Origin of the sequence: Ereboglobus sp. PH5-10 (assembly GCF_029504735.1) — a bacterium.
Lineage (GTDB): Bacteria > Verrucomicrobiota > Verrucomicrobiia > Opitutales > Opitutaceae > Ereboglobus.
Genome location: NZ_JAQFIP010000018.1, coordinates 1 through 55637, shown reverse-complemented (window position 1 = coordinate 55637; position 55637 = coordinate 1). Strand labels below are relative to the sequence as shown.

The window sequence follows — 55637 nt, the reverse complement described above, 5'->3', positions numbered from 1 at the left end:
AAAAAAAAAAACCCCACAACAAACAAAAAAACTCCCCAAAACCCCACCCCCCCCCAAACAAAAAAAAAACCCCCCCCCCCCCCCCCCCCGCCCCCCCCCCCCCCCGGGGGGGGGGGGGGGGGGCCCCCCCCCCCCCCACTTCCGCCATCGCCGCCCCTCGCGACGTCCGCTACACCAAGCGTAATCTCCCCCACTTCGAGCGCCCTTGGGGAAAATACCACATCACCTTCTCAACGCACAAACGCGCCCCGCTCACCGACGCCGCGAAACGCGTCGTCCTCGACAGCCTGATTTTCGGCCACAACGAAAACCGCTATCATCTCTACATCGCGTGCGTGATGCCGGACCATGTTCACCTTCTCATTGAGCCGCAACCCAAAGGACAAACCCCCGAGGGGAAAACGGAATTCCACGCGCTTACCGATATCCTCCACTCGATAAAATCCTTCACCGCACACCAAATCAACAAACTCACAAATGCGAGCGGTCCTGTATGGGACAAGGAAAGCTACGATCGCCTCATACGTTCCGAGTCCGATCTTCAGGAAAAATTCAAATACACACTCGAAAACCCGCGCCGCGACAACCTCGTCGGGCCCGATGCGGAATATCCCTATGTTTGGACGCCCGACCAGCAATCGTCGGAGTTTCGGCGGGACGCCGAAACAGGCACGCGAGACGCGTGCGCTCCCCAAGGCATCATCCCCGGCAAAGCCGCCTTCGAACTCTACGACACCTACGGCTTCCCCCTCGACATGACAGAACTCCTCGCCGCCGAACGCGGCCTCGCCGTTGACACCGCCGGCTTCGAAAAAGAAATGGAAGCCCAGCGCGCCCGCGCCCGCGCCGCGCAGAAAAAGGAAATTATCACCGTCACCGAAAACGAAAACGACGGCGCCACCGCCGCTCCCACCCTCTTCACCGGCTTCGACTACACGCACACGCAATACAACGCCGAGCCCGAACCGCAAACCGCCAGCCTCGTAGAAATCATCACCGTCTCCGACGGACGCGCCTGTCTCGTCTTCGACCGCACGCCCTTCTACGCCGAAATGGGCGGACAAGTCGGCGATACCGGCACCGTCTCCATCAACGGCAAAACCCACGCCATCGCCAACACCATCAAGGACAAATCCGGCCGCCACCTCCACGAACTCGCCAACCCCGCCGAAGCCGCCGCCCTCAGCCCCTCAGTCCTTCAGCCCTTCAGCCTTTCCCCCGACATCGTCCGCCGCCGCGCGATCCAGCGCCACCACACCGCCACGCACCTCCTCCACTGGGCGCTCCGCGAAGTGCTCGGCGCGCACGTCCGCCAGGCCGGCTCCTCCGTCAACCCCGGCTACCTCCGCTTCGACTTCGCGCACTTCGAGCAAGTCAAGCCCGACCAGCTCCGCCAAATCGAAACCCTCGTCAACCAGCGCATCATCGAAAACGCCACCGTGAGCGCCACCGAAGTCGCGCACGCCGACATCGCCGCCCGCAAGGACATCAACCAGTTCTTTGGCGACAAATACGGCGACCGCGTCCGCGTCGTCCAAATCGGCGGCACGCCCGGCAAACTCGACGGCTACTCGATGGAACTGTGCGGCGGCACGCACACCGCAGCCACCGGCGAACTCGGCCTCCTCAAAATCACCGTCGAAAGCGCCATCGCCGCCGGCACGCGCCGCATTGAAGCCGTCACCGGCCTCCACGCCTACGCGCTCGCCTCCGACCACGAAACGCTCCTCAAGGAAATCGGCGCCCGCATCCAAGCCGGCCCGCAAGACCTCCTCCACAAATTCGACACCCTTCTCGCGCACAAAACCGAGACGGAAAAGAAACTCAAACTCCACGAACAACGCGCCGCCGCCAGCCTCGCCGCCGACCTCGCAGCGAAAGCCACCGCGCTCGCCGACGGCCTCAAGCACGTCACCGCCGTTGTCGAGGCCCCCACGCCCGACGCCCTCCGCAGCATCGGCAGCCAAGTGCTGAGCAAACTCGGCGAAGGCGTGGTGAAACTCGGCGCCGCCTTCGGCCCTGAAAAAGTATCCGTGGTTGTCTTCTGCTCCCCCGCCGCGAACAAAGCCGGCCATCAAGCCGGCAAACTCGTCGCCGAACTCTGCGCAAAATTGGACGGCAAAGGCGGCGGCAAACCCGACTTCGCCATGGGCGGCGGCAAAGCCGCCGGCAAGCTCGCCGAAGTGTTAAAGTAGAGCGTATTCCCGGGAGCGCGGGCATCCTGCCCGCAAGACGGCGCTCCGCGCCGCCCAACCCTCCAAACCTGCGGGCAAGCTGCCCGCGTTCCCGGGCGCAAGCGTAGTTCGATCAAAATTTTGAAAATACGCCGACGCCCTGCCGCCATCCGCATCATTCCTTGGCCGCGGCCTCGGCAAGCGTCTCCCACGAGGCGCGCACCTCTTCGCTCAATGGCTGTGTCGCCAGCCATTCACGCGCGGCCTCGCGTTCGGACTCATTGCTCATCATGCTCGAAAATATCTTGAAGCGCAGCGCATCCTGTTTTCCTGAATCCGTGACCAGCGGCAACAATTCCACGGCGCTTTGCCAATCCTCTGTGTCTGTTGATGCCTCGGCCACAAAATCAATCAACGCCTCGCGCCCTTTACCCTCGGGCACCGCGGAAACATCCATTGGCGTTAACGGGATTTTTCCGTCCGGCCCGTTGGCGTATTGAAAACAACTCACCCGTTTTGAGGTGATCTGGTCCGGATTTGCCAGCAGCCAGTGTAATGCTTCGTCGGACTGACCGTGTCGAGCAGCCATCCGCATTGCTTCGTTTATGTAATTTTCCATAAGCGGGGTGTTTATTTTCACGTCTACTGAACCGAGGAATGCGGCTGGATTATCCCACAGCAATTGCTTCGTTTTTATTTGTTCGCGCAGCGCGCCATCGGCCTCGTTCTCAAGCCACACCTCGGCAGCCTTGCGGTCGGAACGCGCCCAGTTAGCATAACTCCGCCAAAGATTATCCGTGCGATCGACTTCATCAGGCCAAATCACTCGTGCCGCCGCCACGGCTTGGTCGGCGTCCGTTTTGAGTAATTCTCTTATCACGTCGCGCCCATAATGGGCAATCTTATCGGCGGGCATTTTTTGCAGTGTCGCCAAGGCAATCAATGGGTCGTTCCATGCCAGCTTATTCATAAAATCTCCATAATATAGGTTTTGCTCAAATACCACATTCAGCCTCTCAATCGTTGCAAGTATCGAGGAAGGCTTCTCTTTGGCGTAATATTCTAGAATATGAAAAAACATCTCGCTCCCATATGGTTTGTCCCGCTGGCGCGCGCACCACTCTAACGCGGCGCTTTCGTCCATATTCAACCATGCAATGGCAAAATCCTTCACAACCCTGGACTTGCCACGATCCGGCAAACTCTCCAGCACCCGCAACGAGCCTGCCGGATCCGTCTTCAGCATCGACTGCATGATCTCGCCAAAATAATGAGGGGCCACGGAGATATCGTCCGCACGTGCAAGCACCCACGCTTCCTCAGGGTGAGTGTCTTTCAATTCCATAATTACAAATCCGGCAATATCGCTGCGATCTCTTTGGGAGAGATTTTTTTGCAGCCAGTCGATTACCCGCCCCATATTTTTCGTTCCGATCGCCGTCAACGGAATGCCGTAGGCCGTATTGCGCGTCGGAAATTTTGCCGCCCCGTCAACAAACGCCAACGCCCCGTCCGCATCGACCTCCGACCAACGCCGCAAACCCTCGAACACATTTTTTTGTTGTCCCGGTGGACACCCCGCCGTCATCCACCGCTCAATATACCCGCGCCATTGCTCCGGCGTTTTTAAGCCGGCCAAGTCTGGAAACTCGCCGCTGGCATCGGCTTTACCGCCGCTTTTTGAAGTCGCACCTTGCGAATCAATTACTGCCGGGTTTTTGCCCGCGTCGGACTTTGTCCCGTCACCTGACTCCGACACGCGCCCCAATCCCACGCCCAACACAACTCCGACAAGTGCGCAGCAAAAGCACATGAGCAAGACTTTGGGATTTTTCATAAAGCAAATGAATGTGAAGCAGGGTTGGATAATTTATCGGGTGGTTGTTGCGCGAGTAGAAGCCCGTTTCGGGAAACGGTCAACATCCGCACGCCTCATATTCCCAACCTGCGAACGCCGGGAATATTAAAAAATATGCGTGCGAAAAAAGAGCGCCAAATCACATGTTGGCGCGTGGCGTTTTGAGGACTTTCACAACCAACCCAGGAAAAAATTAACCGCAAATAAACGCACGCAAATGAATGCAGATCAGAATCTGCCGCGAAAAGCACAACAGGCGCAAAAAGGAAACTCCGTTCTTTGCGACTTCCGCGCCTCTTTGCGGCCAATCGGGTTGAATATGCGTCAATCTGTGTCCAAAAAACGAGAGGCTCTTTTATCCCCGTTTTAATTCGCGTGCATTTACCCGCATTTGTGGCTTCTAATTTTCACCCTCTTACCATGACACTCCGAAACGCCCTCCTCATCCCCGTTGTCAGTGCTGTATTGGCCATTCCGGCCTTCGCCCAAAAAGCCGACGACAAAACCGAGCAACTCGTGCGCGAAAACTTCGACGTCGCCGCGCAACAATACACAAAACTCCTCCAATCGATGGCCGATGTCGCCGAGAAAAACCGCCAGCCCCGCAGGTTCGAAAACGGCAAGCTCGTAACGATCCGCCCGCGCGACTGGACCAGCGGCTTTTTCCCCGGCTCGCTCTGGCTCCTTCACGAATACACCGGCGACGCAAAATGGCGCGACGCCGCCCGCGAATACACCGCGCGCCTCGAAAGCATCAAGGACTACAAGGGCACGCACGACCTCGGGTTCATGATCGGTTGCAGCTACGGAAACGGCCTCCGGCTCACCAACGACGCCTCCTACCGCGACATCATGCTCAAGGGCGCCGAGTCGCTCGCCAGTCGCTTCAATCCCTGCGCCGGTGTCATCCGTTCGTGGGATCACGGCTACTGGACGTTCCCCGTCATCATCGACAACATGATGAATCTCGAATTTCTTTTCTGGGCCTCGCGCGAGTCCGGCAATCCACGCTACCGCGAAATCGCAATCAGCCATGCGCAAACCACGCTCGCCAACCATTTCCGCGAGGACGGCAGCAGCTATCACGTCGTCGATTACGATCCGGGCACCGGCAAGGTTTTGTTCCGCCACACCAAGCAAGGTTACGCCCACTGGTCGCCATGGGCGCGCGGCCAGGCGTGGGGACTCTACGGGTTCACCATGATGTATCGCGAAACGCGCAATCCCGCCTACCTCGAGCAAGCGCAACGAATCGCCCTGTTCATCCTCCATCACAACAGGCTCCCGAAGGACAAAATCCCCTACTGGGATTTCGACGCGCCCGACATTCCGAACGCGCCGCGCGACGCGTCCGCCGCCGCGATCATCGCCTCCGCGCTCATCGAGTTGAGCGACTACACGACCGACGCCAAGTTCTCCAAGTGGTATCTCGACACCGCGCGCAAGCAGCTCCTCTCGCTTTCCTCTCCCGCCTATCGCGCCAAGGTCGGTGAAAACGGCGGCTTCATCCTGATGCACTCGGTCGGCCATCTTCCCGGCAACAGCGAAATCGACGTGCCGCTCAACTACGCCGACTACTATTTCCTCGAGGCGCTCCTTCGCTACCGCGCCAAGATGTCCGGCAAACCCGCCGTTCCCGCGCCCGTAAATTAAGCCCGCGTCCGAAATGGTTTGCGGAGGCACGGACGGCTCGCCCGTGCCTCCGCTCTTTGGCGCGCCTTTGAGCGCATCGCCAAAAAAACTTCCCGGAAAAAACATCCCCTTTTGAAATCCGCGCGCATCTTGCGCGTCATGAAGCCCCAATGAACACAACCGACCGCCTGCGTCGCGCCACCCTTGCCGTGGCCGCCATTTTATTCCCGCTCGCCGCGCTCGCGAACTCGGTCCCACCGCCTGCGATCTTTTGCTGCGATCCCGCCGTGCTTGCCAACGCCCGCGAGCGCGCTCACGCAAACGACCCCGCGTTTCGCCCCGCCTACGACCGCGTGCTTCGCGAGGCGGACAAGGCGCTCGCCCTCAAACCCCTGTCGGTGATCGACAAAAAGCTCACCGCCGATTCGGGTGACAAACACGACTACCTTTCGCTCGCTCCCTATTGGTGGCCCGATCCGGCCAAGCCCGACGGCCTGCCCTACATTCGCCGCGACGGTCAGGTCAACCCCGAGAGCAAGCGGGATAACGACGCGCTCAAGTTCGTCCGGATTTGCACCGCCGTCAAAACGCTCGGCCTCGCCTATTACCTCACCGGCAGGGAAACCTACGCCGAAACCGCCGCGCTGCTCACCCGCGTCTGGTTTCTCGACGAAGCCACACGCATGAACCCCAACCTCAACCACGCGCAAGGCATTCGCGGACGCAACAGCGGGCGCGGCGCCGGCGTGCTCGAGGGCCGTCACATCACCGCGCTCACCGACGGCCTCGCGCTCATCGCCGCCTCGTCCGCATGGCCCGCCGAAAAACAAACCGCCATGCGCGCCTGGCTCGAGTCGTATCACACTTGGCTCACCACCAGCAAAATCGGTCTCGCCGAGGCCGCCGCCGCCAACAACCACGGCACATGGTATGCCGTGCAAGCCGCGCACCTTGAGCTCGCCCTCGGCAAAACCGCCGCCGCGCGCCGCCGCGTCGAGAAGCAACTTCCGCATTACATCGCCACGCAGATCGAGCCCGACGGACGCCAGCCGCACGAACTCGCGCGCACCAATTCCCTGCACTATTCGATTTTTAACCTGGAGCCCCTTTTTGAACTCGCGCAGCTCGGCGAACGCGCCGGTTACACTGGCGGCTGGGCTCACACAACAAAAGATGGGCGCAGCTTGCGCGCCGCCCTCGCCTATGTGGCGCCTTACCTCGACCCCGCCAAACCCTGGCCCAAGAAAGACATCACGCCCGGAAAAACCGCCCGCATCCTGCCGCTTCTTCGCGCCTATCTCGCCCGTCAGGACGACGCGCAATTCAAGGCGCTCTACGAAACTTATTCCGTTTCCACGCCCGACCTCGCCAAGGAGCGCTGGCATCTTCTTCTGCCGCCCCTCCCGAGGTAGGGACTGTTTTTGGCGCTTGAAAAACGAAGCCCCTGTTTTTTCGCCCTTTGACAACGGAACACGCGCCGCTTTTATCCGTCAGATATTTTTCCAATCTTCAATGAAACGCCTCCTCCTCCTTTGCCTCCTGCCGTTATTTGCGCTCCTGCCTTTCGCGGGTTGCTCCAGCAAACCCAAACCGAGTCCCCTTATCGCAACCGAGGTCGAGCAAAACTTCAAGGACCGCTGGATCGCCAAGCGCGCCGCCGACCTTGTGGCGCTCAAGCAGGCCGCCGACGCGGACGAGGCGAAACGCATCGCAACCGAGGAATTCGGCAAGCGCTTTGCCGCGACAACCGTGGCCCAGCCGTCCGAGGACGGCGCGGCCGGCCAGGCGCGCTGATTTGATCGCAGCGAACGCGCAACCCCCGCGTGCAAAAAACTCCGGATGCCGCCGGGGCAAGCCGAGCGCACGCGCCTGAACCCCCGCTCATGAACCCAACGCAAAATGTCCGTCACTGGCGCGCCATCGGCATGCTTGTTCTTGCGACGGCGTTCTGGGGACTGAGCTTTCCGACCGTGAAGGCGCTCGCGCTCGTGCACGCCGCGATCCAGCCCGGCAGCGGCAACTGGTTCACCGCATCCGCGACCGTCGGCCCGCGCTTCGTTATCGGCACGGTTGTGTTGTTGGTAATCCATCTGCTTTTTCTGCGCGGCAGCGCGCGCCGGCGCACCACTCCGGCCGAGTGGAGGCAGGGCCTGCTCCTCGGCCTCTTCGCCGCCGGCGGCATGATCTTGCAAAACGACGGGCTGCAATTCACCGCGGCCTCCACCTCCGCGTTTCTCACGCAGCTCACCGCCATCCTCATTCCGCTCTACGTGGCGTTTCGCATGCGCAAGAATCCCGGCTGGCGCGTGTGGTTTTGCTGCGCGCTCGTGATCACCGGCGTGGCAATCCTCGGGCAGTTTGACTGGCGCGAACTCCGCCTCGGGCGCGGCGAATTTGAAACCCTGCTTGGCGCGTTTTTCTTTGCCGGGCAAATCCTCACGCTCGACCGGCCCGAATTTGCGGGCAACCGCGTCATGCGCATCACACTCGTGATGTTTGCCACCGAGGCCGTGGTTTATTCCATCATGGCATTCGCAACCGCCCCGAATCTCTCCGCGCTCGTCACGCCGTGGGCCTCGCCCGCCTTCATCATGCTCACGTTGCTCCTCGTTGTGTTCTGCACGTTTGGCGCGTTCTTTTTGATGAACGCCTGGCAGCCCAAAATCACCGCGACGGAGGCGGGCCTCGTGTATTGTTTCGAGCCGATCTTCGGCACGCTCCTCGCCCTGTTTCTGCCCGGCCTGTTCTCCGCCGCGTTCGGAATAAACTATGCCAACGAAACCTTCACCTGGACGCTTCTGACCGGCGGCGCGTTTATCACCGCCGCGAATATTCTGCTGCAACTGAAACCGCCGGTAAAATCCTGACAGGTTTCGTTCCCGCAAAAAACTCCTGACATGTCCCGATGCTTCGCCTCTCTTTTCCCCATGCGCAACTCATCCTCACCGGCCTCGCCCTTGCCTCGCTCTCAATCATGCCCGCCCGAGCCTCAACGGACGCCCCTGACGATCCCCACCTCTGGCTTGAGGACGTGACCGGCGACAAACAGCTCGCTTGGGTGCGCGAGCGCAATGCCGTCAGCACGCGCGAACTCGAAAGCTCGCCCGACTTCGAGCAAACCCGCGCCGCGCTCCTCGCCATCTACAACTCCAGGGAAAAGATTCCCTACGTCGCGAAACACGGCGCGCATTATTACAATTTCTGGCAGGGCGAAAACCATGTGCGCGGCGTCTGGCGCCGGACCACTTTTGCCGAATACCGCAAAACCGCCCCCGCGTGGGAAACCGTCATCGACCTCGACGCGCTTGCCGCCGCCGAAAATGAAAACTGGGTGTGGCACGGCGCCGACATCCTTTACCCCGACCGCGACCGCGCGCTTGTCAAATTCTCGCGCGGCGGCGCCGATGCCGACGTGGTGCGCGAGTTCGACCTGAAAACAAAAACCTTCGTCGCGCCCGGGGCCGGCGGCTTTGCGCTCCCCGAGGCCAAGAGCCGCGTTGCCTGGCGCGACCGCGACACGCTCTACGTCGGCACCGATTTCGGCGCCGGCTCGCTCACCGATTCCGGCTACCCGCGCATCGTCAAGGAATGGAAACGCGGCACGCCGCTCGCCTCCGCCGCGACGATCTTCGAGGCGGACAAAACCGACATGTCTGTATCCGCATTTCGGATACACGACCACGGCGCGCATTACGACATGATCCTGCGACGCCCCGCCTTTTTCACCAACGAAGTCCTGCTTCGCAACCCCGCCGGCGCGTGGGTGAGGCTCGACAAGCCCGACGACGTCAGCGTCGGGTTTCATCGCGGGCAAATCCTGCTCGTTTTGCGCAAGGACTGGACTGTCGGCGGGCGCACCCACGCCGCCGGCGCGCTCCTCGCCGCCGATCTGAAACGCTACCTCGCCGGCGCGCGCGATTTCACCGTGCTCTTCGAGCCCGGCCCGCGCAAATCGCTCGCCGGGACCGCCGACACCAAAAACCACCTCGTCGTCAACGAGCTCGAAAACGTGCGCAACAAACTATTCGCGTGGACTCTCGACGCCGCGACCGGCAAGTGGACGCGCCAGCCCGTGCCCGCGCCCGACTTCGGCGTCACGAGCATCTCGGGAATCGACGAGGACGAATCCGACGACGTGTTCATTCAGACGCAGGATTTCCTCACGCCGCCCAGTCTCGTGCTCGGCACGATCGGCAAATCGAAACGCGAAACACTCAAGCGCCTGCCCGCCTTTTTCGACGCCGGCGGCATGAAGGTTTTCCAATACGAGGCCGCCTCCGCCGACGGCATGAGGGTTCCGTATTTTGTGCTGGCGCCAAAGAGCTTTCGCGCCGACGGCACCGCGCCCGCCTTGCTTTACGGCTACGGCGGATTTCAGATTTCGATGCTGCCGGATTACAAGGCGCACTTTGGCCGGGCGTGGGTCGCGCGCGGCGGCGTGTATGTGCTCGCCAACCTGCGCGGCGGCGGCGAGTTCGGCCCCGCGTGGCACCAGGCCGCGCTCCGCGAAAAACGCCAGCGCGCCTACGATGATTTCGCCGCCATCGCGGAGGACCTGATCGCGCGCAAAATCACCTCGCCCGCGCGCCTCGGCATCATGGGCGGCTCGAATGGCGGGCTGCTCGTCGGCGCGGCGTTCACGCAGCGCCCCGACCTCTATCGCGCCGTCGTCTGCCAGGTGCCGCTCCTCGACATGCGCCGCTACAACAAGCTCCTCGCCGGCGCGAGCTGGATGGCCGAATACGGCAACCCCGACGTGCCGGAGGACTGGGCATTCATCAAAAAATACTCGCCCTACCAAAACGTGAAACCCGGCGTGAAATATCCGCGCGTGCTTTTCACCACCTCGACGCGAGACGACCGCGTGCACCCGGCGCATGCGCGCAAAATGGTCGCCCGCATGGAGGCGCAGGGCCACGACGTGCTCTATTACGAAAATATCGAAGGCGGCCACGGCGGCGCCGCCAACGCCGGGCAACGCGCCCGCATGTGGGCGCTGTCGTTCACCTTCCTCGCAAAGGAACTCGGACTATAACGCCACCGTTCCTTTCGCGAGGGTAGGGCGGCCTCGCCGAGGCCGCCGCGTTTGCCCGCCTCACTGCACCGGCGCGAGGAGCATGGCCACGCGCACGGCGAGGCGGAACCAAAAGCCGCGCGCGTTGAGCTCCGCCGATGTTGCCAGGCGCGAGCACGCAAAATCGTTTTCGAGCATTTTTGTCACCTGCTCGTTGAACTGCCTGTCGGCAAACGCCATCGTCAGCTCGAAGTTCAGGCGAAACGAGCGGTTGTCGAAATTGGCCGTGCCAATTGTGCTGTAGGCGTTGTCCACGACGACGACCTTGTGGTGCATGAAACCCTTTGTGTAGCGGAAGGTTTTAATGCCGACCGTTTCGAGCTCCTCAATGTAGGACCACGCGGAAAGCTGCACGAGAAAGTTGTCCGCCTTGTCGGGAATGAGGATGCGCACATCGACCCCGCGCAGCGCCGCGAGTTGGAGCGCCGAGATGAACTGTTCGTCGGGCACGAAGTATGGGCTCGCGATCCAGATGCGGGTGCGCGCGGTGTTGATCGCATCAAGGAAAAACAGCGTGGCGGTTTCGAGCTCGTCGGAAGGCGCGGACGGCAGGCAAAGCGCGACACGCGAGACGCCGTTCGGCGCGACCTCCGGGCGCCATTCGAATTTCGGAATCTCGCCGGTGGCCCAATGCCAGTCCTCAAGAAAAACCGCCTGCACGCATTGCACGACGGGCCCGGCAAGCCGCGTGTGCGTGTCGCGCCAGTAGCCGGCCTTCTTGTCGCGGCTGCGGTATTCGTCGCCGACGTTGAGGCCGCCGACCCACGCCTCGCGTCCGTCGACCACGACGATTTTGCGATGATTGCGAAAGTTGATTTGAAAACGATTCCAGCGCCCGCGTCTCGTGTTGAACGCGGAGACGTTGATGCCGGCGGCGCGCATGTCGCGCACGTATTTGCGCGTCAGCCCGCTGCTGCCAATCTCGTCGAAAAGCACGTGGCAGCGCACGCCCTCCTTGACCTTGGCCACGAGGTGCGAAAGCAATTCGCGGCCGGTGTCGTCGTCGTGGATGATGTAGAACTGCACCAGCACGTATTCCCTGGCGCGGTCGATGCCGTCGAAAATTGACGAGAACGTGTCGTCGCCATCGATGAGCAGCTCGACGTCGTTGCCGCGCGTGAGCGGAAGGTGCGCGAGCAGTTCGATGGCGAAGGGCTCGCCGAACTGCGGAGTGACAAGCATGTTTTTCGCCCGCATGCGGATCAGCGCGGCCTGAATCGTGGGCGCGGAGATGGCGGACCTCTGGCGGCGGAGCGTGACATATCCGTGGAATTTGCTCCGCCCAAAAACCCAATACGCGGGCACGCTCACAACAGGCATCAAAATGAGCGCGACGACCCACGCGACCGCGCCTTGCGAAGTGCGCGCCGTGAGAATCGCGCGGATGCTCGTCAGCACGCCTGCGATTTGGACGAGGACGTAGGCGACGCTGACGACCGCGCCTGTGTGCGAACGCACGTAGTCCCAAACGGCGGAGGCCCAGGCGACAATGCCGTCGATGATTGATCCGCTTGCGATTTCGGATGCGGGAACCGCGTTCGCGGCGCGGGCGACGGCGCAGCAACCGGCAACCATGCCGAGCAAAACCACAGTGCGTGTGAGACGACGTTCGCGCATTGCGCCTGATATGTGTGCGCCCCGCGCCTCATTCTCAATGGAAAAATGCGCAAGTGGCGGGCTCCGGGTGTGATTAATTTCATGCCGGGCGATGAGTCCGTAAACTTGCGGGCATGGTTGGCGGGCGAGTTTTTTGTTCAGTTTCGCAACACTCTCCCCTGAAAAAACCCAGCCTCCCGTTTGGCTGAAAATGGAGCGGGCGAAGAGGTTCGAACTCTCGACGTCCACCTTGGCAAGGTGGTGCTCTACCAACTGAGCTACGCCCGCAAAAAGTGATTTGCAGGCGTGAATGAGTAAGCAGCCGTTTGGCCGCGTCAATAGCAATTTCGCACGGATTTTTAGGAAAATATCAGCACGGGTGCTCCGCCGCGGGAAATTCGACTCGACTTTCTTTCTCGTTCTTCGGGGGAAAATCGTTCTCATAGCCGGTTTTCAAACATGTCACTTTTTTCCGCCACGTTTTTTCCGGGTTTGTTTTTGATCGTGATTGGCGTGCCGCTGCTCATCGGCAATTCGCTGATCGCGACATCACTCAAGGCGGTGCCGCGCTCGCCGCTTGCCGCCGCGGTGTTCTGGGGCGCGGCGGCGGTTTGGTTTCTCTACGTGGTCTGGCATTTGGCGCCGGCGGACTTGGTGCTTTTTGAGACGCCAAAGCCCTGGGCGGCGTTTTTCGGGGCGGTGGCGGTGGCGGCGTTTTATTTTGTGCCCGATTTCCTGGCAATTCGCGGGTTGAGCGCGCTCACGCTGCTCGCCGCGTGGGAAGTTTTGACGGGGCTTTTTGGCGAGTATGATTACAGCCGCCGTTTGTTTGTCGTCGGGTTTGTGTATGCGGCGATCGTGCTGGCGATTTATTTCGGATGCGTGCCGTATCGCGCGCGCGATTTTATCCAGTGGCTGTTTGTCCGCGTGCAACGCGCGCGCGCGCTGGGAGCGTTTCTTGTCGCGTATGGGCTGCTCGTCGCGGGAATCGCTTTTTCGTATTAAACCACACTTGTCGCAACGATGTCATCGCAACCGGACGCCAGCCCAAACCAATCCAACGCCAAGCCAACGCCGCCCGTGCTGCTGGTCATCGCGGGAGCGGCGGGTTCGGGCAAGTCCACTTTGTGCGAGCGGCTCGTTTCAACGGAGCCGGAGTTTTCCAGGGTCGTGACAACCACCACGCGTCCGCCGCGTCCCGGCGAGATCGACGGCGTGCATTATCATTTCCTGACGCCCGAACAATTTGACGCAAAACTGGCCGCGGGGGAATTTTTGGAATGGGCGTGGGTGCACCAAAAGCATCGTTACGGAACGCTTGCGTCCTCGGTGCTCGAACCGCTTGCGAACGGGCGCAGCCTCGCGATCAACATTGATGTGCAGGGCGTGGAAAGTTTTCGCAACGCGGCGAAAACCAATCCGATTCTCGCGCGGCACATGGCGACGGTTTTTATCGACGTGCCGATGGAGGAGCTTCGCAAGCGCATGAAATTGCGCGGCCAGGATTCCGACGAGGAAATCGAACGCCGGATGAAAACCGCCGAGCGGGAAGTGCGGGAGGCCGGCAAGTTTGACTATTTGATAAGGAGCACGACGAGGGACGGGGATTTCGCGGCGTTGCAGGCCGCGTGGCGCGGCACCTGCGAGCGAATCGGGGCGGCGCAAAAAGCAGGCTTGAGGCGGGCCTAGATCATGGTTTTGCGAGCCCGGCTCCGGCCTTGGCGCCGCCGGGCTTTTTCCCGAGGGAAACAGAGTGCGCGATGCGGCGCAAATCCGCGGCATCCTCCCCGGTCAAATCTTCGGGCACAAACCTCACCCGCGCGCAGTCCGTCCCGTAAAGACCCTCGAAGAAAACGCAGCCGGTGAGATATTTTCCCGCAGTGTTGGCGTGAATCGCATCAAGGCTGAAAGTCCGCCTGCCGTTCTTGGTGCGCCAGCGCCAGCCGACATTGAGGCTGCCTTTTTGCCCCGGTAATTTTCCCTCCGGCGGGTTTTTGAAGTCGAAATTTTTGTCGGGTTCGTAGGTCCAGCGCGGTGTGGCGCGCGCGGCCTGCATCGCGTCGCCGGAGGGCAGTATGCGCAGTCCGTGGCGCGCGGAGAGCTCCTTGTAGGCGGCGCGCAGGCCGGCATGCATTTTCTGCTGCGTGAAACCGTCGCCTTTCTGATACCAGGCGTGATCCTCCCGGTATGCCCAAGTCTGGTGAATGACGATTTCGGCGGTGGGCGCGAGTTTGCGAATCGCGTCGATGAGCTGCTTCGCGTGGGGTTCCTGGTGCTCCGGCTTGAAGCTCCGCTGGCTCCACTCCTGGATCGTGACAAAATCCCACTCCACGGCGGCAAGCGCCTCGGGAAGGCTGACTTTTTTCTTGCCGGCGATGCCGAGCACGCCGGCGTTGTTGGCATACGGGCTGCCCTTGGGATCGTCGGGATTGGCAAGCGCGGCGCGCAAGTGGCGCGCATGGCGCTCAAGCGAGCAACCGCCGAGGTTGGCGCGAAAGAGCACGAGTTGCCGTCCCGTGGACTCAACGATTTGCGGCAGGAACTCGGTGGCGTTGTCCGCAAAGCTGTTGCCGATGGTGAGCACCTTGGCGGCGTCACGCGACGCGGGCTTGGGCGGGGGCGTTTGGGCGGGGGAATTTTGCGCAAGGCAAACCACACCGAGAATGACAAATGCGGAGAGGGGGAACTGTGCCCGCCGGACGAGGCGTGTGATGGGTTTCATGGGTGTGGTATTTTGGAGGATTGCAGCCATCAGCTTTGTCAAAAACCGGGGGAAGTGGAGCCTTGATTTCGCCCGCGCGTGAATCTCACGGAGGGAAGGGCGGCCAGGGCATGGAGTCCCGCTTTTTCCAGGCCGTTGTGGCAATGGGGGAAATAAAAACCGGATGTCTTCAAAACATCCGGTTTCGTGTGGAAGGGATTTGCCCGCGGGCTTACGCGACGCGCTCGACGACGAGCGGCGGCGGGGTGGGGCGCTTGGGCGCGAGGCGGTAGGCGTTCTTGAAGTATTCGAGCGCCTGCTCGAGTTTCGCCTCGTCGTTGTAGTGAATCATCATGAGCGGCTCGCCTTGCTTTACTTGCGTGCCGACTTTTTTGATTTCCGAGACGCCGACCGCGTGGTCGATTTTGTCGTGCGCGCTGGTCTTGCCGGCGCCGAGAATGTGCACGCCGTGCGCGATCATGCCCGCGCTGATCATGTGCACGTAGCCGCGCTTGGGGGCGGGAAGTTTGCGCACGTGTTTCGCGGTGGCGAATTTGGACGGGTCGTCGATGTAGGAGGGGTCGCCGCCCTGGGCCTTGACGAGGTCCTTGAGTTTTTGGAGCGCGCTGCCGTCGGTGAGGTGGCGTTGCACGGTTTGCTTGGCGGAGAGCGTGGAGCCGGCGACTCCGGCGAGGCGCACGATTTCCATGCCGAGTTTCATGACGAGGTCCTTGATGTCCTCCGGACCCTCGCCTTTGAGAAGCTGGATGGCCTCCTTGATTTCGAGCGAGGTGCCGACGGTGTCGCCGAGCGGCTGGTTCATGTCGGTGACGAGCGCGACGCAGCGGCGCTTGAGCGTGCGGCCGACGCGGGTCATGGAGCGGGCGAGTTGCTTGGCTTGCTCGAGTTCCTTGATGAATGAGCCGTTGCCCCACTTGACGTCGATGACGAGCCCCTCGGCGCCCTCGGCGAGTTTCTTGGAGAGCACGCTGCCGGTGATGAGCGGAAGGCTCGGGATGGTGCCGGTTTCCTTGCGGAGCTGGTAGAACTTGCCTTCGACGGGCGCGAGGTCGTCAACCTGTTTGGCAATGGAGCCGCCGATTTTTGCGAGTTGCGAAACGAAGTGATCCTTGGAGATGGTGTGCTTGAAGCCGGGCACCGCGCAGAGTTTGGTGAGTGTGTTGATGACGTAGTCGTGCTCGATGCCGCACATCATGGGAACAACAACGCCGCTGGCCATCGCGAGCGGAACGAGCACGAGGTCGGTTTTGTCGCCCACGCCGCCGGTCGAGTATTTGTCGATCTTGGGTTTCGCGATGTCGGAGAGATCGATTACGTCGCCGGAAAGCATCATCTCCTCGGTGAGATCCGCGGACTCCTGGGCGGACATGCCCCGGAAGAAGATCGACATGGCCAGCGCGGCCTGCTGGTGCTTGGGCATTTCATTGTCGAGAATGCTGTCGATGATGTAGCGGATTTCCTCCTTGTTGAACTCTCCGCCGTCGCGTTTTTTTTCGATGAGAAATTCGAATGTGGGTTTGATAAATCTCCGTGATGGAATTATGCGTTTGGTCATTGTCGTTCTTGCGTGTGTATAGAAAAAAATATCCGCCCCCCTTTGCAGGGGCGGTAAAAGTGTATAACGCAAACAGACTTATTGCGGATGTCGAGCTTAAACTATGGGAGGCGAGCGTGAGCCTGTTGATTGGGAAGTGTGCAATTTATTAATCAATAGTTGGTTGCGTCATTTGCAAACGATCTCGAACAACTGCAAACTTGTTGGCTGTGTTGGTTCGAGGCGTCCTTGTGCAGGCCATTTCCCCTGTTTTTATTCTGGTTTGCCGGATGCGCGCGCAACTATTCTCAAGCTCTCGGGGCGTTTATAATTTCATCGTGGGTGACGCCCAAATTTGAGGCGAGGCGGCGGGTTTGTTGATATTCCTCAAACCCGGGAAGTTTATCGAGTGTGATGATTTCGGCGCGACTTTTGCCCGCGGCGATTTGACGGTGGGTGTGATCAAGCAGTCCGGTCAAATAATCGCGCATGGCGAGCAGATCGTCGCGCCCGCCCGTCACGCCGAAACGCGGAGTGGCGCCACCATGCCCGAAAACATAGATCGCGTCCGCAGGGTAGGTTTTCGCCGCGGTTTCAAGAGTGGCAATCCAGCCGGCAATGCTCGCGCCGCCCGCGCGGTCGATCACCGGATGGAGGCGGTTGAAAACAAGGTCGCCCATGTGCACTATGTTGGCCTTTTCGAAAAGCACGATGATGTCGCCGCTCGTGTGCGCGGGGCCGAAGTGGCGGGCGTGAATTGTCTCGGCTCCGTCGCGCGATCCGCCGAGGGCGAGCGACCATGTTTCGGCGAAGGTCGTGTCGGCGTAAACCTGCTTGTCGAGCGCGGGTGGTTTCGCGCGCGCGGCGGCGGCGCGTTGAAGTCCGGGCACGTTTTTGTGCGCGACTATTTTTTTCACCACGGGGCGGAAAACCGAATTGCCCGAAGTGTGGTCGCCGTGATGGTGCGTGTTGATGAGCGCGTCGATTTGGCGGTCGCCGCGTTGCGGTATTCCGGCGAGGCATTTTGCAGCGGTGTCGGGAAGTTGCGTGTCCACGACGGCGAGGGCGTCGGGTGATGCGAGCCAGCCGATGGTGCCGCCGCGTCCGTTAAAAATGCCGACATTGCGCCGCAGACGAACAAAACCGTCCGGCATCGATGCCATTGATCTGGTCTGTGAAAAAAGTCCGCCCCGCGATAGCAAACCCATTGATGCAAAAAGAGCGGAGGCGCGGAGAAAGTGGCGTCGGTTCATGGGCGTTCCTTTGTGTTGTTGGGGCGGGCGAATTCTCTTCGGAAAACGGTGGCGGAAGTGAAAAACAAACCAGTTGGAAGCCACGGGATAAAGTGCAAACTTGCGGTTAAAACTGTCGGGATGTCCCAAGGTTCTGTTGTTTGCGCGGCAACCATAAGCGGGTGTTTTTTATGCGCACCATGTCATTGTGGCATCGTTTTGGTTGCATTCGAATTGTTTGGCATAACAAAAACATGTAATTATATATGTGACATCCTGTTCCGCTTATTTTTTTGTGCAGTTGAACGCGGGGTGCCAAATTCGATTTATTGCAGGGAAAGTAAAAAGGAAATGTAATGACGTTCGGCGCAACTAGTTGTGATTCAAAATGTAATATGACGCTTCCTTAATGCGCTAATGATTAGCGCAATACAGACCACGGCGGGCTTATTGATAGCCATATGCAAAAAGTTCAAAATAGAAGTTGACTCGATTGCCGCACACTTGCATGTATCCATAAAACTTAATTAAAACATTCTGCAAATACATGGTCAGTTTCCTGATATATTCTTCGAAAAAGAAAGTGATGCCCACGGCTGCGGGGCACGGGACGGATGTTTATTTGCCCAATAGCGCGCGCTTTGTTGAGAAGCCCGCCTTTCGCAGTGCTTGTATCTGCTTGTAAGCGGTAAAACATGGATACCCTGGAACAAGTTGTTGTATACGCCACGGGGCGGAAAGCATCCGACGTCCACTTGGCGCTGGATGAAAACATTTATCTGCGTCTTGACGGTGACATTGTCTCCTGTCCCGGACTGACCACGGGCGCGCCGTTTTTTGAGGACGTTTACAAACGCTTGAGCCCGGCCCAGCACAAGGCGTTCAAGGAGCAGGCGCTGGCCGCCGACTTTGCCGTGAACTGCGCGGGTTGGGACATGCGCTGCCACCTTTACTGGGCCAACACGAAGCCGATTCTGGCAGTCCGCTTCATGCGCGGAAAAATCCCGTCCATGGAGGACGTGATGCTGCCCAAGGCGTTTCAGGACCTCATTCGCCAGGGACGCCCGACCGGGCTTATTCTGGTCACGGGTTACACGGGCTCCGGCAAATCGACAACACTTGCCGCGTGCTTGGACTGGATTAATCATAATTCCGCCCTGAACATTGTCACGCTTGAGCACCCGGTTGAATACCGTTACAAGGCCGCGCAGAGCATTATTCGCCAGCGCGAGGTTGGCCGCGATGTTCCGACTTTTGGCCATGGCATGGTGGACGCGATGCGCGAGGATCCCGACGTGATTCTTATCGGCGAGCTTCGCGATCCCGAGACGGTGAAGGCGGCGGTGTCCGCTGCCGAGACAGGCCACTTGGTTTTTGGCACGCTGCACACACGCACGGCGGGAAGCACAATTAGCCGCATTTTGGATGTGCTGCCCTCCGACGAGCGCGACCAAGTTCGCACGATGGTGGCGTCGTCATTGCTGGCGGTGATTGGCCAGCGTTTGATCACCCGCGTTGGCGGCGGTCGCGTAGCGGCGTTCGAGCTGTTGTTGAACTGTCCCGCGGTAGCAGGGGCGATTCGCGAAAATAAACCCGGTCAAATCGCGAACGAGATCGCGGTGAAAAAAGACATGGGAATGATTGACTTTGACACATGTTTGGTGGATTACGTTCGCAAAAAGCTTATTACACCGGAAACCGCCATGGAGTCCTCGGACAGGCCTGATGAAATTCGAAAACGCCTTGGCATCAGCACCAAGGTCAACCCCCTCTCCTCTGGCATGGGCGCGGGGGCCTCATCCTCATCCCCCATGTCTGGTGGCACGAGATCCACAATTCCTTCTGCGTTGATGCAACGCTAACTATTTCTCCCACTCATGCTTCCCACGCTCGCACATCGTTTATTTTCTCCCATCCGGTTCGCCGCGATTCTGGCCGTTTTTTCAACGGGACTCGCGCTGCAGGCCCAGGATGACAATGCGCCGCTTGAGCCGGAGGAGGTCTTGATGCGCACGATTCCCTATTTTAGCCAGGACGAGCAGCCGATCGCCAAGGTGCTTCAATCGCTCGGGCGCTCCTATGGCATAAGCATTATTTGTGACAAGGACGTGACGGGGGATGTGAATGTCGAGTTTCACAACATCACGCTGCGCGGCATTCTCGACGCCCTGTGCATGTCCGAGGGTTACTACTGGCAATTGGAGGAAATGGGCTTTGTCACGGTTCGCCGTTTCAAGACGATTGTTTATCAAGTCGAATATCCCAAGCTTGAGCGCAAGGGCACTTCGAAAGCGACCATCAATCTCGGCCAGACCAACTACGACGCCTCGCAGTCGGGCGGTGGTGGTGGCGGCGGTGGTGGCGGCGGCGGCGGTGGTGGTGGCGGCGGCAGCGACACCGAGGACGAGGCCAGCGTCTCGCTCGACACCAGCAATGACACCCAGTTTTGGGACAAATTTGAGGCGGAGATCAAGGAGTTGAAGAGTAAGGACGAGCGCATTGTGTTCGACCGTTTTTCGGGCACGATCATTGCGACGGCCTCCCGCCATACCCACGAGTATATAGACCGCTTTTTGGGCACGGTGAACAGCCGCATTGGCCAGCAAGTTGAAATTATTGGCAAGATAGTCGAGGTGCAGTTGCTCGACCAAAACAAGCTTGGCATCGACTGGGCGCAGGCGGCCACCAGCATTGGCAACCTTGTCATTGGTGCCACCCAAGTCGCCACGCCGCTCGTGACTAACGCAGGCGCCACCCAAACCACGATCAGCGGCGCGTTCACCAACACCAATATAACCGCCACCTCGCTGGGCGGATTCAGTTTTAATCCCGACACCTTTGCGGGCACGATTAGCGCGGGCAAAATTAGCGCCGTGATTCAGGCGCTTTCCGAGCAGGGCAACCTTAATGCGGTCACCTCACCGCGCTTGATTACCATCAACAACCAGACGGCCTACATCAAGGACACCGAGGACCGTCCCTATTTCCAGCTTCGTTCCCAAAGCTCGCAAACAATGATTGGCTCGAGCAGCGGTTCCTATGAGAGCAAACAGTATGACATTCAGACCATCTCCATTGGCACGATGATCGCGATCACTCCGCATATCGCGGACAATGGCGACATCACACTGGACGTCACTCCCGCCATCACCCGCTTAAAGGAGGAAATCAAGTCGGAGGATGGCACGCTCAACGCGCCCGCGCTGTATGTCAAGACCACCTCGACCATTGTCCGTTTGCGCTCGGGTGAGACCGCAATTATTGGCGGCATTGTCACGGACAGCACCGCCGACACCACGCGGGGTGTTCCCGGACTGAGCAAAATACCGATGCTCGGTCGTCTCTTCCGTTCCGAGGGCAAATACAAGACAAAGACGGAATTGGTTATTTTCCTGACGCCCCGCATTCTTGTGCCCGGCTCCAGTTTGTCCCCGCAGGATCAGGGCGAGGCGGATCGCAACAGCCGCGCCGTGCGCTCGGCCTTGGGTTCAAACGCCCCGTCGCCCTCAGTCTATTCCAGAACCATGGCCGGCGGCGCGTCCGCATCCAGCCGCCCGGTTGAATCCATTTCACTTTTGGATTAAGCAGATTTTAAAAACAAAAACGGTTGGCAATGAGCACGCTTCTCTCAAAAAAAACACCGGCACCCGGCCTGTCCAAGTTGGACAATGGCGCGGCGGCCGGAGGCGTGGCTCCCGGCGGCAAACCTCAATCCCGTTTTGAGAGCGATTTTTTGTGGATGCCCCAGGCGTTGCGCGACAAGGGCGTGGGCGCGTCGAGCATCAAAATCGCCACCGATTATTACAACCAGCAGGGACGCCGCTCCAGTTTTGGCAGCGTGCTCGTCGAGCTCGGCATCTTAACGCCGTTCAACCTGACCAAGCTCATCTCCGAGCATCACAAGCTGCCCGTCATCACGCTCAGTTCCATGCGCATCAGCATGGAGGTGGCGCGATTGCTCTCGCCCACGATTGCCCGCAGGTTGCGCGTGCTGCCCTTGAAGCGCAATGGCTCGATGATCAGCCTCGCCGTGAGCGATCCCTCGATCCCCGGTTTTGCCGAGGCCACGCAGGCGCTCGGACGCTATGGTATCACGGTTTTTGAGTATAACATCGCCCCCGAGGCCGAGGTGCTTGCCAAGCTCGAGGAACTTTACGCCTCGCGCGCCGATGTTTCCGACCCCGGACGCTTTTTCGACCTTTTGGTGACCGACGCCGTCAACATGGGCGTGTCCGACATCCATGTGGTTCCCGAGGAGGTGCTCACGCAGATCAAGTTCCGCGTTGATGGCGCCATGCAGCCTTACAAGGTCATTGACAGCGCCGTTCGCGAGTCGGTGGCCGCGCGCATCAAGATGAAGGGCGGGCTCGACATCGCGGTGAAGCACATTCCGCAGGACGGACGCGCCAAGCTCGTGCTTGCCGGAAAAAAAATCAACCTGCGCTTTTCCTCGCTGCCCACGCTGTATGGCGAGAGCGTTGTCATTCGTATTCTTGACCAGTCCAAGGGCATCGTGCCGCTCGAAAAACTCGGCATGCTGGACGACACCAAGGCCGCAATCCTTGGCGCGGCCAACGCGCCCTTTGGTTTCACCTATTTTGTGGGACCCACGGGATCGGGCAAAACGACCTCGCTGTATTCGATCATCAACACGCTCGACGTCACCAACTACACGATGATGACGCTTGAGGACCCGGTTGAATACGAGTTCCGCAATATCCGCCAGACCGAGGTCACCGAGTCGCTGACCTTTGCGCTCGGATTGCGCTCCCTGCTCCGTCAGGACCCCGACTACATCCTCGTGGGCGAGACCCGCGACAAGGAGACCGCCGAGCTTTCCATGCGCGCGGCGCTGACGGGTCACACCGGCTTTTCCACACTCCACGCCAACACCGCGCTCGGCGGCATCACCCGTCTTATCGACATCGGGGTGGAACCGAGCATCATCATCGGCGCGGTCAACCTCTTTGTGTCGCAGCGGCTGATTCGCCGCCTGTGCGTTTGCAAGGAGCCGCATCCGCAGAGCGCGTCGCTGGCTGAAATCCACGGCATCAAGCTGCAGGAGGGGGAAACTCTTTACCGTCCCAAACCCGGCGGTTGCAATGTTTGCAACGGCAGTGGTTACAAGGGCCGAGTCGGGCTTTATGAGTGCCGCCCGGTCGAGCCCTTTGCCGACATTATTGTGCGGCAGGGAAAAGATGCCTTGCGCGAATGCGAGGCGCATGCAAGAAAACTTTGTGCAACCGAAACTGAACAAACGGGAAGTTCGATTTTCCGCACCCTGCGACAGGACGGCTTTCTTAAGGCCGTGCAGGGGCAGACCTCCATCGAGGAGGTGATTGCGCAAACGGAATCAGAAGATTCCGATTAATCCCGAAGACAACAACCGATAGACAAAACCAAATAAAACATAATGAAACATAATAAAATCAACTCCCGCAAGGGTTTCACGCTCGTGGAAATGCTCGGTGTGCTCGCCATTATCGCGATCCTCATCAGCGTTATCTCCGTTGGCGTTCTCTCAGCCATCAACCGCGCCCGCACCGTGGCGACAGTCTCGAACTTCAAGAATCTCGAGACCGCATTGCTTTCGTATATTGCACTTCCGGAAGCGGCGGGACGCTTGCCATTGACCAAGAGCCCCAATGCTATTCCCCTCGTGGCCAATCTTGCGCAAAATGCAACAGATGTCGCCAGCGGTTTGACCACTGGTGCGCTTCAAAATACTGCACACATGGAAACAATCTTCCTTGCTGCGGGGACACTCGAGCGTCTGCCAAACTGGCGCATGGGATTGGATGCCGTTCAAAGCGGAATGGACATGTCCGCAGAGCGTGGATGGAATCGCAAACGTAGTGCTTGGTCAAATGTGGCAGCAGTCTCTGGTGGCACCCTTGGGTCCAATGATTGGAGCAAGTATGTTCGCACAGAGTGTGCTCCTACTGCTACAAAAGCTGAAGTTGCCAATCCAGGTAAAGACATTGGTGCCGGTCTGATGCATGCCAATGGGGTTCAATTCAAGATTGATGGCTCGAGCTATCTGCCTCTGGGCACCCGCACGGCCTATGTCGTTCTCCCCGGGCTATCCTTGAAAGATGCTGAAAAACTTTCAGAAGAGCTCAACGGTTCCCTGAATGATATGGACACAAAAGAAGGTTTGAATGCACAGGCTCGCGGGCGTTTTGTAACCGATGGCGTTGCTGCCGATGGCGTTGTTACTGCATTCTACTATCTGGCCAACATGTAATAATGTTTAAATTGATATTTAGCTGAACTCTGAATGCCCAATTGGGTGACAGTGCCATCTGAATAGTTAATTAAAGCAACAGCGGGGCGCGGAGGATATCTTCCCGTCCCGCTTCCTTTCTTAAAATAAAACCATGGCGAAGCCACAAGGCCTATTTATCTGGGAAAAAACCGTATATTACAATGATCCGGTAAAGGGCTGGTTGCGTAAACCGCTTGTCCGACTGGAGGATGCGGTGTCGGTGGTGCAGGAGCACTACAAGAAAAAGTCCAGTCTAGTGATGGCCTATGATCCCGACATCATGCAGACGGAGTTTGCGGAGTGTCCGGGGGGGGGCAGGCCGATTGTCCGCGAGGCATTGTCGGGCAGCCATGAGTCAATCGCAAATAATCTGACGGGATGGGGTTTTCAGCAACCATGGCCGTTGCCGGGATCGGGAGGTAGTTTTGGCAGTTTTTGCTCGTATGAAACCGTTCCCTCGTTGAGCTTGCTTCGCTCGAGCCTGATGGATGTGGGATATTCCGTCCCACGCGCGTTTCCGCTGGCCACGCTGGCCATGCACGCGTCAGCGACACCGGGGCGCACCAGTATTTTTATGATCGTGGACAAGGACAGCCAAGCCTTTGTCTATATCAACACCATGTCGGGCATGAAAGCCTGCCGCAAGCTGTATGCCGGCAAGCGTCAAGAGGCCTATGACGTCTGGTCCGAGATCAGCATGGTTTTCGGCGAATATGGCGTAACCTTTGAGGATGGCGGGCAGCGTCCGCAAATGCGTATTTACCAAGCGCCCGGCACGGATGTGAAAACCCAGTGCCCCTATTGGGATGTGTTGCAGGCGCAGGCGCAAGTGGAGGTGATGGGCTTTGGCGCGCTCGAGCTTTTGCTTCTGAGTGTTCCAGGAAAACATAGCAGTTCGCTGATGGAAGACATGCCCAAGACCATCGTTTTGGATTTTGGGCTTCAGATTGCGACCGCCGTGCTGCTGGTTGTTTTCATAGGGTTTGGCATATTCGCGTATTTGCAGCTTCAGAAGGACAGCAAAACGATCAAGGCACTCACTACCCAACAAAACGCGCTCACCGCGCAAAAGGTTCGCTTGGAGAAAAACAAAGGCGAAATGGAGAATTTGCAGAAATTGTATGCCAAGGATATTTTTGAGTATTCGAGCGGCCGCGTGCAGCTAATTCAGATGCTACCCGTGGCGATACCGCGAGAGGGCACGCTCACATCTGTGAATATCAGTGGCGAGACATTCCGCTTGGCGGGCATTTTTTGGAAGATGAACACCACCCAGCCCAAGACCGCGGATACCACCGATCCGACTGCGGCGATCAAGCGCACCCTTGAAGGTTCGATTCCAGGTCTCTTGGTAAATCAGGGCGGAAACAAATACACCGACGGCACCGGGGATTTTATTGTGGAGGGAACCACGCCCAAGCCGAGCATTGCGGGGGGGGGTAAAAACTAATGCAACAGACGAAAAAAATAACTTATCGCGCGGCGCCGTTGTGGACCTTTGCCACCGTGGTGGCCTTCCTTTTGTGCGCGGGGTTGATTTATTATTGGTATACAACCAGCAAGAGCAACAAGGTCAGGGTCACTCGCCTGAACTCGTCGATCAGCAACACCCGAAAAAGCGTAAGCAGTCTTTCGGGGGAGTATTCCGATGACAAGGCCGAGCAGGCGCGCGCGGATGCGGACAAAATTCGCTCCGGCATGATGACGGGGCAGCAGGCGGACGCCTTCGTTTCGGGACTGCGCCCGACATGGTCCGTGGTGGCGCGCACGGAAACCCCCACCGATGAATTTATAAAGAGGCGTTATCAAATCGCACGGGGCAGCGCGCCGGTGTCGGCCTGGCCGGAAGTATTGTCGCTGTTCAATCGCATGAAGGAAATCGACTCCCTAGCCGTGGACAGCGTTGACATCCAGACCGTCGGCGACAGCCGCAAGCGGGAGTTCAGCCGCATCAGCCTTGCGCTCACTGTTTACGTAAAGAAACCCGAGTAACCCGCGCTACCCATGAAATTCCACACCACAAAACGCTCCCTGCTGACGGTGCTGCCGGTTGTTCTTTTTTCCGGCGTCGTCTGCGCGCAAACCGCCGCGCCGCGCCTGTCCGCGCCACTGGTCATTCCCGCCGCTCCAACAACAACCCGGGCGGTTGCAACCAAGGAACCCGTTCGCGAGGCCCAAGTGCAACTGCCCGTGCAAGCCGCGCCGCAACCCGCAAAGCCCGCGCCGCAAATTTCGATGGCCGCGCCAAGCGCGCCCGTGGCGCAAACAGTTTCGGCCCCAACTGCCCCCGTGCAATTCGATGACGGACTGGGCGAGCTTATGAAAGGGGCCAGGCCCTATTCCGATCCCCGTTCGAAAATGAAGTCAAAGAAGACCTCCATTCCCGGCCCCGGGGGAACCGAGGCCTCGCAACTGCGCGACGAGATGATCATGCGCATGAAGCGCGCCGTTGAGCAAATCGCGTCGGAATACGGGAACCCGACCTTCGCCCAAGTGTTCACCAACGATGCCGTGCAGGCGCAAGTGCTCCGCAAGCGCGTGCAAATGCTTCACCGCATGGAGGCCATCCGCACCGAGATCGCCGCGTTGCAAAAACAAAAGGAGCAAGTGCGCGCCGATGTGGACGCCTCGCAGCATGAGTTGATCGCGTTGCAACAACAGGCAGAGGCCCTGACCAACCGTCTTCAAAAAGCCCGCTTTGCATTGGGCTCAATCAGCAACTAAGGAACAACCAAACCCATTTAAACACAAAACGAGTCCAGAAAAACAATGAGCAGTTCCAGCCAAATGATCGAAACCGTGATGCACCTGATGCACCAATGCGTCGTGCTGTCCGCGTCCGATGATTTACCGGTGCAAGAGCGGTGGGACAATTTTCTCTCGGAGCTTGTGGCGCTTGGCGCCGACGTGGCCGCCCTGTCCGAAAACCGCTGGCAGGTGATTGACCGCGAAACCCAGGAAAGCTGCATCATTGAAGAACAGGAAGGAATTTATTATGTCGAACGAACCCACACAGATGACCCAGTTTCAGCAAAAAGCCCAACTGCGCCTGCAGGAGATGGAAGTGGAATGGCGCCGGACGCTTTTCGAGCGTTTCCGGACGATTTGCCGCGAGGAGATGATGGAGGTCGTCAAGGCGTTGCTGGAGAGCATGCACAATCCGCAGGATTTGGAGCAGAAAATTTCGGAAATGCAGGAGCGCGCCAATACGAACCAGATGGAGCTCTTTACCACGGTTACGCAGACGAGCGAGGAAGTGCGCAACCTGGCCAAGAAACTGGAACAGCCCCAGGCTTCGGATCCGCAGGTGCTGGAAACGATTACCAAGGGCCAGGAGGCCATTTCGAAGGAAGTGACCACGAAGCAGGACGAGACGACCCGTATTATACAGGAGGACGTCCGCCAGTCGGCTCAACTTTCACGCAGCACCCTCTGGAAGGCGGTGGCAATTACGGCGGTGGCGTGCATCCTGCTATGCGCGGGGGCAGTCGCTTCCCTGCGCCTTTTGAGCGGGTCGAGCCTGGTGAGCCAGGCGGATTTGAAGGCACGCGACACGGCTTTGACCCAGAAAGCGGCGGCGCAGGCCGAGGTGAAGGCATTGGAGGCGGAGAAAGCCAAGGGAGCGGAGGAGGTCAAGCGTTTGACGGCTCAAAGCGAGGCGCTGAAGGCCGAAATCCGGCAGACAACGGCGACCCAGTCGTCGCTGGCGGCCAACCTCAGCGCGATGCAGCAGCAGGTGACGCAACTGCAACAAATTCAGGAACAGTTCCGCTTCAAACTGGTGAAGGGCGAGGCGGGCGGAGTGTTCGTGGAAGTGCCGCCGGAAGCGCAGACATTCCAGTATATGGACAGGACCTTCATCCAAGTGAAATAGCGTCTTATCACACCGCGGCTGAAACACTTTCCCTTGCGCTGGGCGCCTACTCCGCCGAAATGCGCGAGCGTCTCGCCACGCAAAAAAAGGCAATGCGCGCGCTTCTGGATTCGATCGCCGTGAGCGTGGGCGATGCCCGGACGATGATGCGCCGCCTCAAGGCGATGAACTTTGAGGGCGACATCATGGAGATCGAAAAAGTGTTCGCTAAGAAAAAGACATCAACCAAGGCCAAGGCATCCGTCCGGAAAAAGAAAGCGGTTCGGGCAAAAAAAACCGTGTCACGACCGGCAAAAGCCAAAACACCGGCCAAGCGGGGCGGCAATAAGAAGAAGGTTGGAAAAAAATGAAACCACACGATATTTCGCGAATTTCCGCAGGGGCGTCGCTTGCGACGCCCGGTTTGGCAATGCGTTGTTTGAGGGCGTCGCTTGCGACGCCCCTGCGCGCTGTCGCATTATTGTCATGCGCGCTGGGATTGTGCCTGGGCGTGTCAGCCCAGGGTGTCAGCCAGGCGGGTGTCGGCCCCCGGGCCATCGACTCTTTTGGGCTGGAGCGTCCCAACACCGACACGCGCGACACACAAACGGCCAAACTCTCGCTTGACGGCATCAAGAACCCGCTGGCCAATGTGTCGCTTCCTTCGGAATTGTTAAAGTCATCCGGGGACGGGCGCATCCTTCTATTCAGCGTGGCGCGCCTTTCGGAGGAGGATTTGCAGAATCCCTTTGAGGTTCGCGTGCAAGTGGCCGTGGATGTGCTGGAAACCGTGATCGAGATTGGCGGCATAGTGGAGAGCGTGGATGGCAAGAAAAACACGGTCATCCTCCTGACGCGCCCGCCCAAGGTGCGCTCGGCGTCCTCCGATCCGAAAGCCGACAAGGCCGAGCAGGAAAAGCCGGTGCCCAGGGTGTATTCGGTCGGGGACATAGTTGAGGGATTCAGAATTTATTCCATTGGACGCGACTCCATCATTGTTGAGCAATCCGAAAGGTATGTGGAAGTGACGCGCGGACGCCCGGCAACGGTGTGCGTGCCGCTGTCCGCAAGGTGATTTTTTCGCATGCCGGCCTACATAGTAAGATACACGAATGAGAAGGGGCGCGTCCGCAAAGAGCGAATGTTCGCCCCCGACATTGCGTATCTGCAAGGCATGATGCAACGAAAGCGGTATTGGCCGCTTTCGATAAAGATGGAGGAGCGGAAGTCACGCACCTACAAAACAAAGCTGGGCGCGCAGGATCTCATATCAATTTTGGACCAAGTTGAAATTCAGCTTGATGTGAACATCAATATCGACGACGCGTTTCGCAATCTCGTTGATGAGTTTCCAAGGGGCAAACCCAAGTTTGTGATCTCCCACATTTCCGACGAGATCAACTCCACCGGGCGCGTGGCCGACGCATGCGGACAATTCCCGCGCATATTCCCCGATCATATCCGGCAGATGATTTCCGTGGGCGAGAGCACGGGCAAACTGGCGAACGCGTTTCACCGTCTGATTGAATATTTCCAGAGCGCGGATGCGTTAAAAAACACAATCATAAGCGCGAGCATGTATCCGGCGATGATCATGGTGGCGATGGTGGCGTTTGTATTTGTTATTTTCGGTTTCACGGTGCCGACCCTGATGAAGGTGTTTATAGAAATTGGTGTGGAATTGCCGCCGATGACCCGGGCAATTATGGCGATGTCCAATTTCATCAAGGACAACTTGGTGCTTTTGTTGATCTGCACCGCCATCGCGCCCTTTGTCATGGTGTGGTCGTTTCGCTCGAAACTATTTCGTCCACTGATTGACTGGTGCATGGTAAAAATGGCGGTGATTGGTCCAATTACCAAGGACATCTGCATCGCGCGTTTTGCCACCAACCTTGGCGCGCTTTACGAGTCGGAAATCCCCATTGTGCAAGGATTGACCATTTGCTCCAAGATCGCCGGCAACGCCATTTACAATCGAGGCATCACAATAACCCGCGAAGCGGTGGAGCAGGGAAGGGGAATCTCGGACGGACTCAAGGAGTCGAAGGTTTTCCCCAACATGGTTGTGCTGACCGTGCGCATTGGCGAGGAAAACGGAAAGCTCGACGAGTCATTAAAAAAAATCGCGGCTTACCACAATCGCAAGGCGCGCGAGCGTGTTGACCGCGCACTCAAGCTTTTCGAACCAGTTATGCTCGTGGTATTGGTCGTCATGGTGGGCATGATGGCATACGCCCTTCTGACACCAATGATGTCCATGGTTGAGCAGCTGTCGAAATAGGAAGTAATAATAAACTCTCTTATAAAAATGAAAACAATGGGACTTTTTTTGACAAGGAAGGGCTTCACACTCGTTGAAGTAATCGCGATCTGCACACTCATCGGCATCTTGGCGGGCGTCATGGCGCTGCCGATGATTGGCATAATAGAGCGCGCGCGTTTCAGGGCGGAGCAGCAAAACTTGTCCATGCTTGCAAACGAGGTGAAGCTGTCGTTCAGGCAGGATGACTTTGGCTTAAATCTTTCCGCGCTTGAGGGCGACATGCCTGCCGATTACGTCGGCAGACCCGCGGTGACAAAATTTGACGATGAACCCCCGGCTGCCAACGAGATGGTTAATGAAAACGCCTGGTATGGACGCCTGACCAAACTGCGCGGGCAACCGCTCCTGAACCAGCGGCTGTCCGCATCCGCCGGAGATGTGTATAACATAGCCCACAATGCATACAAACAGCGCCGCGTGATGCTGGTCGGCCCCTATGAAAAGGACCAGCAACGCTATATTATACTTTCCTTTATGTTTCTTGACGGCCCTTCGCTGCCGACCGCGCCCGGCAACCGCGTGATTCTAAGTGGCGGTGTCTATAGTAGCGAAACAAATTATGAAAACTGGTTCAACGCCATCTATTCGAACACATGGGGCGAGGCGGGATGCCAGGCGCCCACGGGGTGGGCCTCGGGCATGCAAACTGCGTGGAACGCCACGGATGGTCGCAACCGGACATTTGCGGAGCGGACCTTTGTCGAAAGAATTGTGCAGCCGCGCTACAAGGTCACCGTCAATAACAACACCACCATTCCGGCCGGAGCCGATCCGCTCATATTTTTTGCCGACCGTATCTATATTTATAGCAATATGCCCACATGGACAGATTATGCAAACGCGGGATTGTGGCAGCATGTCGCCGCGAGGGCGATGGGAGCCGGCGTGGAGACCGTTCAAGTGTTTCCAGGCAGGAACGAAGGCATACTCGAAGGCCGGCGTGTTGTGATACGCAGGCAAGCCAACGCCATAACCGCGGATGCCGACGCGGCTGTGACCGTGGTGTCGGTGTTGCTCAACGAAAATACCACATACACAGCCCAGTGATCGGCTGGTAAAAATAGCGGCAAAAAAGGCCCGTAAAAATCGGGCTCGCTCTCTGTGGAAAAATACGCCAAAAGTGCGTATTGACAATGCGCGGAGAATGCTGCGATGTTTTCGTAAAACAAATGAACTGCAATAAGACACTGATATGGGTATTCGCGTGCGTCCTCTGTGGCGCACTGTGCCTAGATTCCGTGGTTGAGGCGGCAAACACATCAAGGTCCAGGAAACAAACACCGACCGAGTTGACAATTGCCGTGCAACCTGTCGAGGGCGGACGTGTGTCGGGAGCGGGAAAATATGCGCCGGGCACCGTGGTGGACGTGCAGGCGGTGCCCGCGGAGGGATATGCGTTTTCGCGTTGGCTGGGCAGTGTCGTGGATCGCACATCGCCCGTGACAAAAACCTACATCGGCGCCGAGTCGCAGCAAGTTGTCGCCGTCTTTGAACTCAAGCGCCACTTGATAGACGCCAAGGTAATTCCCGCCAATGCGGGGACGGTCGAGGGCACGGGTTTCCGTCCCGGGGGATTGCTGGCGCAAGTCAACGCGGAGCCCGCCCCCGGTTATATGTTCGATCGATGGGAAGGACCCGTGGCCGACGCAACCTCGGCGAGCACCACCCTGGACAAGCCGCTCCATGGAACCGTGAGTTTAACGGCGCATTTCAAACCAGCCGAGGAGATATTCGCCATCGCAGTCACCGCGGTTCCTTCCACGGGCGGCAGTGTGTCCGGCGGGGGAAAATACAAAAAGGGCGAGGCGATTACGATCAAGGCCGAGCCTCGGGAAAACTATTTGTTCAATGGATGGCGCGGTCCCGTCGCCTCCAAGGGGCGCGCGGAAACCACCGTGTTTGTAACGGAAAACGCGACCGTGAGCGCCCACTTTATCCGCAACCAGTCCATGGTGCGCGGCAAAACCCAGCCGAAAGGCGCCGGGCGTGTCGAAGGAAAATTCGGCGCGATGCCCGTCGGGGAACCCGTTCCCATCCGAGCCGTGGCCATGCCCGGTTTCGCCTTTGTCCGTTGGGACGGCCCCGTGGCGGATCGAACAAAAACCCAAACCACAATCACTCCCGCTGCGGGCAAGACAGCCGTGGCCGTGGCGATTTTTGAACCGATAAGGTGACGCTTGTCGAGATTACCAAAACCTTTGTGACCAACATGCACACACGATCTCTCATCAAACAAACCCTGCTGGCATGCCTGATATGCCTGGGCCTCCTGCCAGTTGCAGCCAGCGCGGAACAACACACACTGACCATAACCGTCCAGAACGGACAATACGCGGAGGCGGGAACCATCGCCCCGTCGTCGGGATCGCATAGCATCAACAGCGGGGAAGTTGTAACCCTTTCGGCAGTGGCCCAGGCGGGATACACCTATCATTGGGAGTGCGCGGGAGCGCCGACGGTTCACAACCAGACGGGCAGCGTGAATCTGACGATGGACAAGAGTTACACGGTAAAGCTGGTGTTTGAGCCGGCCTCCTATTCGCTGACAGTGGACTCCCCCGTCGAGGGCGGAACCGCGGCCGTGCAAGCCCCCGTGCCGTCGGACATGTCGAACATTCCCGCAAGCACACTGGTGACGGTGAAAGCCACGCCTTCGGCGGGATACAGTTTTATTCGATGGACGACAGTGCCGTCGGACGAGCCCCTCAGCCCCTCCGCATCCTCGGCGGAGGCCAGCGTGTATATAAGCAGGGATGTGAAGCTCACCCCTGTGTTTGCGCAGGCCACCTATCTGCTCGATGTGCTGGACAGCCCGGCAAACATCGGCGGCGAGACGACGGGCGGCGGCTACTATATTTCCGGCGCCACGGTGAATGTCACCGCGACCCCGAACGCGGGTTTTGTTTTCGACGGATGGACGGTCACCGCGGGAACGGTGACGATTGCCAGCCCAGGCAGCACCAGCACCGCGGTCACGCTGGGAAGTGGCGCGGGTCCCTGGAAAATCACGGCCAATTTTAAAGTGGCCGACCCCCAGGCGACCACGCTCATTGTGATGTCGGACGTGGGCGGAACCGTCGAGGCCAAGCCTAACGCTCCTCCCCATGTGAGCCCGACCAATGTGGGCTCGGGCGGCAGCGCCATGATAAACGTGACCTCGGGCAAGACCGTTTCATTGAAGGCGTCCCCGATTGATTCCAATAAATATGATTTTTCGGGATGGGTTGGCCCCGTGAACAGTTCGTCGGTCAAAAGCACAAGCGTGGTTGTGACCGAGGCCACCACGGTCAGGGCTAAATTCAAGCCAAAGGCCTATAACTTCACCGCGGAAGCCGAGCTTGTCGGCGGGGGATGGGCGGGCGGCAATAAAATGGAAGCCACCGGCACGGGCGAGGATGGCAGCACCATAACGGCGATTTCAGGCGGATGGAACTCCCGGGCCATGCAATATGGCACAACCGTGACACTCAAGGCGACGCCCGCGCCGGGATACGCTTTTGTGAAATGGGAGGTTGCCTCCGAAAGTAAGTTGTCCTCGGCGGACAAAGCGGCGCTGGCGGCGGCAGGCGCGTCAACGGGCGTGGTCACCGCCACGGTGACAATGCCGTCGAAGGCAACCAAGGTGACGGCGAAGTTCCAGAAGATCCCAAGCACATACACGCTCACGCTCAACAAATCCACCGGTGGCGGCGCCACGGCGTCCGGCACATTCACCAATCCGTTCACCAGCGTCACCTCCACTGTGAACGTCGTTGCAAACGGCTCCGGCAATTACCAGGAGGACACCAATGTCACCATCAAGGCCGTTCCCGAGGCCAATTATAAATTTCACCAATGGACCGGGGATAATGTTGCGAGTATGAGCAGCGGCACGACCACGGTCAAAATGACCTCGGCCAAAACCGTCACGGCCACGTTCCAGCGCACGCATTCAAATCTCACCGTCAATATCTTGCCCGCCGGGGCTGCGACTGCCGGGGCAAAGGTCAAGAACAACGCAACCAATGCCGACGTCACCGGCTCCACCACGCAGCTTATTGACTCCACGCTTTCGCTCAAACCCGTTGGTGCCACGGGTAGCGGAGTGACTTGGGTGTTTGATCACTGGGAGGGCGACCTGACCGGCAGCGCCGATCCCGGCTCCATCAGCATGAGCACGGACAGGACGCTCACGGCGGTTTTCGTGGCGCGTTACACACTCACACTTGACTGCTCGATTGCGGAGGGCGGCAATGGATATTCCGTGTCCGCGGGCACCCTTGTATGGGAAAGCACCAACAAGTGGACCGCGGTTTATCCCGCGGGCACCGTGGTGACGATCACCGTGCTTCCCGGTGGTGACAACGCCTTCGTCAATTGGACGGGCGACACGTCCGGGGTCACGGGCACCGCGCTGACAACCAATCCCATCACGGTAACAATGAACAGCGCGCGCACGATTACCGCCAATCTCTCGGCAGGAAGCCGTGTGAAAGTTACCGCAGTCAGGGACAAGGGCTGCACGACCGCCTGGCATCCGAGTCAATCGGAAGCCGACGCCATCCGGGTGATTGGCAACTTCACTCTCAGCGGCAGGGTCTATTCCTACCTGACCCCATACGGGGTCGCCCCGGATAAAATCAGTGAGGGCGCGATTGCCAAGGGGGCCACCGTCCAACTGACGGCGCCGCAATACATCACCGATACCGTTTCCGGGGTGCAATGGGAATTTGTCCGCTGGGTTAAAGCGTGGTCTGCGAACGAGGCGGAAATATGGGACGCCCCCGTGATCTCCACTTCGCCAAACTGCTCTTACACACTTCCCTCCGAAGGCGGCTCGGGCGTCTCCGCCGTCTACACCGACAAGCGCACACTTGCCGCCACCGTCAAACTCGACGGTGCCAGCACGACGGCGATTCAGGTCCAGGTCAATTCGGCGCTCCTGACCACGGGCGGCACCGAAGATGTGACCTATAATGTGCCCGCCTCGCTGAACGCGGCCACCGCCTCGGCCACGAACTATGTGTTTTCAGGATGGAGCAATGTTGATGGTGGCTCGACCGACGCGGCCACCGCCACCGCCACGCTTACTTCCGACAAGACCGTCACCGCCCAATACAAGACCAGGCACTACCTTTCCGTCGGCCTGCTCACAAACCCGACAGGCGGCGAAGGCGCGCTGGACGCCGGAGCCCTCATCTCCGTCACCAATGCCACCACTGGCAAAACGCTTGCCCTTGGCTCGAATCCCACCGTGTTCGCGGTTGGCCGCGGCGAAAATGTGACACTTGTCGCCCAATCCGCAGTCACCGCCGGAACAACCAAATACCGCTTTGCCGGCTGGGACACCAACAGCGACGGCATTGCCGACAACACCGCGACCACCTATACCGTTTCGAGCATTTCCGGCGACGCCACGGTCAAGGCCGTTTACATCCGCCTCCAAACACTCACGATTTCGGTCGCGCCCGTGGACGCCGGAACGACCAGCCCCTCAGCCGGGGTTTACGAGCACACCTACGACTACAACAGCAACGTCAACCTGAACGCGGATGCCTCCGCGGGCAAGGCCTTCGACAAGTGGACCACCACCACGGGCGCCGTTTTTGCCGGCGGCGCGACATCGTCGGTGAACTCGATCACCATGAACGGCGACCACTCCATCGTCGCCAACTTCAAGGTCGCGTCCAACGCGCTCAACGTCCGCATTCTCGTCAACGGCGTCACCCCCAATCCCCTGCCATCCGGCCTCTCTGTAAACGCGGACGGAACCACGCTCACGCACGGCCAGAGCAAGGACTACAACTACGGCACTTTTGCCAACATAACCGCGGCCACGCCCGCCGGCTACAACTTCATCGAATGGCAGAGCGCCGACAAGCCCGTCTCCCCCGGGGGTTCAAATCCCGCCGGCACCATTGAAATTCTCGGCCCGCAAACCGTCACCGCCTCCTATAGGGCCCTGCACAACGTCACCCTCACCAAGGAGGTGAGGCCGAGTGGCGCCGGAGGCACGCCCGTCGCGCTCGAATACGAAAGCGTCTCGGGCAATGTTTACACCTATGCGCACAACAACACCGCCACGCTTGAGGCCAACAAGGCGGCCGGCTTCAAGTTTGTCGGCTGGGAAATTGACACAAACAACGACGGAATCGCCGACATCACCTCGACCGAGGAAACCTACAATATCACCGTCACCAGCGCGCTCGGCGTGAAGGCGATCTACGCACTGGAATACCAGCTCACACTCGCCGCCAGCCCCGCCGGAACCGGCTCCGTGGCGACCAGCCCAAGCTCCACCAATCCCTCCACGCGTTACCACGGCGAGGAAGTGTCGATTGTCGCCACCGCCAATAGCGGATACAATTTTGCGAATTGGACCAGCTCGCCCGGCAGCACTTTTGCCAACGCGGGCGCCGCGTCCACCAAGATCACGATCGGTGGCAACACCACCGCCACGGCGAACTTCTCCGCGGGCGGCGCGGGTCTCACCGCGTATGTCGAAGTTGACGGAGGCTCGCCCAAGCCCGGCACCTTCACCGACCTCTCGATCACCGCGGATGGCACCACGCTCTACAGCACGCAAACCAAGGCCTACTCCTTCAACGACACCGTCAATGTGACCGCCTCCACCGCCAGCGGCTACAAGTTCCTCGGCTGGTCCGGCTCGCTCACCGACGCGACCAACCCGGGCAGCTTCACGATGAACGCCCTCGCGAAGAGCATCACCGCGCGTTACTCTTCGCTCCACACGGTCACACTGCTCACCGAGACGCGGCCTAGTGGCACGGGCGGCTCGCCTATCGTTTCCACCAATTACGAAAACGTTTCCGGCAATGTTTACACCTATGTGAACGGCTCGACAGTCACCCTCTCCGCCAACGCATCCGCCGGTTATCGTTTCCTCGGCTGGGATGTCGGCAACGACGGCAGCATTGACAGCACCTCCGTCAGCCATTCGTTCCAGATCGCCGCGAGCACGACCATCAAGGCCGTTTACGCCAAGGAATACACCATCACCTTCGAGCGCGCCCCGTCCGGCGGCGGCACGATCAACAAAGCATCCTCCTACACGGCATATCACGGCGAAATCATCACCAACATCGTCGCCACGCCTTCCCTGTATTGGAACTTCAGCAAATGGACCTCCCCCGATCCGGCTGTGAACAACACGACCGCGAACCCCATCGTCGCCTACACGGTCACCGGCCCGCAAACCATCACCGCCAACTTCACCGCGACCGGTGAAGCGCTCATCAACATCACGATCAACATCAAGCTGGATGATTCGACCAATCCGGCGTGTCCGCTTACCGTTGCGGCGGGCGGTTCCACCGTTCCCGGCGAGGGCTCGGCGAGCGTCCTCTCCGGCGGGCAAAGCAAACAGTATTACATTGGCGACACCGCTGGTCTCTCCGCCGCGATTGTTTCGGGTTACGACTTCATTCGGTGGGAAGACACCAGCAGCACCAATCCGGTTCGCACCGAACCTGTGAGCACCTCGAAAACGCTCACCGCGATTTACAAGACCAGGGTCACGCTCACGATGGCGATCAATCCCCTCGGTCTCGGCACGACGGTTCCCTCGGTCGGCAGCCACACGACCTCGGACGACGGCATCCTCTACAAGGGGGAGACCGTTTACATCAATGCCGAGCCCTATCCCGCGAATATAGACACTTACGCCTTCACGGGTTGGACGGTGAGCAACGGCGCCGGCCCGGCGAACCCGAGTGTTGAAAGCACGAGCCTTGTGCTCGACGCGGCCACCAAGACCGTGACGGCCAACTATGTCTCCGGCCACAAGCTCGAGGTGCGTGTGAAATACGAAAACACGACTTCCACGGACGCTCCCAAGACCTTTGCCGTCGCCCACGGCACTCGCAAAACGCTCGCCAACGGCGCGGGCAATGTGGCGGGCATCTACATGTCCGATCCGAATGCGATGGATTATTCCGTTCGCACCATGGTTATCGGGGAGAACGCCAACATCCGCGCGATTCCCGCCGCACCCGGTTATGTCTTCAAGGGCTGGACTGCAAGCGAGACCAGCGATGTGCCCGACGTCGGGTTGACCTCGCCGAACATGACGGTGCTGATGGACGCGCCCAAGGTTTACACCGCCATCTTCGAAAAAGTTCGCGTCAGCCTCGAAGTTTACACGATTCCCGCGGGTGTTGCCGGCGTTCGTGGCGAGGCGCTCAACTGCAAGCTCGCGAGCGGCCCCGAGCCCCGCGTTTACGAGGTGTTTTATGGCACGAAGCCCTCACTCAAGGCCACCAGCGAAACAACCGATTATGGTTTTGTCGCGTGGTTCAAGGGGCGTGGTTATTCGTCCAATCCGGCCAATCGCTACTCGGAACAAGCCGAGGTCGTTTATTCCGAGCCGCTGACCGACGCCGTTACCCAAGTCACGGCCTATTTCCTCCCTTACGGCTTGCACCGCATGATCTTGTTTGTGGATCCGGAAAATGATGTTGATATTGAGCATGTAAAGGTTCCGGGAGCAGTTAATCAGACTTACACAATTGTGGACGGGCATCCGGCGTGCGTCGCCGATGTCGGAATCAACGATCCCTATTCCGAGGTCAAAATCTGGGCGGATCCCTCGCCCACTGGCCTGACCAACGACACTCCTGGCAGTGGACTTGGATTCCTGCGTTGGGAGCCCGGCTTTGGCGAAACAAACGAAGTCATATCCTGGCTCGAGGCAATCTACGAAAACGACACGAAGCTCAACTACCCGATCACAAGAGCCGAGGTGCGCCTGACCGCTGTTTACACCAAGGGCGAGGCCTACCGCCTGCGACTTAAGTGGGATCTCATAGACGGCAGCGCCGAAATCGACGAAAAGTATAAGGACGACTTCAAAAATGTCAGTCTGCTCGACGACTGGCTGGGCAATATTTATGGCAACACGATATATTTCGGGTATCCGCTCCTCTTGGTGAACCGCCAAGTCGAAATCAAGGACGGCATTTTCCCGGGCGGTCACATCGAGACATTTACTGCGGACGCCAGATTCCCCGACGGCCCCTTTGTCCTGAGCCACTGGACTGATGAGCAACCCGATGGCACGGTTGTTAATGATACAGCCCCCGGCGCGGGCGTAATGACGTTTAAAAGCGCGCCCGGCATCATCGGCAAACCGCAAACGGTCACCGCCTATGTTGACCTCCTCTGGTATAACATCGGGCTCAAGGCTCCCGTGCTCCAGCAACCCGCCGGCTGGTCCGCCACCACGATCACAGGTTCCGGCATGTTCAGCTGGCTGAGCTACGACGACACCGAGTATCCCTCTGATGTTTTCAAGGCGCGCGAACGGACTGGCGCGGACAAGAACCCCGCCTACGTTGCGCATTGGCAGCGCGTCAAGGGAGGCAGCGCCCCGGTGCTCCACGCCGCTGGCACGCCTTCCGGCTACCGCTTCCTCGGTTGGGATATCAATGATGACGGCAGCGCCGACTTCGCCGACACCAATTTCACCTTTAAGACCTGGCCCTCGGCATGGCCCACGAAGATGACGGCTGATCGCACGGTCACGCCCGTTTACATACGCCAGTTCGACCTCACGCTGAGCATGAACGCAGTCAAGCCGGATACCGAGGATAAGGTCGTGATGAAAGCGCCAAGCACCAACCCCGGCGGCATCGCGCTGGACAAGGGCAATCTCTCGGAGACCAAGACCTACGATTACAACACCACCTACACCATCACGGCCACGCCGCAAGAGCACCATGTGCTCGTCAAGTGGATCATCGAAAAAGCCACCGCCGACGGAGGGCTCGTCTATGATAGCACGGTCGAGAATCCCGCGACACCCGGCGACAGCGCGCCGCTTTCGATCACCGTGACACTTGATTATCCGACCAAGGTCACCGCCGTCTTCGCCAAGGAGCAATTTGACCTGACGGTGAACGTGGCGCCCAGCATATCGGACAGCGACACACACGGCCTTGTGAAACTCGACGGCATGCCCGTGAGCGGCACCACCAGCATCACCGAAAAACGCGACTACGGCACCAACCCGGCGATACTGGCCATTCCCGACGCCGGTTATGCGTTCAAATACTGGACGGTCACACCCGATTCCCTCGCATTGCCCGAGTTCAAGGCGCACGCATCCACTTCCGTTCAAGTTGACGGAACCAAGACCGTGACCGCGCACTTCGAGCGCCTCGTCTCGCTCACGATGGCGGTCGATCCCTCGACGCTGCCCTATACGATTGTCACGCCCAACGTATACGAAGGCGGCGCTCCGCGCACCTACACCGAGCTGGCGGGAGAGCGGTTGACCGACGGCTCCGTGGTCACCATCCAGTCCGGCACCGACTCCGGGTATGATTTTGTGGGCTGGACAATCGTGGACGGAAACGGCCCGCGCACCGAAACCACGCCGACCACCACGCTCACCCTCTACGGCGACACCACGGCGACGGCCAACTACGCGAAACTCTTTGATGTCACCATCAAGGCGCCTGCTTCCATAACAGAAAACGCCACCATCACCGCGTCGCCCGCCCCGATATCGGGCGGACCCATGACGTCGAGCGCGGGCGGCATGGACGCCACCGGCAAATACCGCGAGAACACAAGCGTCACCTTCTCTGCCACCTGCACCCATTTTGAGGTGGATCACTGGATTGTCACCATCGACGGCGTGCCGCAGCCCGGACCGTATCCAACCGGCTCCACGCTCACGCTCACCGTCACCGGCGAACTCTCGGTGGAGGCGGTCTTCAAGCCGAAAAACTACACGATCACCGTGGAGCCTTACTCGGCCAATTCCCTCACTCCGATCGCGACATCGCTCGACGGCACCTGCTCCGCGGTTTCGCCGGGGACTCACAACTTCCTGCCCAAGGGAGCCAACAGCACATGGACGCTGCCCTACGGCGCGAGCGTCACGCTTTCCACAACCGCCGCCGACCATTACGGGTTCAACAAATGGACGGACACCAGCCACTCGACAGTTCATGGCACCGAACTGCTCCACACCTTCACCGTCAGGGGCAACCAAACCATCCACGCCGAATTCGTCCGCAGTGAATACCTGCTCACCACGTCGGTTGATCCCTCGGGCGCCGGCGTGATTAGCAACGACGGCAACCCGCGCGCGAACCCCGCCACGACGACTCATTCCGCGGGCTCGAACGTCACGCTTGTGGCGGCTGCAAGCTCGGCCGACACCGATTTCGAGAAGTGGACCGGCGATACCCTGTCGGCCTCCATCAGCGGCGCGACAATCACCCTTCCGATGAACCAGGACCGCTCCGTCGGCGCCGAGTTCGTCAATATCGTGCGCCTCAAGGTTGCGAACCCGAACCCGGCTTACGGCACGATTACGGTGTCGGGTCAGCGCCGCACCGAAACCGACGGCGGCGAGACGATTTATGTCTTCAAGGTCGGCACGCAGGCCACAATCACTGCCACGCCCGCGTCGGGGCACCACCAGTTTGACTCCTGGACGTTCTCCCCGTCCACGCCCGCAGGCGTGGTGCCGGGCAACGCCACCAACAGCTTCACCATGGAGGCCTCGCCCAAGGTGATCACGGCAACGGCGAACTTCTCTCCCAAGGCCTACAGCCTCACGGTTCAGGCTCGCGCCACGGGCGGCCAGGCGGCGCCCTATGACGGCGCACCCGTCGCCACATCGCTCACCGGCGTTGGCGCGTTCCCCGACGCACCCGTGGTGACGAACAACTTCCTCACCACACCCACGGTTTCCGCCAGATTTGACGCCGGTGTGCAGCTCGCCACGACAGCTGCGCCATATTACCGTTTCGTTCGCTGGACGGACAGCACCGGGGTTGCAAACCTCGGCACAAACCCCGATGTGTTCCCCTACACAATGTTGGGCGGTAACCAGACCGTGATCGCGCTGTTCGAGCGCAGCGTGTATAAACTCACCGCGCACGTCGATCCTGTGGGCGGCGGCACAATTGCCCGCTCACCCGCCGGCACGGCTGACCCGCATCCCACATCGCCCGATCCCGACACCCAGGTTTATGCCCCCAACACTTCGGTGACACTCACCGCCAACGATACCACGACAGGAAAGATATTCACCGGGTGGAGCGGCGACGCCGCGGGCATGGAGTCGCGTTCGATTACCTATGTCCTGACAAGGGACTACGAGGTCACGGCCAACTTTGCCAACGCACGCACACTCACCGTCCCCAAGGCGGAGCATGGCACGGTCACCGTGTCGGGTTACAGCCCGTATGTGGCGGTCGTGGAGAATCCCGACGGCTCCAAGACCTACACGTTCGTCGAGAACGCGACGGCGACTCTCACTGCGACACCCGAATCGGAGCATTATTATCTCGACCACTGGACTTTCAGTCCCGACATATCAGGATCCGTTTCGCCGAACCCCGGCACGAACCCCGCGCCCGAGCGCATCAGCTTCCCGGTGACCCAGGACGTGACGGCAACGCCGTTCTTCCAGGCCAAGACTTACACACTCACAGTCACGCCCATACCGGCGGCGGGTGCCGCCTCGCTGGTCGCCCACCAGCTCGGCAATCCCGACCACGACTTCATTGTCACCTCGACAATGTCGCGCCTGTATTCCACCGACGTGACGCTGGAAACCTCGCCCAAGGACAACCCGGGCGAACGCTACCGCTTCGATTCGTGGAAGGAAGGCTACACCACGCTCGGTTCCGGCACCACGCTGCCGTTTGAGTTCGACCGCACCACTGAAATCACCGCGAACTATGTGCGCCAGGTGTTGGTAAAGGTCAACGCCCCGGTTGACGTGACTCCCGCCAACTCGGCTCCCCCGGCGACGCCCGGCAACGTCACGCCCGGCGAGGGTGTTTACCGTTACGACGTGCGGACAACCCCGCAGTCCGTGACGATCACGGCGGTCGCGTCCACAGGCTTCAAGTTTGTTGATTGGGGCGCGGGCTTCGATGACACCATCGCGGCAAGCAAAACCGTGAACACGACGGACACCGCCAGCACCGCGACGATCACCTTTAATATCACCGACGCGCTTGCCAACCTCGGCGACATCGAACTGACGCCGCGCTTCGAGCGCCGCCTCTACACGGTGAACATCGAGCGCTGGGAGCGGGGCATGGGCATGGCCGGTCTTGGCGGACTGCTCGGCCACTCGCCGGGCGCCGATGTGGGCACAAACCAATATTACTACGGCACCGTGATCACGGCGAACATGAGCCAGGTCTATTCAACCTACCGCTTTGTGGGCTGGGGCTGGGGCGCGGACACCACCGCGAGCCGCGTCGTGCAGCAAAACGCCACCGGCTCCATGCCGGAGACCTACAGCTACACTGTCACCGCCGATCAGACCATCAGTGCCATCTTCACAAAGGTTTGCGTGATCAACCTGACCTCGGATCCCGCCGACGGATCGCAGGGCACCGCGACCATCACCTCGCCGCTGACCGGACGCCCCGTGGGCGGGTCGCCGACCAAGACGGAGTTTGATTACGGCACCATTGTGTTTGTCCAGGCGACACCGGAAACCGGAGCCACATTCCTCGGCTGGGCCGGCGCGGTCGCGGACGCGGACGCGCCCTCCACCTACATCGAGTTGAAATCCGACCAGGCGGTCATCGCCCGCTTCAAACTCGCGGTTTATCGCAATCTCACGGTGAGCACCACGCCTTCCACAGGCGGCACCGTAACAATTAACGGCAACCCCGTGGACTCCGCGGGCGTGGGAACTGCGAACCCGGTTTCCTACACGAAGCAAATAAACGACGGCGACACCGCGCAACTGACGGCGACCGCGGCCCCGGGCTATGCGTTCGCCGGATGGGAACCCGCCTCCGCGGTGACCATTAACAATCCCGCCGTGCCCTCGACAGGCGTCCTCATGAACGCGGACAAGACAGTGGCCGCGAAGTTCACGCCGCGCAACTACGCGCTCCAAGTTCTGGCATTGCCCTCCGCGGGCGGCTCGGTGAGCGGCGGCGGCTCCTATGCCTACAGCGCCACGGCGAGCGTCAGCGCCACGGCCAACCCAGGCTACTATTTCTCGGGATGGGACACGGATGGCAACGGCTCCATCGACGTGCCCGCGGGCAGCCCAACCGCGACATCGGGCAGCGCGACCATCACCATTACCACCGATCAAACGGCATACGCGATTTTCCGCCCCATCTCGCAAGCGGGCAGTATCACCATTGCCGTGTATGAGGATGTGGACGGCACTTACGTGCTCAACAGCGCGGCGGCGTCCACTGACGTGTCCGCACCCGATGAATTCGGTGACGTAACATTGACGGCCAGGCCCGCCGCAGGCTATCAGGCGATCGGTTGGGGTGGTCCGGACGTTGGCGCCGGCGGCACCTACGTCGACGACCCGGTTACCAACACCTACACCATGGTGGTTCCCGCCGATCAGGACAGGCATATCCATTTCTATGTTGGCCGTGACAATGTGAAATTGACATGGTCGGCGCTTCCCACCGACGGCGGCTCGGTCGAGTTCGTGCCCGCGGGCGGCTCCTACCCGGCCGGCACGACCGTGCGCGTCATCGCAAAGCCGGAGAGCGGCAAGAGCTTCATTGAATGGACCGGCGACCTTTCGGGCTCGTCCGCGGACACCACAATCACGCTCACGGAAAACAGCCATGTTGTCGCCAACTTCGAAACCGTGCGCACATGGCAGGTGACCATGACGTTCGACACCGCCTCCGCCTGCCATTCGTCCGGCGAGGACAAACTGATCCTTGACGGCACGCCCATCGCATACGGCGACATGCCCGGCTTGATAACGAAGTTCTACGGCCACAGGGCTCGAGTGCTGGCCAGCTATTCGCTGAAGGACATTGGAAATTACGCCTTCGAGGGATGGACCAATGTGTCCGCCTCGGCAATCCAGCCCACGGTGCTGCCGAATTACAGCATCTACGTCGAGTCCAACCTCGACATCAGGGGCCTGATCCAGCCGATCAACCCGATGCTCGAGACGAAGATCAGAATGCTGAATCTCGATGACGACTTTCAGGGCAAGGATAAGACCAACGTCATATCCATCGGCGGAAGCATCAGTCTTGGCGGCGTCGTCACGATGGGGCAGGTCTGCACGATCCGCGTGGTTCTTGAGGATGATTACATGATCGACCACTGGGCGCAACCCGCGGGCAGCTCCGTGCTCAGCGCGACGGAAACCACGGGCGTTGACGCGGAGTCCGGCAAGCGCTGGGTGGAACGCACCCTGACGGTGCGTGACAAGGTCACCTATGTCGAAGTCTTCCTTGCGCAAGGCGTGGATCCCTACGCCGGCACGCGCAGAAACATTGTGGACGGCGGCAAAAACCTTCTCGACGATGTTCCAGCCACCCGAAGCAGCGGCCATTTAATTGATGGCCAGCGGGAATAACGCCGCTTTGTATTGGGGATATCATGCTCATATTGGCTGCACAGTCCGCTCCCGCCTTGCCGGTGGAACCCTGGGTCATCGACGCCGTTGTCGCGATCATCGGTCTTTTGATCGCCGTCGCCGCCGTCTGGCTGCAATGGTCCCACTTCAAAAAAACCCACCCAATCAGCCAGCAGGGCAACCGCACGCGCGCGCCCTTTGGCATGAACACACCGTATAACCGCTGGAAGAGCCTCTACTGGCGGGAGGTGCGGGCCACGTTCGTCCTCGCCCTCATATCGCTGTTCATGGTGGGTTTTATCGTGGCATGCCGCAGGGAGGTGACGGTTGCCTCCATCGCGGCAATCGTATTTTGGCTCGGCATGTTCTTTTATAACCTATGGGTCGCCCAATGGTATGCGTGGCGCATTCAAAACAAACGCCGTCGATAATCGACAATTTGTGTCGCGCTCCGGCTCCTCATCCTTTTCATGGAAAAAACCACAATGACTACAAAACTTCGCTCCATTTTTCCGCTCCTCGCGGTTCTTTTTGCGCTCGTTGCGCCGATGCATGCCGATGTTGCGCAAACTCCGTATCCGCGGCCGCCCGAGCCCGAGACCGCGCCGTCGCGCTTCGGCTCCGATCTCTATACGGTGGACAAAATCCTCGTCGAGTCCACGAGCGTCGTGGGCGAGATGGCGCGCTATCGCATCCGTGTCGAGGCGCTCGGCGACATTGAGCAAATTCGCGTCCTTGAAAATCTTCCCGCCGGCCTCGAATACGTCAGCGCCGAGCCCGCGCCCGCCGAAACCAAGGGCGGCTCCTACATGTGGACATGGCCGAACATGGCCCGCGGCTCTTCGCAGGACATCGTCATCACCGTGCGCCCGACACAGGGCGGCTGGTTCGTGACCAACACAAAGGTCGCCGTCGTGCCCACGCTCGGACTGCCCATCTTCGCGGGCACGCCGAAACTCGAGCTCACCAAGACCGGTCCCACGCAGGCCGAGCTCGGCGACGACATCAACTTCCGCCTCACCGTTTCCAACGTCGGCAACGCGCCCGCGCGCGACGTCATCGTCAGCGACACGCTGCCCGCCGGCCTCTACGGCCCCGATCGCAGCAGCAATGTCGTGACGCACAGGGTCGGCCTCCTCGCCGCCGGCGAAACCCGCATTATCGACGTTCCTGTTAAGGCCGGCATCAAGGGCGAATGGGACAACCGCGCCAACGCCTACTCGACGCACCTCGTGCAGGCCAACGCCGTCGCGCATGTTTCCATCGTCGAGTCCAAGGTCGCCATCACCAAGACAGGCCCCGAGCGCGCCTTCGTTTTCTCGGCGGGCGGCTATACCATCAAGCTTACCAACGAGGGCGACACCGTCCTTGAAAACATCCAGCTCACCGACGAAATCCCCGAGGGCTCGCGCTACATCGGCTCCTCCTACGGCGGCGCCGTCAGCGGCAACCATGTCTCCTGGACCATCGACCGCCTCGCCCCCGGCGAGAGCACGATTCGCGAAGTCCAAATCTCCGCCAACCGCCCCGCCACATTGACCGCGGTCGCCAGTGCGAAACTCGCCACCGGCCGCACCGCGCACGCCTCCGCGACCACCGAGTGGGAGGGCGCGCCCGGCGTGCTCACCGAAATCATGGACGACGTTGACCCCGTCAAGACCGGCGCCCGCATCACCTACAGCATCAAGATCACCAACCAGAGCCCCATGCGCGAACTCACCAGTGACGCCGTGTTCACGCTCGCGCCCAACATGAGCGTGGTCGAGGTCACGAAGAACATGCGCGCCGAGGTTTCAGGCCGCACCATCACAATTAAAAACATAAGCCTGAAGGCGCGCGGCTCGGTTTCCTTCAAGATCATCGTGAAGGCGGACGAGCCCGGCATCGGCGGCCTTCGCTTCGAGTTCGGCAGCGGCCTGCTCCCGCGCCCCGTGGTCAAGGAAGAGTCGACCTACGTGTATTGATTGATTCGCATCTCCGCCCGTGAGTGGTAAAAATAGACAACGATTGGTCGCCGGCGTCGCGCTGACGCTGGCCTTGTCATGCGGCGCCTATCTGCTTTGGCAGACAGGCGCGAAGACGCGGCATTCGCCCGCGATGGCCGGGGCGCGGGTCGATGCGGCGCCTCGCGCATTGCCCGCGGCGACCAGCGCGACTTCATTCGCTGACCGGACACCGGAAACAGCGCCGGCTCTTGCGCAAGCCGCGCCGGCCGTCGCCTCCAATGCGGGCGATGGCGGCGCGCAATCAACCCGCCGTCCCCAAAAAACATTGCGGGACGCCGATGTCGTCAATGTGCGCGAAATTCTTCCCGGTCTTGAAGGCAGTGTTGCCAACTGGACGGAATACACTCCCGAGCTGTTGACCATTGCGCTCCCAAGCGGACGCACGGTTGATTTTGCCATGACTTCGGTCCGGGCGGAGCACGACCGCACAATCTGGAATGGTCGTTCCGATGCCGATGACGCGTCCGCCTTTCTCGTTACCGTGGCGACGCGGGACACTTGGTTCACCGCAACAACCGATCCGGAAACCGGTGACAATGTCGTTTATTACATCACAGGCATGCATGCCCGGCGCCTTGTCGCCGCGCCCAGTCGCGCTGCGTGCGGGACGGGAGCGTCGCCGGTCGCAATGGAGGCTCCGCCAGCCCTTCAGTCGCAGGCCGGCGCGCCGGAGGTTTTGGCCGCGTCGTCGTCCTACACCGTGGATGTCCTCTTTTTTTACGACCAGACTGCATTGGACACCGCGGGCGGAAGCTCGGATTATGTCAAGTCGTGGGTTGTGGGTTATCTTGAAAGCAGCAATCTCGCGCTTGGAAACAGCCTTGTGAACAATTTTCGCTGGCGCTTTGCCGGCATCTACCAACTCCCCGCTTATGACGATGGCGAGGATCTTGATGCGGAGGGCTCGCTCTCGGCCATATCGAGCCAGCAGGGCGCGGTGGGCTCTTTTGTTCATCAGAAGGCCCAGTATCACAGCGCCGACCAAGTTTGTGTGTTCTTTGGCGTCGATGACGACACGGCCGCGGGAATCGCCCAGTGCCCCGGCCACTATGCCGCCGTGCATTTCGGCCCGAGTGTGGGCTATACCACCCTCGCGCACGAACTGGGCCACAACTTCGGGTGTTATCACGACAGGGATGAGGCCGCCGCCGGCGGCACGGATGATGACGGTTATTACAATTACGGGCATATCTTCACGGTGTCCGGCTCGGGCTCTTTTGGCACGATCATGTCCTACGCGGGCACATCGTTGTATCCCGGCTCCCGGCGTATCGCTTTTTTCAGCAATCCCTCGGTCACCTATTTGGGCGTTCCCACGGGGCTTCCCGAGGGCGATCCGCGGGCCGCCGACAACGCGCGCTTCCTTCGCGAGGAAGCCCCTGAAATGGCGTCTTACAGAAGCGCGCCGGCCACCGCCCCTTTTATATCGACCCATCCGAGATCGGGTCATTACGCGGTCGATTCCACGATCACGCTGACTGTCGTGGCCACTGCCGACCAGGCTTTTTACCAGTGGAAAAAAGGCGGCAAAGCCATCGCCGGAGCCACGGATTTGTCGTATGTGATCGACAGCGCGCAGGAATCGCACGCCGGGCGCTACACCGTGACTGTTTCCAATATCAAGGGTTCCGTCACGAGCAACGAGGCCGTGATCGGCGTCGGCGGCGACAACGGCTGGGGCTGGGGTTACGGCACCGGCGAGTCTGATTTGGGCGGCGACGATGTTTCCGGCGGCGGCGGCGCGCCTGGCTTGTATTATCTTTCGGTGCTCCTCATGCTGGCGCTTGTCCGCCTCGCCTCCTCGCGCAGATCGCAATAGTATTCAAAAGCCAGTTTTGGATACTTAACGGAAGGGCGCGCTCACCGGGCGCGAGTCTCGTGCGCATCCGTGTTTTCTCCAGGCGACCTCGTTCAAATTTCGCTTCTTGTGCACACTATTTTTACGTTTTAATTGAATATAGATAATTGCGCGCGGACTTTCTGCTTCACGAAAATGCGCGGCACGTTGACGCCCGTTTTGCACGTCTTGCGCAATTGCTCTTGATACCTGTCCGAATTCTGACCCACCCACCCACATTCCATGAACACCACAAACCTCGCCGAGTTGGATCAATCGGTTTGCAATCGCACGCGCGGCCTTTTCGCGCTTTTTTTGTCCGCGGTCTTCGCAGTCCTTGCCGGGCAGTTGCCGGCGCAGACATATATTCCCGATAAATCGTCGGGTTTTTTGATCACCGCTCCCGGCACGTATATCCTTGCCGCCAACAACACGGTCACCGGGACCGGGGTGATGAGCAACGTCAGCGTTGAGCTCCAGATCGAGACGGGTGCCCTTGTTCGGAGCAGCACGACCGGTGTTTATTTTACGGCTGGCGGCACGATAACCAACTCCGGCTCGATTCGCAGCAATGGCGCGGATGGAGTTTTTTCCAACCACAATGCCACGCTCATCACGAACAACGCGGGCGGCTACATCACCGGAGATATTGGCGTCAGCCTGAATGCTGGAGGCGCGATTGAGAATTCCGGCACGATCTTCAGCGGCAACAATCTTGGAATTTCCTCTTCCAACAACGCCACGCTTGTGACCAACAACGCTGGCGCGCTGATTCAGGGTCTCAGCACCGGTGTCCGGCTGCATGCCGGGGGCACGATTGTGAACGCCGGTTCGATTCAAAGCACCAATTATGGCGTTGCGTCCAACGACGCCGCCACGCTCATCAAAAACAACACGGGCGGTTACATTTACGGCGTCTACGGCGTCGCCCTGCATGCCGGGGGCACGGTCGAAAACTCCGGCACGATTTTAAGCAGCCGCCATGGCGTCTATTCTTACAACAACGCCACGCTGGTGACCAACACCACCGGCGGTTTGATCCAGAGCTACCGTAATGGCCTCACGCTTGAGGCCGGAGGCACAGTGGCCAACTCCGGCACGATAATCGGTAGCAATTATGGGCTCTTTTCCGGCAGCAACGCCACGCTCATCACGAACAACGCGGGCGGCCATGTCACCGGCTCCATCGGCGTTCATTTCGAAAAGGGCGGCACGATAACCAACTCCGGCTCGATAGTCGGCACGGTTGGCAGTGGTATTTATTCCGTCGGCGACGCGGTGATTGAAAACAACGCGGCAACCAGCCTCATTCTGGGAGCCAACCATGGCGTGTATGTTGAGGGCGCCGCCAACGTGACCAACTCCGGCACGGTCAGCGGCGGCCTTGCCGGCGTCTGGCTTGAGGGCGGCGGCACGGTCACCAACAGCGGAACGATCACCGGCACGGACCCGGATGGCGGCTACGGCGTGTTTGCCCACAGCGTCCCCGTCACCATAGACAACAAGCAGCATGCCGTGATCGAGGGCGCGAGTTCCGGAGCCAGCCTCGGCGCGGGCGGCACGGCGACCAATGCCGGCACGATTCTTGGCGGCCATTCCGGGGTGGATGCCGCTGGCTCGGTCACCATCACCAACGACGCCGGGGGGCTTATGCAAGGCAGCTTTGCCGGCGTCAGCCTGGACGGGGACTCAACAATCACCAACTCCGGCACGATCATTGGAACGACTGACTATGGCATCCATAACGCAAGATACCCCAGCGACACCGTGCTCGCCAACAATCCCGGCGGTCTCATCAGAGGCATGGACACCGGGTTTCTGACAGAAAGCGATCTCACGATGACCAACTCCGGCACAATCATCGGCGTGACCAACGAGGGCGCCAGAATTCGCGGCAAGGCGGACATCACCAACTCCGGCCTTGTCGAAGGCGCCCAAACGGGTGTGAACCTCGACGGGTCCATGGGACTGACGGACAGCATCATCCGCAACACCGGCACCATTCGCGTGGATTCCTCCAGTGCCGGTGCCGGCATCTATATTGCCCAGGACAAGGCCGTGGTCAACAACCTCGCCAACGGCCGGGTCGAGGGTGGCGCATACGGCATCCATGCGGATGGCAGCGACATCTCGACTCTCGTCACCAACGCCGCGGGCGGACGGATTTCGGGCAACAATATCAGCGTCTGGCTGAATAGCGGCACCGTCATCAACACCGGGGAAATCAAGGCGGGAGAGGTTGCCGTGAGCATCGGCGGTGCCGGCGCCTATGTGGAAAATAAACCCGGCGGCGACATCGGCGGCGACAATATAGCCGTGCATCTTTTGCGGGGCGGCTCGGTGGCCAACAGCGGCACGATCATCGGTGGCAGCACCGGCGTTCAGGCCGACGAAACGACTGTTATTGGAAACACCGGCGGCGTGATCACCGGCGGCATCATTGCCGTGTATCTCACGCAAGGCGGCACGGTCACGAACAGCGGCACGATCATCGGCAATAACGATTCCGGCGTCCGGGTCAACGGAGCCATCGCCACGATCACCAACGCACCGGGGGCCCTGATCGAGGGCGGCAATATAGCCGTGTATCTCACTCAAGGCGGCACGGTCACGAACAGCGGCACGATCATCGGTGCCAACACTGGCATTCAAGCCGCCGATGCCATCGCCACGATCACCAACACTCCGGGTGCCCTGATCAAAGGCGGCAATAAGGCCGTGTATTTCACGCAAGGCGGCACGGTCGCAAACAGTGGCACGCTCCTTGGCGAGGGCGACTCCGGTGTTTACTCCGACAGCGGCGTCACCGTGGTGGAAAACACCGGCGGCCAAATCCAGGCTGGCATGAACGGCGTGTGGTTGGGCGGCGGCGGCAGGGTGCGCAACACCGGCATTATCACCGGCACGGACAGATCCGGCATTTATTCCGCCGCCGATGCCGTGGTTGAAAACATCGGCGGCTATGTGCGCGGCGGGTTTTCCGGCGTGTTCGTGGAGGGCTCAAGCACAATCACCAACACCGGCACGATCATCGGCAGGGACGACTCCGGCATTTCCGCCCAAAGCGGCGTTACCGTGGTGAAAAACACCGGCGGCCAAATCCAGGGCGGTTGGGACGGCGTGCGTCTTGGCGCCGGTGGCACCGTCACGAACAGCGGCACGATCCTCGGCACCGCAGGCTACGGCATCTTCTCCCAAGGCGGCATCGTTGTGGTGGAAAACACCGGCGGCCAAATCCAGGGCGACTGGACGGGCGTGCGTCTTGTCGCCGGTGGCACTGTTACGAATTCCGGCATGATCCTCGGCGAGAGCGACTCCGGTGTTTACTCCGACAGCGTCGTTACCGTGGTGGAAAACACCGGCGGCCAAATCCAGGGCGGACTGAACGGCGTGTGGCTGGGCGGCGGCGGCAAGGTGCGCAATGCCGGCGCGATCACCGGCACCGCCGCAAACAGCCGCGGCATTTATTCCGGCACCAGTGCCGTGGTGGAAAACACCGGCGGCGCCATCAAGGGCGGACTCACCGGCGTGCACATCGCGGGCTCGGGCACGGTCACCAATACCGGCACGATCATCGGCACGGGCAGCGCGGGCATATACTCGAAAGACCTCCTCGAGCTTGAAAACATCGGCGGTTATGTCGGTGGCGGCCAATTCGGCGTGTATTTGCCTTCCGGCGGCACGGTGACGAATACCGGCACGATCATCGGCGAGGCCAGCACGGGCATTTATTCCAAGGCTTTAGGGACAGTCATCACCAACAACACCGATGCCCTGATCGAAGGCGGCCAGGTCGGCGTGAACCTGACTGCCGGCGGCACGGTGACCAACGCCGGCACGATCATCGGCATCACCGACGACGGCGTGCGGATCAGCATGAGCGCAGGCATGGTCGTCAACAGCGGACTGATCGAAGGCGCCATCGACGCCGTGGAGCTTACTTCCGGTGGCACCGTGCAAAACACCGGCACGCTCAGGGGTGCCTCCGGCATTTACTCAACCCAAGGCCTGGGGATGGTGGAAAATGCCGCCGGCGCGCTCATCAGCGCGACAAACATAGCGATTGAGTTGCGAGGCGGAGGCACGGTTGCCAACAGCGGCACGATCATTAGCGCGAGCAGCGCCAGCATCATTGCCAAAGCCCCCGCCACGATCACCAATGAGTCCACCGGCCTTATCCAAGGTGGCGACGGCGTCACGCTTGCTGCCGGCGGAACCCTCGTCAATTCCGGCACAATTGTCAGCGTGAGAGCGGATAGCATCGGCGTGTTCGGGACGGATGCCGCAGTCACGGTCACGAACACCACCGGCGGCGTAATCATCGGCCCCTACTATGCGATTAGCCTCACCGCCGACGCGGCGAACGAAGTGAACCTGTGGAACAGCAGCACACTCGCGGGCAACCTGCGCATCCTCGGCGCATCCTCACTGCTCACGCTCAACGGCGACGCGGGCACGGAGCAACTCTACTCGGACGCGGTGACCGGCAACACGACCTTCACCGGCACGCTCGTCAAGCAGGGCGCGGGCACCTGGACAATCGACAAAAACCCTGGCGCGAACATGAAGCAGCAAATGACCTGGGTCGATGGCGGCAAACTCATCGTCGATTGGGAGCAATACCAGCTCGAAAACGACGGGGTAATCTCCGCGGCCCACATCGCCGCCGGCGCGATCCTCGAAGTGCGCACCGCCAACACGGCCACCACGACCACGCTCGTCAACCCGCTCACCGGCGACGGCCTGCTCGACCTCGTCGGCACGGCGACGGTCAACGCGCCCAACGTCACCTTCGCGCTCGACGCCGCGATGGGCTCCGCCTTCAGCGGCACGGTCGGCGTGAGCAGCGCCTACGGCCACAAGACCGTCTTCGACCTCGCCACCTCGGAGACCGCGCTCGAAAACGCGACCCTCAAACTCAACGCCAACAGCGAAACCACGCTCGACGCCAACCGCGAAATCGGCGGCCTCGACCTGGCCGGCGGCACATTCCTGGTCAAGACCGACACCGCCACCGCGGGCCTGCCGCCCTACCGGCTCGACGTGGACAACCTCATGAGCACCGCGGGCGGCAGCAAGATCGGCGTGGACACCGAGGTGCTCTCGGGCATCAACCCGCCGCTGCCCCCCGGCGACGGCCTCAACCAAAACGTGTTCGACATGGACGTGATCCCGCCCGACACGCTGCTTAGCGGCACCATCGTGCACGGCGCGACCAGCACCATCGCCAACGGCGCGACCTTCGACATGGTCGACAGCGACGGCAACATACTGCCCTCGGGCACCAGCACGATCAGCTTCGGCCAGAACGGCCTCAATCCGGTCGGCGTGAACAGCTACGGCTACAACGCCATCCACAAAACCAATGGCAGCGGCGGCGGCGACATCGTGTTCAACTACGGCCTGATCTCGATCGAATCCGTCCACGCCACCGAGCTGGTCATCCTCGACCCGACCGGCTCGCTCGACAAGACCCTCAGCGCCAAGCTCACCGGCTCCGGCGCGGGCTTCGAGTTCCGCGGCTCCGAGGCGATCACCCTCGCGCACACCGGCAACGACTACACCGGCTCGACACTCATCAACGAGTCCGCCTGGATCATCGGCGGCGTCGCGGACGTGATCGCCAGCAGCACCAAAGTCACGCTCGCGACCGTTGACACCGGCTTCGACCTCGGCGGCAACAACCAGCGCCTGCAAAACCTCAACGGCCTCGGCAGCATCCGCCTCGGCGACAAAACGCTCACCGTCATCAGCACCGAGACCGGCGTGGAATTTGCCGGCGTGATCAGTGACTCCGGCAGCACCGGCAACGTCACCCTCACCGACAACAGCGAGTGGACGCTTACCGGCGCCAACACCTACACCGGCGTGACCACGATCGGCGCGGGCGCGCAACTGCAACTCGGCAACGGCGGCGCCACCGGCATGATCGCCGACGCCAGCGCGGTGGCCAACACCGGCACCCTCACGATCAACCGCAGCGACGACCTCGTCTACGGCGGCACCGTGACCGGCGCCGGCGTGTTCATCCAGCGCGGCGCCGGCACGACCATCCTCACCGGCGCGAACAAAATCGACGGCGGCCTGGAAGTTGAAAACGGCGCGCTGATGATCGGCCAGGACGACGAAACCGGCTGGTATTCCTCGACCATCGCGGCGAACGTCCGCGTGGACGAAAACGCCGG

31 protein-coding genes and 1 tRNA gene are annotated in these 55637 nt (G+C 60.0%); 26 read left to right on the top strand and 6 right to left on the bottom strand.

Annotated elements, in window-relative coordinates; translation table 11 throughout:
* On the top strand, nt 1–2195 hold a 2195-nt coding region (locus M2447_RS12140), incomplete at its 5' end, for an alanine--tRNA ligase-related protein (RefSeq protein WP_277558824.1).
* A gap of 154 nt (nt 2196–2349) precedes the next feature.
* Here the strand turns inward: M2447_RS12140 and M2447_RS12135 are convergent.
* Entirely contained in the window at nt 2350–4011 is a 1662-nt protein-coding gene (locus M2447_RS12135) for a hypothetical protein (RefSeq protein ID WP_277558823.1), read from the bottom strand.
* Between the two features lie 441 nt (nt 4012–4452).
* Here M2447_RS12135 and M2447_RS12130 point away from each other — a divergent pair, with 441 nt between their 5' ends.
* The 5 genes from M2447_RS12130 to M2447_RS12110 all read left to right on the top strand — a co-directional run bounded on the left by M2447_RS12130 (nt 4453) and on the right by M2447_RS12110 (nt 10699).
* A complete protein-coding gene (locus tag M2447_RS12130; protein ID WP_277510167.1) occupies nt 4453–5685 on the top strand; it encodes a glycoside hydrolase family 88 protein in 1233 nt (410 codons plus the stop codon).
* A gap of 149 nt (nt 5686–5834) precedes the next feature.
* A complete protein-coding gene (locus M2447_RS12125; protein WP_277558822.1) occupies nt 5835–7076 on the top strand; it encodes an alginate lyase family protein in 1242 nt (413 codons plus the stop codon).
* Nucleotides 7077–7176: 100 nt separating this feature from the next.
* Nucleotides 7177–7458, top strand: coding sequence for a hypothetical protein (locus M2447_RS12120; RefSeq protein WP_108824297.1), 282 nt, complete (start codon nt 7177–7179; stop codon nt 7456–7458).
* A gap of 89 nt (nt 7459–7547) precedes the next feature.
* Nucleotides 7548–8531 carry a DMT family transporter gene (locus M2447_RS12115; RefSeq protein ID WP_277558821.1) on the top strand — a complete coding sequence of 328 codons (984 nt, stop codon included), beginning with the start codon at nt 7548–7550 and terminating at the stop codon, nt 8529–8531.
* 38 nt (nt 8532–8569) lie between these two features.
* Nucleotides 8570–10699, top strand: a complete 2130-nt coding sequence (locus tag M2447_RS12110; RefSeq protein ID WP_277558820.1) for a prolyl oligopeptidase family serine peptidase — start codon at nt 8570–8572, stop codon at nt 10697–10699.
* A gap of 60 nt (nt 10700–10759) precedes the next feature.
* Here the strand turns inward: M2447_RS12110 and cls are convergent, their stop codons facing one another.
* Together cls and M2447_RS12100 are read right to left on the bottom strand one after the other, a co-directional pair.
* Nucleotides 10760–12355, bottom strand: coding sequence for a cardiolipin synthase (gene cls, locus M2447_RS12105; protein ID WP_277558819.1), 1596 nt, complete (start codon nt 12353–12355; stop codon nt 10760–10762).
* Between the two features lie 191 nt (nt 12356–12546).
* Nucleotides 12547–12622: transfer RNA gene (locus M2447_RS12100), tRNA-Gly, on the bottom strand.
* A gap of 171 nt (nt 12623–12793) precedes the next feature.
* Between M2447_RS12100 and M2447_RS12095 the strand changes: the two genes are divergently transcribed.
* Together M2447_RS12095 and gmk are read left to right on the top strand one after the other, a co-directional pair.
* Nucleotides 12794–13339 carry a hypothetical protein gene (locus M2447_RS12095; protein WP_277510177.1) on the top strand — a complete coding sequence of 182 codons (546 nt, stop codon included), beginning with the start codon at nt 12794–12796 and terminating at the stop codon, nt 13337–13339.
* A gap of 18 nt (nt 13340–13357) precedes the next feature.
* Nucleotides 13358–14023 (top strand): guanylate kinase, encoded by a 666-nt coding sequence (gmk, locus tag M2447_RS12090; protein WP_277558818.1) that lies wholly within the window; start codon nt 13358–13360, stop codon nt 14021–14023.
* Nucleotide 14024: 1 nt separating this feature from the next.
* Here the strand turns inward: gmk and M2447_RS12085 are convergent, their stop codons facing one another.
* The 3 genes from M2447_RS12085 to M2447_RS12075 all read right to left on the bottom strand — a co-directional run bounded on the left by M2447_RS12085 (nt 14025) and on the right by M2447_RS12075 (nt 17753).
* On the bottom strand, nt 14025–15056 hold the full coding sequence (locus tag M2447_RS12085) for a DUF4886 domain-containing protein (protein ID WP_277510181.1): 1032 nt from the start codon (nt 15054–15056) through the stop codon (nt 14025–14027).
* Between the two features lie 211 nt (nt 15057–15267).
* A complete protein-coding gene (locus M2447_RS12080; protein ID WP_277510183.1) occupies nt 15268–16611 on the bottom strand; it encodes a thymidine phosphorylase in 1344 nt (447 codons plus the stop codon).
* Between the two features lie 287 nt (nt 16612–16898).
* Nucleotides 16899–17753, bottom strand: coding sequence for an MBL fold metallo-hydrolase (locus M2447_RS12075; protein ID WP_277558817.1), 855 nt, complete (start codon nt 17751–17753; stop codon nt 16899–16901).
* 764 nt (nt 17754–18517) lie between these two features.
* Here M2447_RS12075 and M2447_RS12070 point away from each other — a divergent pair.
* The 18 genes from M2447_RS12070 to M2447_RS11985 all read left to right on the top strand — a co-directional run.
* On the top strand, nt 18518–19684 hold the full coding sequence (locus M2447_RS12070) for a PilT/PilU family type 4a pilus ATPase (RefSeq protein ID WP_277558816.1): 1167 nt from the start codon (nt 18518–18520) through the stop codon (nt 19682–19684).
* Nucleotides 19685–19699: 15 nt separating this feature from the next.
* A complete protein-coding gene (locus M2447_RS12065; RefSeq protein WP_277558815.1) occupies nt 19700–21406 on the top strand; it encodes a secretin N-terminal domain-containing protein in 1707 nt (568 codons plus the stop codon).
* Nucleotides 21407–21435: 29 nt separating this feature from the next.
* The gene (locus M2447_RS12060) at nt 21436–23193 is read left to right on the top strand and encodes a GspE/PulE family protein (protein WP_277558814.1); all 1758 of its coding nucleotides are present in this window, start codon (nt 21436–21438) and stop codon (nt 23191–23193) included.
* Between the two features lie 42 nt (nt 23194–23235).
* Nucleotides 23236–24069: a type II secretion system protein gene (locus tag M2447_RS12055; RefSeq protein WP_277558813.1), complete on the top strand. Its 834-nt coding sequence runs from the start codon at nt 23236–23238 to the stop codon at nt 24067–24069.
* 133 nt (nt 24070–24202) lie between these two features.
* Nucleotides 24203–25540: a hypothetical protein gene (locus M2447_RS12050; protein WP_277558812.1), complete on the top strand. Its 1338-nt coding sequence runs from the start codon at nt 24203–24205 to the stop codon at nt 25538–25540.
* The gene (locus M2447_RS12045) at nt 25540–26082 is read left to right on the top strand and encodes a hypothetical protein (protein ID WP_277558811.1); all 543 of its coding nucleotides are present in this window, start codon (nt 25540–25542) and stop codon (nt 26080–26082) included. Before M2447_RS12050 ends, M2447_RS12045 begins: the two co-directional genes overlap by 1 nt.
* Before the next feature lie 12 nt (nt 26083–26094).
* Nucleotides 26095–26814, top strand: a complete 720-nt coding sequence (locus M2447_RS12040) for a hypothetical protein (protein WP_277558810.1) — start codon at nt 26095–26097, stop codon at nt 26812–26814.
* Nucleotides 26815–27085: 271 nt separating this feature from the next.
* The gene (locus M2447_RS12035) at nt 27086–27964 is read left to right on the top strand and encodes a hypothetical protein (RefSeq protein ID WP_277558809.1); all 879 of its coding nucleotides are present in this window, start codon (nt 27086–27088) and stop codon (nt 27962–27964) included.
* 143 nt (nt 27965–28107) lie between these two features.
* On the top strand, nt 28108–28314 hold the full coding sequence (locus M2447_RS12030) for a hypothetical protein (RefSeq protein ID WP_277558808.1): 207 nt from the start codon (nt 28108–28110) through the stop codon (nt 28312–28314).
* Between the two features lie 140 nt (nt 28315–28454).
* Nucleotides 28455–29018, top strand: coding sequence for a hypothetical protein (locus M2447_RS12025; protein ID WP_277558807.1), 564 nt, complete (start codon nt 28455–28457; stop codon nt 29016–29018).
* Between the two features lie 9 nt (nt 29019–29027).
* The gene (locus tag M2447_RS12020) at nt 29028–30227 is read left to right on the top strand and encodes a type II secretion system F family protein (protein ID WP_277558806.1); all 1200 of its coding nucleotides are present in this window, start codon (nt 29028–29030) and stop codon (nt 30225–30227) included.
* Between the two features lie 27 nt (nt 30228–30254).
* Nucleotides 30255–31316 (top strand): type II secretion system protein, encoded by a 1062-nt coding sequence (locus M2447_RS12015; protein ID WP_277558805.1) that lies wholly within the window; start codon nt 30255–30257, stop codon nt 31314–31316.
* A 254-nt stretch (nt 31317–31570) separates the two neighbouring features.
* Nucleotides 31571–32443: a hypothetical protein gene (locus tag M2447_RS12010; protein WP_277558804.1), complete on the top strand. Its 873-nt coding sequence runs from the start codon at nt 31571–31573 to the stop codon at nt 32441–32443.
* Between the two features lie 35 nt (nt 32444–32478).
* Complete coding sequence (locus tag M2447_RS12005; RefSeq protein ID WP_277558802.1) at nt 32479–45609, top strand: InlB B-repeat-containing protein; 13131 nt, start codon at nt 32479–32481, stop codon at nt 45607–45609.
* Nucleotides 45610–45632: 23 nt separating this feature from the next.
* Nucleotides 45633–46040, top strand: coding sequence for a hypothetical protein (locus M2447_RS12000; protein WP_277558801.1), 408 nt, complete (start codon nt 45633–45635; stop codon nt 46038–46040).
* Nucleotides 46041–46079: 39 nt separating this feature from the next.
* Nucleotides 46080–47573 (top strand): DUF11 domain-containing protein, encoded by a 1494-nt coding sequence (locus M2447_RS11995; RefSeq protein ID WP_277558800.1) that lies wholly within the window; start codon nt 46080–46082, stop codon nt 47571–47573.
* A 19-nt stretch (nt 47574–47592) separates the two neighbouring features.
* On the top strand, nt 47593–49434 hold the full coding sequence (locus tag M2447_RS11990) for a M12 family metallo-peptidase (RefSeq protein ID WP_277558799.1): 1842 nt from the start codon (nt 47593–47595) through the stop codon (nt 49432–49434).
* Nucleotides 49435–49695: 261 nt separating this feature from the next.
* Nucleotides 49696–55637, top strand: a 5942-nt coding sequence (locus M2447_RS11985) for a hypothetical protein (RefSeq protein ID WP_277558798.1), incomplete at its 3' end; no start/stop codon positions are given.

Excerpts from the sequence above, each read along its gene's own strand:
- M2447_RS12070 (WP_277558816.1), top strand. The coding sequence starts at position 18,518 with ATGGATACCCTGGAACAAGTTGTTGTATACGCCACGGGGCGGAAAGCA.
- M2447_RS12075 (WP_277558817.1), bottom strand. The coding sequence starts at position 17,753 with ATGGCATCGATGCCGGACGGTTTTGTTCGTCTGCGGCGCAATGTCGGC.
- gmk (WP_277558818.1), top strand. The coding sequence starts at position 13,358 with ATGTCATCGCAACCGGACGCCAGCCCAAACCAATCCAACGCCAAGCCA.
- M2447_RS12125 (WP_277558822.1), top strand. The coding sequence starts at position 5,835 with ATGAACACAACCGACCGCCTGCGTCGCGCCACCCTTGCCGTGGCCGCC.
- M2447_RS12060 (WP_277558814.1), top strand. The coding sequence starts at position 21,436 with ATGAGCACGCTTCTCTCAAAAAAAACACCGGCACCCGGCCTGTCCAAG.
- M2447_RS12135 (WP_277558823.1), bottom strand. The coding sequence starts at position 4,011 with ATGAAAAATCCCAAAGTCTTGCTCATGTGCTTTTGCTGCGCACTTGTC.
- M2447_RS11995 (WP_277558800.1), top strand. The coding sequence starts at position 46,080 with ATGGAAAAAACCACAATGACTACAAAACTTCGCTCCATTTTTCCGCTC.
- M2447_RS12080 (WP_277510183.1), bottom strand. The coding sequence starts at position 16,611 with ATGACCAAACGCATAATTCCATCACGGAGATTTATCAAACCCACATTC.
- M2447_RS12035 (WP_277558809.1), top strand. The coding sequence starts at position 27,086 with ATGTCGAACGAACCCACACAGATGACCCAGTTTCAGCAAAAAGCCCAA.
- M2447_RS12005 (WP_277558802.1), top strand. The coding sequence starts at position 32,479 with ATGCACACACGATCTCTCATCAAACAAACCCTGCTGGCATGCCTGATA.
- M2447_RS12000 (WP_277558801.1), top strand. The coding sequence starts at position 45,633 with ATGCTCATATTGGCTGCACAGTCCGCTCCCGCCTTGCCGGTGGAACCC.
- M2447_RS12065 (WP_277558815.1), top strand. The coding sequence starts at position 19,700 with ATGCTTCCCACGCTCGCACATCGTTTATTTTCTCCCATCCGGTTCGCC.
- M2447_RS12110 (WP_277558820.1), top strand. The coding sequence starts at position 8,570 with ATGCTTCGCCTCTCTTTTCCCCATGCGCAACTCATCCTCACCGGCCTC.
- cls (WP_277558819.1), bottom strand. The coding sequence starts at position 12,355 with ATGCGCGAACGTCGTCTCACACGCACTGTGGTTTTGCTCGGCATGGTT.
- M2447_RS12095 (WP_277510177.1), top strand. The coding sequence starts at position 12,794 with ATGTCACTTTTTTCCGCCACGTTTTTTCCGGGTTTGTTTTTGATCGTG.
- M2447_RS12045 (WP_277558811.1), top strand. The coding sequence starts at position 25,540 with ATGCAACAGACGAAAAAAATAACTTATCGCGCGGCGCCGTTGTGGACC.
- M2447_RS12120 (WP_108824297.1), top strand. The coding sequence starts at position 7,177 with ATGAAACGCCTCCTCCTCCTTTGCCTCCTGCCGTTATTTGCGCTCCTG.
- M2447_RS12030 (WP_277558808.1), top strand. The coding sequence starts at position 28,108 with ATGATGCGCCGCCTCAAGGCGATGAACTTTGAGGGCGACATCATGGAG.
- M2447_RS12055 (WP_277558813.1), top strand. The coding sequence starts at position 23,236 with ATGAAACATAATAAAATCAACTCCCGCAAGGGTTTCACGCTCGTGGAA.
- M2447_RS12085 (WP_277510181.1), bottom strand. The coding sequence starts at position 15,056 with ATGAAACCCATCACACGCCTCGTCCGGCGGGCACAGTTCCCCCTCTCC.
- M2447_RS12040 (WP_277558810.1), top strand. The coding sequence starts at position 26,095 with ATGAAATTCCACACCACAAAACGCTCCCTGCTGACGGTGCTGCCGGTT.
- M2447_RS12015 (WP_277558805.1), top strand. The coding sequence starts at position 30,255 with ATGAAAACAATGGGACTTTTTTTGACAAGGAAGGGCTTCACACTCGTT.
- M2447_RS12020 (WP_277558806.1), top strand. The coding sequence starts at position 29,028 with ATGCCGGCCTACATAGTAAGATACACGAATGAGAAGGGGCGCGTCCGC.
- M2447_RS12130 (WP_277510167.1), top strand. The coding sequence starts at position 4,453 with ATGACACTCCGAAACGCCCTCCTCATCCCCGTTGTCAGTGCTGTATTG.
- M2447_RS12115 (WP_277558821.1), top strand. The coding sequence starts at position 7,548 with ATGAACCCAACGCAAAATGTCCGTCACTGGCGCGCCATCGGCATGCTT.
- M2447_RS12050 (WP_277558812.1), top strand. The coding sequence starts at position 24,203 with ATGGCGAAGCCACAAGGCCTATTTATCTGGGAAAAAACCGTATATTAC.